The organism is Salmonella sp. SAL00670 (assembly GCF_046552235.1).
GTDB classification, from domain to species: domain Bacteria; phylum Pseudomonadota; class Gammaproteobacteria; order Enterobacterales; family Enterobacteriaceae; genus Salmonella; species Salmonella enterica.
On sequence record NZ_JBGDUO010000001.1, the window covers coordinates 1,252,983 to 1,310,653 of the forward strand.

At 48.5% G+C, this 57,671-nt stretch carries 57 protein-coding genes, 3 pseudogenes and 1 other annotated feature (2 of these 61 cut by a window edge); of the genes and pseudogenes, 25 read left to right on the plus strand and 35 right to left on the minus strand.

Features of this window, described 5'->3' with window-relative positions:
• From pduJ to pduX, 14 genes are all read left to right on the plus strand, one after another.
• On the plus strand, positions 1–189 hold the 3' portion of the coding sequence (pduJ, locus tag ACLJRS_RS06400) for a propanediol utilization microcompartment protein PduJ (protein ID WP_001057755.1). It extends 87 nt beyond the left edge of the window; only the last 189 of its 276 coding nucleotides appear in the window; its start codon lies off the left edge, out of view; its stop codon occupies positions 187–189.
• A 3-nt stretch (positions 190–192) separates the two neighbouring features.
• Complete coding sequence (gene pduK, locus ACLJRS_RS06405; RefSeq protein WP_001284393.1) at positions 193–675, plus strand: propanediol utilization microcompartment protein PduK; 483 nt, start codon at positions 193–195, stop codon at positions 673–675.
• Entirely contained in the window at positions 675–1,307 is a 633-nt protein-coding gene (locus ACLJRS_RS06410) for a phosphate propanoyltransferase (RefSeq protein ID WP_000356713.1), read from the plus strand. The genes pduK and ACLJRS_RS06410 overlap by 1 nt, the downstream gene beginning before the upstream one ends.
• Positions 1,304–1,795, plus strand: coding sequence for a microcompartment protein PduM (gene pduM / locus ACLJRS_RS06415; protein WP_001012970.1), 492 nt, complete (start codon positions 1,304–1,306; stop codon positions 1,793–1,795). Before ACLJRS_RS06410 ends, pduM begins: the two co-directional genes overlap by 4 nt.
• Positions 1,796–1,798: 3 nt before the next feature.
• Positions 1,799–2,074: a propanediol utilization microcompartment protein PduN gene (pduN, locus tag ACLJRS_RS06420; RefSeq protein WP_000549825.1), complete on the plus strand. Its 276-nt coding sequence runs from the start codon at positions 1,799–1,801 to the stop codon at positions 2,072–2,074.
• Positions 2,075–2,083: 9 nt separating this feature from the next.
• Positions 2,084–3,094 carry a two-domain cob(I)yrinic acid a,c-diamide adenosyltransferase PduO gene (pduO, locus tag ACLJRS_RS06425; protein WP_001029488.1) on the plus strand — a complete coding sequence of 337 codons (1,011 nt, stop codon included), beginning with the start codon at positions 2,084–2,086 and terminating at the stop codon, positions 3,092–3,094.
• A complete protein-coding gene (pduP, locus tag ACLJRS_RS06430; RefSeq protein ID WP_001097680.1) occupies positions 3,091–4,485 on the plus strand; it encodes a CoA-acylating propionaldehyde dehydrogenase PduP in 1,395 nt (464 codons plus the stop codon). Before pduO ends, pduP begins: the two co-directional genes overlap by 4 nt.
• Positions 4,486–4,496: 11 nt before the next feature.
• The gene (gene pduQ, locus ACLJRS_RS06435) at positions 4,497–5,609 is read left to right on the plus strand and encodes a 1-propanol dehydrogenase PduQ (RefSeq protein WP_410957764.1); all 1,113 of its coding nucleotides are present in this window, start codon (positions 4,497–4,499) and stop codon (positions 5,607–5,609) included.
• Positions 5,606–6,961, plus strand: coding sequence for a cobalamin reductase PduS (gene pduS, locus ACLJRS_RS06440; protein WP_001271293.1), 1,356 nt, complete (start codon positions 5,606–5,608; stop codon positions 6,959–6,961). The genes pduQ and pduS overlap by 4 nt, the downstream gene beginning before the upstream one ends.
• Positions 6,962–6,963: 2 nt before the next feature.
• Positions 6,964–7,518: a propanediol utilization microcompartment protein PduT gene (gene pduT / locus ACLJRS_RS06445; RefSeq protein ID WP_000075774.1), complete on the plus strand. Its 555-nt coding sequence runs from the start codon at positions 6,964–6,966 to the stop codon at positions 7,516–7,518.
• On the plus strand, positions 7,518–7,868 hold the full coding sequence (gene pduU / locus ACLJRS_RS06450; protein WP_000441098.1) for a propanediol utilization microcompartment protein PduU: 351 nt from the start codon (positions 7,518–7,520) through the stop codon (positions 7,866–7,868). Before pduT ends, pduU begins: the two co-directional genes overlap by 1 nt.
• A gap of 4 nt (positions 7,869–7,872) precedes the next feature.
• Positions 7,873–8,325 carry a propanediol utilization protein PduV gene (gene pduV, locus ACLJRS_RS06455; RefSeq protein WP_000826280.1) on the plus strand — a complete coding sequence of 151 codons (453 nt, stop codon included), beginning with the start codon at positions 7,873–7,875 and terminating at the stop codon, positions 8,323–8,325.
• A complete protein-coding gene (gene pduW / locus ACLJRS_RS06460; protein ID WP_000120641.1) occupies positions 8,310–9,524 on the plus strand; it encodes a propanediol utilization propionate kinase PduW in 1,215 nt (404 codons plus the stop codon). The genes pduV and pduW overlap by 16 nt, the downstream gene beginning before the upstream one ends.
• Positions 9,525–9,617: 93 nt before the next feature.
• Positions 9,618–10,484, plus strand: a complete 867-nt coding sequence (pduX, locus tag ACLJRS_RS06465; protein WP_001673791.1) for an L-threonine kinase PduX — start codon at positions 9,618–9,620, stop codon at positions 10,482–10,484.
• A gap of 33 nt (positions 10,485–10,517) precedes the next feature.
• On the opposite strand, the gene ACLJRS_RS06470 is transcribed toward pduX, so the two are convergent.
• From ACLJRS_RS06470 to ACLJRS_RS06505, 8 genes and pseudogenes are all read right to left on the minus strand, one after another.
• A complete protein-coding gene (locus ACLJRS_RS06470) occupies positions 10,518–10,853 on the minus strand; it encodes a DUF496 family protein (protein WP_000450405.1) in 336 nt (111 codons plus the stop codon).
• Positions 10,854–11,097: 244 nt separating this feature from the next.
• On the minus strand, positions 11,098–12,156 hold the full coding sequence (locus ACLJRS_RS06475; RefSeq protein WP_001200854.1) for an FUSC family protein: 1,059 nt from the start codon (positions 12,154–12,156) through the stop codon (positions 11,098–11,100).
• A gap of 118 nt (positions 12,157–12,274) precedes the next feature.
• Entirely contained in the window at positions 12,275–12,742 is a 468-nt protein-coding gene (sbmC, locus tag ACLJRS_RS06480; RefSeq protein ID WP_000384326.1) for a DNA gyrase inhibitor SbmC, read from the minus strand.
• A 150-nt stretch (positions 12,743–12,892) separates the two neighbouring features.
• The gene (gene dacD / locus ACLJRS_RS06485) at positions 12,893–14,065 is read right to left on the minus strand and encodes a serine-type D-Ala-D-Ala carboxypeptidase DacD (RefSeq protein ID WP_000925044.1); all 1,173 of its coding nucleotides are present in this window, start codon (positions 14,063–14,065) and stop codon (positions 12,893–12,895) included.
• A 123-nt stretch (positions 14,066–14,188) separates the two neighbouring features.
• A complete protein-coding gene (gene phsC, locus ACLJRS_RS06490; protein ID WP_001092563.1) occupies positions 14,189–14,953 on the minus strand; it encodes a thiosulfate reductase cytochrome B subunit in 765 nt (254 codons plus the stop codon).
• A complete protein-coding gene (gene phsB, locus ACLJRS_RS06495) occupies positions 14,950–15,528 on the minus strand; it encodes a thiosulfate reductase electron transport protein PhsB (protein ID WP_001016236.1) in 579 nt (192 codons plus the stop codon). Before phsB ends, phsC begins: the two co-directional genes overlap by 4 nt.
• A gap of 14 nt (positions 15,529–15,542) precedes the next feature.
• Positions 15,543–17,819, minus strand: coding sequence for a thiosulfate reductase PhsA (gene phsA, locus ACLJRS_RS06500; protein WP_000028220.1), 2,277 nt, complete (start codon positions 17,817–17,819; stop codon positions 15,543–15,545).
• A 259-nt stretch (positions 17,820–18,078) separates the two neighbouring features.
• A pseudogene (locus tag ACLJRS_RS06505) lies at positions 18,079–18,171 on the minus strand (heavy metal-binding domain-containing protein); the annotation flags it as partial.
• A 266-nt stretch (positions 18,172–18,437) separates the two neighbouring features.
• On the opposite strand from ACLJRS_RS06505, the gene sopA reads away from it, so the two are divergent.
• Complete coding sequence (gene sopA / locus ACLJRS_RS06510; protein WP_000703996.1) at positions 18,438–20,786, plus strand: SPI-1 type III secretion system effector HECT-type E3 ubiquitin transferase SopA; 2,349 nt, start codon at positions 18,438–18,440, stop codon at positions 20,784–20,786.
• Between the two features lie 129 nt (positions 20,787–20,915).
• Here sopA and ACLJRS_RS06515 read toward each other — a convergent pair.
• A pseudogene (locus ACLJRS_RS06515) lies at positions 20,916–20,993 on the minus strand (hypothetical protein); the annotation flags it as partial.
• A gap of 159 nt (positions 20,994–21,152) precedes the next feature.
• Between ACLJRS_RS06515 and sbcB the strand changes: the two are divergent.
• Complete coding sequence (gene sbcB, locus ACLJRS_RS06520; protein WP_000216702.1) at positions 21,153–22,583, plus strand: exodeoxyribonuclease I; 1,431 nt, start codon at positions 21,153–21,155, stop codon at positions 22,581–22,583.
• 135 nt (positions 22,584–22,718) lie between these two features.
• On the opposite strand, the gene plaP is transcribed toward sbcB, so the two are convergent.
• From plaP to ACLJRS_RS06540, 4 genes are all read right to left on the minus strand, one after another.
• Complete coding sequence (gene plaP, locus ACLJRS_RS06525; protein WP_001519005.1) at positions 22,719–24,077, minus strand: putrescine/proton symporter PlaP; 1,359 nt, start codon at positions 24,075–24,077, stop codon at positions 22,719–22,721.
• Positions 24,067–24,129 (minus strand): membrane protein YoeI, encoded by a 63-nt coding sequence (gene yoeI / locus ACLJRS_RS06530; RefSeq protein WP_096335044.1) that lies wholly within the window; start codon positions 24,127–24,129, stop codon positions 24,067–24,069. The genes plaP and yoeI overlap by 11 nt, the downstream gene beginning before the upstream one ends.
• Positions 24,130–24,362: 233 nt before the next feature.
• On the minus strand, positions 24,363–25,277 hold the full coding sequence (locus ACLJRS_RS06535; protein ID WP_000803316.1) for a LysR family transcriptional regulator: 915 nt from the start codon (positions 25,275–25,277) through the stop codon (positions 24,363–24,365).
• 45 nt (positions 25,278–25,322) lie between these two features.
• Positions 25,323–26,147: an SDR family oxidoreductase gene (locus tag ACLJRS_RS06540; RefSeq protein ID WP_000754712.1), complete on the minus strand. Its 825-nt coding sequence runs from the start codon at positions 26,145–26,147 to the stop codon at positions 25,323–25,325.
• 162 nt (positions 26,148–26,309) lie between these two features.
• Here ACLJRS_RS06540 and hisL point away from each other — a divergent pair, with 162 nt between their 5' ends.
• The 9 genes from hisL (at position 26,310) to hisIE (ending at position 33,642) form a co-directional block, all read left to right on the plus strand.
• Positions 26,310–26,360: a his operon leader peptide gene (gene hisL / locus ACLJRS_RS06545; RefSeq protein ID WP_001364200.1), complete on the plus strand. Its 51-nt coding sequence runs from the start codon at positions 26,310–26,312 to the stop codon at positions 26,358–26,360.
• Positions 26,336–26,459, plus strand: a sequence feature (His leader region). (Overlaps the previous gene by 25 nt.)
• Positions 26,460–26,505: 46 nt before the next feature.
• Positions 26,506–27,405, plus strand: coding sequence for an ATP phosphoribosyltransferase (gene hisG, locus ACLJRS_RS06550; RefSeq protein ID WP_000886600.1), 900 nt, complete (start codon positions 26,506–26,508; stop codon positions 27,403–27,405).
• A gap of 102 nt (positions 27,406–27,507) precedes the next feature.
• Positions 27,508–28,812, plus strand: a complete 1,305-nt coding sequence (gene hisD, locus ACLJRS_RS06555; RefSeq protein WP_000009622.1) for a histidinol dehydrogenase — start codon at positions 27,508–27,510, stop codon at positions 28,810–28,812.
• Positions 28,809–29,888 carry a histidinol-phosphate transaminase gene (gene hisC, locus ACLJRS_RS06560; RefSeq protein ID WP_000102715.1) on the plus strand — a complete coding sequence of 360 codons (1,080 nt, stop codon included), beginning with the start codon at positions 28,809–28,811 and terminating at the stop codon, positions 29,886–29,888. Before hisD ends, hisC begins: the two co-directional genes overlap by 4 nt.
• The gene (gene hisB / locus ACLJRS_RS06565) at positions 29,885–30,952 is read left to right on the plus strand and encodes a bifunctional histidinol-phosphatase/imidazoleglycerol-phosphate dehydratase HisB (protein ID WP_000080044.1); all 1,068 of its coding nucleotides are present in this window, start codon (positions 29,885–29,887) and stop codon (positions 30,950–30,952) included. Before hisC ends, hisB begins: the two co-directional genes overlap by 4 nt.
• On the plus strand, positions 30,952–31,542 hold the full coding sequence (hisH, locus tag ACLJRS_RS06570; protein WP_001103593.1) for an imidazole glycerol phosphate synthase subunit HisH: 591 nt from the start codon (positions 30,952–30,954) through the stop codon (positions 31,540–31,542). The genes hisB and hisH overlap by 1 nt, the downstream gene beginning before the upstream one ends.
• Positions 31,542–32,279, plus strand: a complete 738-nt coding sequence (gene hisA / locus ACLJRS_RS06575) for a 1-(5-phosphoribosyl)-5-[(5-phosphoribosylamino)methylideneamino]imidazole-4-carboxamide isomerase (protein WP_000586406.1) — start codon at positions 31,542–31,544, stop codon at positions 32,277–32,279. Before hisH ends, hisA begins: the two co-directional genes overlap by 1 nt.
• Positions 32,261–33,037, plus strand: a complete 777-nt coding sequence (gene hisF / locus ACLJRS_RS06580; RefSeq protein ID WP_000880125.1) for an imidazole glycerol phosphate synthase subunit HisF — start codon at positions 32,261–32,263, stop codon at positions 33,035–33,037. The genes hisA and hisF overlap by 19 nt, the downstream gene beginning before the upstream one ends.
• Positions 33,031–33,642, plus strand: a complete 612-nt coding sequence (hisIE, locus tag ACLJRS_RS06585; protein ID WP_000954846.1) for a bifunctional phosphoribosyl-AMP cyclohydrolase/phosphoribosyl-ATP diphosphatase HisIE — start codon at positions 33,031–33,033, stop codon at positions 33,640–33,642. The genes hisF and hisIE overlap by 7 nt, the downstream gene beginning before the upstream one ends.
• 94 nt (positions 33,643–33,736) lie before the next feature.
• Here hisIE and wzzB read toward each other — a convergent pair whose 3' ends face one another.
• From wzzB to rfbB, 22 genes and pseudogenes are all read right to left on the minus strand, one after another.
• On the minus strand, positions 33,737–34,720 hold the full coding sequence (wzzB, locus tag ACLJRS_RS06590) for an LPS O-antigen chain length determinant protein WzzB (RefSeq protein WP_000215258.1): 984 nt from the start codon (positions 34,718–34,720) through the stop codon (positions 33,737–33,739).
• Between the two features lie 142 nt (positions 34,721–34,862).
• Positions 34,863–36,029, minus strand: a complete 1,167-nt coding sequence (ugd, locus tag ACLJRS_RS06595) for a UDP-glucose 6-dehydrogenase (protein ID WP_000704825.1) — start codon at positions 36,027–36,029, stop codon at positions 34,863–34,865.
• A 235-nt stretch (positions 36,030–36,264) separates the two neighbouring features.
• Positions 36,265–37,671: an NADP-dependent phosphogluconate dehydrogenase gene (gndA, locus tag ACLJRS_RS06600; protein ID WP_000043530.1), complete on the minus strand. Its 1,407-nt coding sequence runs from the start codon at positions 37,669–37,671 to the stop codon at positions 36,265–36,267.
• A 163-nt stretch (positions 37,672–37,834) separates the two neighbouring features.
• A complete protein-coding gene (locus tag ACLJRS_RS06605; protein WP_000373565.1) occupies positions 37,835–39,265 on the minus strand; it encodes an undecaprenyl-phosphate galactose phosphotransferase in 1,431 nt (476 codons plus the stop codon).
• Positions 39,266–39,343: 78 nt separating this feature from the next.
• Positions 39,344–40,780: a phosphomannomutase gene (locus ACLJRS_RS06610; RefSeq protein WP_000790546.1), complete on the minus strand. Its 1,437-nt coding sequence runs from the start codon at positions 40,778–40,780 to the stop codon at positions 39,344–39,346.
• A 7-nt stretch (positions 40,781–40,787) separates the two neighbouring features.
• Entirely contained in the window at positions 40,788–42,209 is a 1,422-nt protein-coding gene (locus tag ACLJRS_RS06615) for a mannose-1-phosphate guanylyltransferase/mannose-6-phosphate isomerase (protein WP_000040079.1), read from the minus strand.
• A gap of 14 nt (positions 42,210–42,223) precedes the next feature.
• Positions 42,224–43,381, minus strand: coding sequence for a glycosyltransferase family 4 protein (locus ACLJRS_RS06620; protein ID WP_000405025.1), 1,158 nt, complete (start codon positions 43,379–43,381; stop codon positions 42,224–42,226).
• Entirely contained in the window at positions 43,368–44,378 is a 1,011-nt protein-coding gene (locus ACLJRS_RS06625; RefSeq protein WP_001060530.1) for a glycosyltransferase family 4 protein, read from the minus strand. Before ACLJRS_RS06625 ends, ACLJRS_RS06620 begins: the two co-directional genes overlap by 14 nt.
• Positions 44,378–45,577: an O-antigen polymerase gene (locus ACLJRS_RS06630; RefSeq protein WP_000936591.1), complete on the minus strand. Its 1,200-nt coding sequence runs from the start codon at positions 45,575–45,577 to the stop codon at positions 44,378–44,380. Before ACLJRS_RS06630 ends, ACLJRS_RS06625 begins: the two co-directional genes overlap by 1 nt.
• 93 nt (positions 45,578–45,670) lie before the next feature.
• A complete protein-coding gene (locus tag ACLJRS_RS06635) occupies positions 45,671–46,714 on the minus strand; it encodes a glycosyltransferase family 2 protein (protein WP_001100431.1) in 1,044 nt (347 codons plus the stop codon).
• A gap of 1 nt (position 46,715) precedes the next feature.
• A complete protein-coding gene (locus ACLJRS_RS06640; protein ID WP_001669240.1) occupies positions 46,716–47,330 on the minus strand; it encodes an acyltransferase in 615 nt (204 codons plus the stop codon).
• Between the two features lie 46 nt (positions 47,331–47,376).
• Positions 47,377–48,339: a glycosyltransferase family 2 protein gene (locus tag ACLJRS_RS06645; protein ID WP_000038917.1), complete on the minus strand. Its 963-nt coding sequence runs from the start codon at positions 48,337–48,339 to the stop codon at positions 47,377–47,379.
• A complete protein-coding gene (locus ACLJRS_RS06650; protein WP_001079811.1) occupies positions 48,332–49,672 on the minus strand; it encodes a membrane protein in 1,341 nt (446 codons plus the stop codon). Before ACLJRS_RS06650 ends, ACLJRS_RS06645 begins: the two co-directional genes overlap by 8 nt.
• Positions 49,672–50,553 (minus strand): CDP-abequose synthase, encoded by an 882-nt coding sequence (rfbJ, locus tag ACLJRS_RS06655; RefSeq protein ID WP_000887844.1) that lies wholly within the window; start codon positions 50,551–50,553, stop codon positions 49,672–49,674. The genes ACLJRS_RS06650 and rfbJ overlap by 1 nt, the downstream gene beginning before the upstream one ends.
• A 13-nt stretch (positions 50,554–50,566) precedes the next feature.
• Positions 50,567–51,880 carry a lipopolysaccharide biosynthesis protein RfbH gene (gene rfbH / locus ACLJRS_RS06660; protein WP_000126351.1) on the minus strand — a complete coding sequence of 438 codons (1,314 nt, stop codon included), beginning with the start codon at positions 51,878–51,880 and terminating at the stop codon, positions 50,567–50,569.
• Between the two features lie 26 nt (positions 51,881–51,906).
• On the minus strand, positions 51,907–52,986 hold the full coding sequence (gene rfbG, locus ACLJRS_RS06665) for a CDP-glucose 4,6-dehydratase (protein ID WP_000565902.1): 1,080 nt from the start codon (positions 52,984–52,986) through the stop codon (positions 51,907–51,909).
• Between the two features lie 4 nt (positions 52,987–52,990).
• Positions 52,991–53,764 (minus strand): glucose-1-phosphate cytidylyltransferase, encoded by a 774-nt coding sequence (gene rfbF, locus ACLJRS_RS06670; RefSeq protein ID WP_000648783.1) that lies wholly within the window; start codon positions 53,762–53,764, stop codon positions 52,991–52,993.
• Positions 53,761–54,754: pseudogene (locus ACLJRS_RS06675) on the minus strand (CDP-6-deoxy-delta-3,4-glucoseen reductase). Before ACLJRS_RS06675 ends, rfbF begins: the two are co-directional and overlap by 4 nt.
• 5 nt (positions 54,755–54,759) lie before the next feature.
• On the minus strand, positions 54,760–55,311 hold the full coding sequence (gene rfbC / locus ACLJRS_RS06680; RefSeq protein ID WP_000973714.1) for a dTDP-4-dehydrorhamnose 3,5-epimerase: 552 nt from the start codon (positions 55,309–55,311) through the stop codon (positions 54,760–54,762).
• The gene (rfbA, locus tag ACLJRS_RS06685) at positions 55,312–56,190 is read right to left on the minus strand and encodes a glucose-1-phosphate thymidylyltransferase RfbA (RefSeq protein ID WP_000857530.1); all 879 of its coding nucleotides are present in this window, start codon (positions 56,188–56,190) and stop codon (positions 55,312–55,314) included.
• Positions 56,191–56,237: 47 nt separating this feature from the next.
• Entirely contained in the window at positions 56,238–57,137 is a 900-nt protein-coding gene (rfbD, locus tag ACLJRS_RS06690; protein ID WP_001023659.1) for a dTDP-4-dehydrorhamnose reductase, read from the minus strand.
• Positions 57,137–57,671: the final stretch of a dTDP-glucose 4,6-dehydratase gene (rfbB, locus tag ACLJRS_RS06695; protein WP_000697840.1), read on the minus strand. It continues 551 nt past the right edge of the window; 535 of the gene's 1,086 nt are visible here — the last part of the coding sequence; the start codon falls outside the window, past its right edge; the stop codon is at positions 57,137–57,139. Before rfbB ends, rfbD begins: the two co-directional genes overlap by 1 nt.

Consider the following 57,671-nt stretch of genomic DNA (forward strand, 5'->3'; position numbering starts at 1 on the left):
CAGCTGGTGGGCTACGAAAAAATTGGTTCTGGCCTGGTTACCGTCATGGTTCGCGGCGATGTCGGCGCGGTTAAAGCAGCCGTAGATGCCGGCAGCGCAGCGGCAAGCGTCGTGGGTGAAGTGAAATCCTGCCACGTTATCCCGCGTCCGCACAGTGATGTTGAGGCCATTTTACCGAAATCAGCCTAATCGATGGCGAATAAGGAGCACCGCGTGAAGCAATCACTGGGATTACTTGAAGTTTGTGGTCTGGCACTGGCTATCAGCTGCGCCGATATCATGGCGAAATCCGCTTCTATCACGCTGCTCGCCCTCGAAAAGACCAATGGTTCAGGCTGGATGGTGATTAAAATTACCGGTGATGTGGCCTCCGTGCAGGCGGCCATCACCACCGGTGCGCAATTTGCCGAACAGCGGAATGGTCTGGTGGCCCACAAGGTTATCGCCAGGCCCGGAGAAGGGATCCTGCTCGCAGAGACACCCTCCCCCTCCGTCATTGAACCTGAGCCAGAAGCGTCAGAGATAGCTGATGTCGTTTCTGAAGCGCCAGCCGAAGAGGCCCCGCAGGAATCAGAACTGGTCAGCTGCAATCTGTGTCTGGATCCAAAATGTCCGCGCCAGAAGGGCGAACCTCGTACGCTTTGCATTCATTCCGGCAAGCGAGGTGAAGCGTAATGGATAAAGAGCTTCTGCAATCAACGGTCCGTAAAGTTCTCGACGAGATGCGCCAGCGGCCTATTCCGCTGGGCGTCTCAAACCGTCATATCCACCTGTCCGCGCAGGATTATGAGCGGCTGTTTCCCGGCCATCCCATCAGCGAAAAAAAAGCGCTACTGCAGCCGGGACAATATGCTGCGGAGCAAACCGTCACCCTGGTAGGGCCGAAAGGACAGCTCAAAAATGTGCGCCTGCTCGGCCCGCTGCGCTCGGTAAGCCAGGTAGAAATATCGCGTACCGATGCCAGAACGCTGGGGATTGCCGCGCCGCTGAGAATGTCCGGCAACCTGAAGGGCACACCTGGCATCCGCCTGGTCAGCCCCTTTGGCGAACTGGAGCTACCTTCCGGGGTTATCGTCGCGCAGCGGCATATTCATATGTCGCCGCTTGATGCGCTGATCCTGCGGGTTTCCCACGGCGATATGGTCTCCGTGGCGATTGAAGGCGACGATCGCGGGCTGATTTTCAACAACGTGGCGATTCGCGTTTCACCGGACATGCGCCTCGAAATGCACATTGATACCGATGAAGCCAACGCCGCTGGTGCCGATAACCCGCAGGCCTTTGCCCGGCTGGTAGGCCCGCGATGAACGGCGAAACTCTGCAGCGCATTGTCGAGGAGATTGTCTCCCGACTGCAGCGCCGTGCCCAGAGCACGGTAACGCTGAGCGTTGCGCAGCTTCGCGATGCCGACTGCCCAGCGCTGTTCTGTCAGCACGCGTCGCTGCGCATCCTGCTCGTCGACCTGCCGCTGCTGGGTCAGCTTGCGGATGCAGAAACCGACGATGCCGCCGCCCGGAAAATTCACGACGCGCTGGCGTTTGGCATCCGCGTACAGCTCAGCCTGCACAGCCAGCTGCTGCCGGTTATCCCGGTAAAAAAACTGGCTCGTCTGCCGGTGGTATTCACCGATGAGCGCGGACTGCCGCTGGTTCTGCATGCGGGTTCGGTGCTGAGCTATCGCGATGTCGCGCTGCTAAACCGGGGGCGTCTGGTTATCCACCGCAAATGCATCGTGACCGCCCTGGCGCGCGAAGCAGCTAATGCGCGGAATATTCAATTAATTAAGCAGGAGTAAATCATGCATCTGGCACGAGTCACGGGCGCGGTTGTCTCCACGCAAAAATCACCTTCTTTGATTGGGAAAAAGCTGCTGCTGGTGCGTCGGGTCAGCGCCGATGGCGAACTCCCCGCCTCGCCCACCTCCGGCGATGAAGTGGCCGTGGACTCCGTCGGCGCGGGCGTCGGCGAACTGGTTTTGCTCAGCGGCGGCTCCAGCGCCAGGCACGTTTTTTCCGGGCCAAATGAGGCCATCGACCTCGCCGTTGTCGGCATTGTAGATACGCTTTCGCGTTAAGGGGCGGTTATGGCGATTTATACCCGAACAGGTGACGCTGGCACCACATCACTGTTTACCGGCCAGCGGGTGAGCAAAACCCACCCGCGGGTTGAAGCCTACGGCACGCTGGATGAGCTGAACGCCGCGCTGAGCCTGTGCGCCTGCGCCGCTGCGGATGAAAATCACCGCACCTTACTCGAGGCCATCCAGCAGCAACTTTTTTGGTTTAGCGCAGAGCTGGCCAGCGACAGCGAGCAGCCGTCGCCCAAACAGCGCTACATCAGCAGCGAAGAGATTTCGGCCCTGGAAGCCGCTATCGATCGGGCAATGGCCCGCGTCGAACCGCTGCACAGCTTTATTTTACCCGGACGCTGCGAAGCCGCGAGCCGATTACATTTTGCCCGCACGCTGGCGCGCCGCGCCGAACGCCGTCTGGTTGAACTGGCAACTGAAGTCAACGTACGCCAGGTGCTGATGCGCTACATCAACCGCTTATCGGACTGCCTGTACGCCCTGGCCCGCGCGGAAGATAGCGATGCGCACCAGGCCAACATCATCCGCGAAGTTAGCAAGCGCTATCTGGCTGCCAGCCAGCCGACCCGCAGCAAGGAGACAACGCCCGTGGCCCTCTCATTCCACGATCTGCACCAGCTCACCCGCGCCGCCGTTGAACGCGCGCAGCAACTGCAGGTTCCGGTAGTCGTCAGCATCGTTGACGCGCACGGCACGGAAACTGTGACCTGGCGGATGCCGGACGCCCTGCTGGTCAGCAGCGAGCTGGCGCCGAAAAAGGCCTGGACCGCAGTGGCGATGAAAACGGCGACCCATGAGCTGAGCGATGTCGTTCAGCCGGGCGCCGCGCTTTACGGTCTGGAAAGTCATTTACAGGGAAAAGTGGTCACCTTTGGCGGCGGTTACGCCCTGTGGCGCGGCGGCATATTAATTGGGGGTCTTGGCATCAGCGGCGGCAGCGTTGAGCAGGACATGGACATAGCACAGACCGCCATCGCGGCTATTAACGTGGGAACTCATCAATGAATACTTCTGAACTCGAAACCCTGATTCGCACCATTCTTAGCGAGCAATTAACCACGCCGGCGCAAACGCCGGTCCAGCCTCAGGGCAAAGGGATTTTCCAGTCCGTGAGCGAGGCCATCGACGCCGCGCACCAGGCGTTCTTACGTTATCAGCAGTGCCCGCTAAAAACCCGCAGCGCCATTATCAGCGCGATGCGTCAGGAGCTGACGCCGCTGCTGGCGCCCCTGGCGGAAGAGAGCGCCAATGAAACGGGGATGGGCAACAAAGAAGATAAATTTCTCAAAAACAAGGCTGCGCTGGACAACACGCCGGGCGTAGAAGATCTCACCACCACCGCGCTGACCGGCGACGGCGGCATGGTGCTGTTTGAATACTCACCGTTTGGCGTTATCGGTTCGGTCGCCCCAAGCACCAACCCGACGGAAACCATCATCAACAACAGTATCAGCATGCTGGCGGCGGGCAACAGTATCTACTTTAGCCCGCATCCGGGAGCGAAAAAGGTCTCTCTGAAGCTGATTAGCCTGATTGAAGAGATTGCCTTCCGCTGCTGCGGCATCCGCAATCTGGTGGTGACCGTGGCGGAACCCACCTTCGAAGCGACCCAGCAGATGATGGCCCACCCGCGAATCGCAGTACTGGCCATTACCGGCGGCCCGGGCATTGTGGCAATGGGCATGAAGAGCGGTAAGAAGGTGATTGGCGCTGGCGCGGGTAACCCGCCCTGCATCGTTGATGAAACGGCGGACCTGGTGAAAGCGGCGGAAGATATCATCAACGGCGCGTCATTCGATTACAACCTGCCCTGCATTGCCGAGAAGAGCCTGATCGTAGTGGAGAGTGTCGCCGAACGTCTGGTGCAGCAAATGCAAACCTTCGGCGCGCTGCTGTTAAGCCCTGCCGATACCGACAAACTCCGCGCCGTCTGCCTGCCTGAAGGCCAGGCGAATAAAAAACTGGTCGGCAAGAGCCCATCGGCCATGCTGGAAGCCGCCGGGATCGCTGTCCCTGCAAAAGCGCCGCGTCTGCTGATTGCGCTGGTTAACGCTGACGATCCGTGGGTCACCAGCGAACAGTTGATGCCGATGCTGCCAGTGGTAAAAGTCAGCGATTTCGATAGCGCGCTGGCGCTGGCCCTGAAGGTTGAAGAGGGACTGCATCATACCGCCATTATGCACTCGCAGAACGTGTCGCGCCTGAACCTCGCGGCCCGCACCCTGCAAACCTCGATATTCGTCAAAAACGGCCCATCTTATGCCGGGATCGGCGTCGGCGGCGAAGGCTTTACCACCTTCACTATCGCCACGCCAACCGGTGAAGGGACCACGTCAGCGCGTACTTTTGCCCGTTCCCGGCGCTGCGTACTGACCAACGGCTTTTCTATTCGCTAACTGAGGTCGCGATGAATACCTTCTCACTACAAACGCGGTTGTACAGCGGTCAGGGCAGCCTGGCGGTGCTCAAGCGCTTTACCAATAAGCACATCTGGATAATCTGCGATGGCTTTCTGGCGCGCTCTCCGCTGCTGGATACCCTGCGTAACGCGCTGCCCGCAGATAACCGCATCAGCGTCTTTAGCGAGATAACGCCGGACCCCACCATCCACACAATGGTTCAGGGCATTGCGCAAATGCAGGCTCTGCAACCGCAGGTGGTGATTGGTTTTGGCGGCGGCTCGGCAATGGACGCGGCGAAAGCGATTGTCTGGTTTAGCCAGCAGAGCGGGATCAACATCGAAACCTGCGTGGCGATCCCGACCACCAGCGGCACCGGCTCGGAAGTGACCAGCGCCTGCGTAATTAGCGACCCGGATAAAGGCATCAAGTATCCGCTGTTCAACAATGCGCTGTATCCGGATATGGCGATCCTCGACCCGGAGCTGGTGGTCAGCGTACCGCCGCAGATTACCGCCAACACCGGCATGGACGTGCTGACCCACGCCCTGGAGGCCTGGGTGTCACCGCGCGCCAGCGACTTTACCGACGCGCTAGCGGAAAAGGCCGCCAAACTGGTGTTCCAGTATCTGCCCACGGCGGTGGAAAAAGGCGACTGCGTGGCGACGCGCGGGAAAATGCACAACGCTTCAACGCTCGCCGGGATGGCCTTCAGCCAGGCGGGGCTGGGGCTTAACCACGCGATAGCCCACCAGCTTGGCGGACAGTTTCATCTGCCGCACGGGCTGGCCAATGCGCTGCTGCTCACGACGGTGATCCGCTTTAACGCGGGTGACCCGCGCGCCGCCAAACGCTATGCGCGGCTGGCCAAAGCCTGCGGTTTTTGCCCGGCAGAAGCCAATGACGTTGCGGCAATCAATGCGCTGATTCAGCAAATCGAACTGCTTAAGCAACGCTGCGCCCTTCCCTCACTGGCCGTTGCGCTTAAAGAAGGAAGATCCGACTTTTCCGCACGTATTCCGGCGATGGTGCAGGCCGCGCTGGCGGATATCACGCTGCGCACCAACCCGCGCCCGGCCAGCGCCGAGGAAATTCGCGAGCTGCTGGAGGAACTGCTATGAGCGCCGCCATCAATAGCGTTGAAATGTCCCATAGCGCCGATGAAATTCGCGAGCGCGTCCGCGCAGCGGGCGTTGTCGGCGCGGGCGGCGCAGGTTTTCCCGCTCACGTCAAACTACAGGCGCAGGTAGAGATTTTTCTGGTGAACGCCGCCGAGTGTGAACCGATGCTCAAAGTTGACCAGCAACTGATGTGGCAGCAAGCTGCGCGCCTTGTGCGCGGCGTACAGTACGCCATGACGGCAACCGGCGCGCGCGAAGGGGTGATAGCCCTGAAAGAAAAATACCGCCGGGCCATCGACGCCCTCACCCCACTGCTGCCAGACGGTATCCGCCTGCATATCCTGCCGGATGTTTATCCTGCGGGCGATGAGGTGCTAACTATCTGGATGGCAACCGGCCGCCGGGTCGCCCCGGCTGCGCTACCGGCCAGCGTCGGCGTGGTCGTCAATAACGTGCAAACGGTGCTGAATATTGCCCGGGCGATCGAGCAGCAGTTTCCGGTCACTCGTCGCACGTTGACCGTGAACGGCGCGGTCGCCAGACCGTTGACCGTTACCGTTCCTATCGGCATGTCACTGCATGAAGTGCTGGCGCTGGCGGGCGGCGCAACGGTCGACGACCCTGGTTTTATTAACGGCGGCCCGATGATGGGTGGTCTGATTACCTCTCTTGATAACCCGGTGACGAAAACTACCGGCGGCCTGCTGGTGCTCCCAAAAAGCCATCCGCTTATCCAGCGCAGGATGCAGGACGAGCGCACAGTGCTTTCCGTCGCGCGCACCGTCTGCGAACAGTGCCGACTCTGTACCGATCTCTGCCCACGACATCTGATCGGCCACGAACTCTCTCCGCACCTGCTGGTGCGGGCGGTGAACTTTCATCAGGCTGCCACGCCGCAACTGCTGCTGAGCGCCCTTACCTGCTCGGAATGCAACATTTGCGAAAGCGTGGCCTGCCCGGTCGGGATCTCGCCGATGCGCATCAACCGCATGTTAAAACGCGAGCTGCGGGCGCAAAACCAGCGCTACGAAGGGCCGCTGTATCCAGCCGACGAGATGGCGAAATATCGCCTCGTGCCAGTGAAGCGGCTGATCGCCAAACTGGGACTAAGCCCCTGGTACCAGGAAGCGCCGCTGGTTGAAGAAGAGCCGTCAGTAGAAAAAGTCACTTTGCAGCTGCGCCAGCATATTGGTGCCAGCGCAGTACCGACTGTTGCCGTCGGCGAGCGCGTGACGCGCGGGCAATGCGTTGCCGATGTCCCGCCTGGCGCGCTCGGCGCATCCATTCACGCCAGCATCGACGGCGTTGTATCGGCCATCAGCGAACAGGCCATCACGGTTGTAAGAGGTTAACCATGTCTCAGGCTATAGGAATTTTAGAACTCACCAGCATTGCCAAAGGGATGGAACTCGGCGATGCGATGCTGAAAAGCGCCAACGTCGATCTACTGGTCAGCAAGACCATCTGCCCGGGGAAGTTTTTACTGATGCTCGGCGGGGATATCGGCGCTGTCCAGCAGGCCATTGAAACCGGTACGTCGCAGGCCGGCGAGATGCTCGTCGACAGCCTGGTGCTGGCAAATATTCATCCCAGCGTACTTCCGGCCATCAGCGGCCTGAACAGCGTCGATAAGCGTCAGGCGGTCGGCATCGTCGAAACCTGGAGCGTGGCGGCCTGCATTAGCGCCGCAGACCGGGCGGTGAAAGGCTCAAACGTCACCCTGGTGCGGGTGCATATGGCCTTCGGTATCGGCGGTAAATGCTACATGGTGGTGGCGGGCGACGTTTCTGACGTCAATAACGCCGTGACGGTTGCCAGCGAAAGCGCGGGCGAGAAAGGGTTGTTGGTTTACCGTTCGGTGATCCCACGCCCGCATGAAGCCATGTGGCGACAGATGGTGGAGGGATAATGGAAAGACAACCGACAACGGATCGCATGATTCAGGAATACGTGCCGGGAAAACAGGTCACCCTCGCGCACCTGATTGCCAATCCCGGCAAAGCTCTCTTTAAGAAGCTGGGCCTGCCGGATGCGGTGTCCGCCATTGGCATCCTTACCATCACGCCGAGCGAAGCCTCGATTATCGCCTGCGATATCGCTACCAAATCCGGCGCGGTGGAGATTGGTTTTCTTGACCGCTTTACCGGCGCGGTGGTGCTGACTGGCGATGTTTCCGCCGTGGAATATGCCCTTAAGCAGGTGACGCGCACACTGGGCGAGATGATGCAGTTCACCACTTGCTCGATCACCCGGACGTAACGTCATGAAGCGTCTGATGTTTATCGGTCCCAGCCAGTGCGGCAAAACCTCGCTGACCCAAAGCCTGCGCGGCGAAGCGCTCCATTATAAGAAAACCCAGGCCATTGAATGGTCGCCGATGGCTATCGACACGCCGGGCGAATACCTGGAGAACCGCTGTCTGTACAGCGCCCTGCTGACCAGCGCCTGCGAGGCCGACGTTATCGCCCTGGTGTTAAATGCCGACGCCCAGTGGTCGCCGTTTTCTCCGGGTTTTACCGTCCCGATGAACCGCCCGACGATTGGTCTTGTCACCAAAGCCGATCTCGCCGACCCGCAGCGTATTTCGCTGGTCGCACAATGGCTTACGCAGGCTGGCGCCCGGCAGATTTTTATTACCAGCGCGTTGAATAATTCGGGTCTCGACGCCGTGCTGGATTTTCTGAATTCGAAGGAACCTTTATGTCTTACAAAATAATGGCCATTAACGCCGGCAGCTCATCGTTAAAATTCCAGCTGCTGGAGATGCCGCAGGGCGACATGCTCTGCCAGGGGCTGATTGAGCGTATCGGTATGGCGGATGCGCAGGTGACAATTAAGACGCACAGCCAAAAATGGCAGGAAACCGTCCCCGTTGCCGATCATCGCGATGCGGTAACGCTGCTTCTGGAAAAGCTGCTGGGTTATCAAATCATTAACAGTCTGCAGGACATTGACGGGGTGGGCCATCGTGTGGCGCACGGCGGTGAGTTTTTTAAAGACTCGACGCTGGTCACGGATGAAACGTTAGCGCAAATCGAACGTCTTGCTGAACTGGCCCCGCTTCACAACCCGGTAAACGCGTTGGGTATTCACGTTTTTCGTCAACTGTTGCCTGATGCTCCTTCCGTAGCCGTGTTTGATACGGCATTTCACCAGACGCTGGATGAACCCGCCTATATTTACCCGCTTCCCTGGCATTATTACGCGGAACTGGGGATTCGCCGTTATGGCTTTCATGGCACCAGCCATAAGTATGTCAGCGGCGTTCTGGCGGAAAAGCTGGGCGTACCACTCAGCGCATTACGGGTGATTTGTTGTCATCTTGGAAACGGTAGCAGCATCTGCGCCATCAAGAACGGGCGTTCGGTCAATACGTCGATGGGCTTTACGCCGCAGTCAGGCGTGATGATGGGCACCCGTAGCGGAGATATTGATCCCTCTATTCTGCCGTGGATAGCCCAGCGCGAAAGCAAAACACCGCAACAGTTGAATCAGTTATTAAATAATGAGTCAGGCTTGCTGGGCGTTTCTGGCGTGTCGTCTGATTACCGCGATGTCGAACAGGCAGCCAATACCGGTAACCGGCAGGCTAAACTCGCTCTCACTCTGTTTGCCGAACGCATTCGCGCCACCATTGGCAGCTATATTATGCAAATGGGAGGACTGGATGCGCTGGTATTCACTGGGGGAATTGGCGAGAACTCAGCGCGCGCCAGATCGGCGGTGTGCCATAATTTGCAATTTTTAGGCTTAGCCGTTGATGAAGAGAAAAATCAGCGTAATGCGACATTTATCCAGACGGAGAACGCCCTGGTGAAAGTCGCCGTCATCAACACCAACGAAGAGTTAATGATCGCACAAGACGTTATGCGCATTGCGCTACCGGCCACGGAAGGGCTTTGTGTACCAGCCTGAGAGGGTTATACGACGCATTGCGGCAAGTCATGGTAATAACGCTTTTACCATGACACTATGCGCGCACACTATTCGTACCTGAAAGGTGATAACGTGGCTGTTGCGCAATGCCCCGCCTCATGCGGGGAACTTATCCAGGGATGGATTCTGGGCAGTGAGAAACTGGTCTCCTGCCCCGTTGACTGGTACAGCACCGTAGCAGTCACGGCTGCGCCGCCGTTGGTAAACGAACGCCCATTGTCGCGGGCGATGGTGGAGCGCGTTCTGGCGCACTGGCAGTATCCTGCGCACTGGAGTAATGAGATTCGCGTCGATGTGCGTTCGTCAATTCCCGTTGCCAAAGGCATGGCCAGCAGCACCGCAGATATTGCCGCTACGGCAGTGGCAACGGCGCATCATCTTGGCCATTCGCTGGATGAAACTACCCTTGCACAGCTTTGCGTCTCAATCGAACCCACTGATAGCACCGTTTTTCATCAGTTAACGCTGTTTGATCATAATAATGCGGCCACGCAAATCGCCTGCGAGCCACCGCCGCCAATCGATTTGCTGGTACTGGAAAGTCCGGTCACACTGCGCACGCAAGATTACCACCGTCTCCCTCGCCAGCAGAAATTAATAGCAAGTTCACCAACCTTGCAGCAGGCCTGGAATCTGGTGCAGGAAGCCTGTATAACGCAAAATCCGCTCCAACTGGGTGAGGCGGCTACGCTTAGCGCTATCGCCAGCCAGACGCTGTTACCTAAGCCAGGATTTACCGCCCTGCTGTCGCTGGTCGAAGAGTGTGATTTATACGGATTGAACGTGGCACATAGCGGTAGCGTGGTGGGTCTGATGCTGGACCGGAAACGTCATGACATTGCGCGCCTGAAAGGTAAGCTGGCAGAGAAAAAACTTACCCGACACTGGCCAAAACAACATTTACTCAAGATGGTCACAGGCGGAGTCAAACTGCAGTGAGAGCCTGATATACGCTCCCACTGCCGTAGCGCATTATTCGGCTTTTACATCGGCGTGTTTCATTTCGCCCATCGCTTTCAGCTTTTTGGAAATGTCGCGACGCTCTTTGGAGATTTCGGCATTTTTAATGATGTAGTCATCAACGCGATCTTCATAGTCGCTTTTCATGCTGGCGATGATACCCTGAATCGCCTCAACGCTCATACCTGGCTTGATGTAGTCGCTCAGGTTGTCCAGCAGCAGCACACGCTTCTGGTTGTCACGGATCTTCTTCTCAATGTCCTGAATTTCACGCTGCAGTTTATTTTTGCGACGGAACAGACGAACAAACTCCAGCACGTCCTGGAAAGAAGGCTTGGTTGTTTCCATTTTTACACCCCTGATAATGTGAGATTCGGATTCGTTAAGCAACTGCTAGTGGATAAACATTACGTTTATCCCCGTCATACTTCAAGCCGCCAGAGGAAACACCGTTACGTCGCCGCCTGTGGAAACCTGAAGGTTCGGGGATAAAATCGTTGCCAGTAGCACTCATTTTATCCTTATATTAGTATCATACTCTTAATCTTTGCTGAATCGAAGCAGCAACAAATTCATTCGCCCCATCTGCTTTTTATTTGCGCAAAGCCCGGCAGATCAAATGTGAAAGCAGTTCCAACTGTCGGGCCGTTTCCATACTTAGCCAAACATAGCCGTGGATGGGGGTTTCAGCCACCGCGTCGCCCTGCTGCTCGTTCATTAGCTGCCGCAACTCGGCAGCAATATCATTCAGTTTACCGGTGTTTGCCAGTACCGGCTGCGGGTTGCCTTCAAACAACGCGTGGGCGATCGTTAGCAAGGTTTGCTGCGTCATCTGCTGGGTTTCACGCAATGTGTGCGCGTTAAGCATCACAAAATGGCTGGCGCGCGTCGCCCAGTGGGCATTGATTTGTAATTCAAGCATACAAACCAGGTTGCGGTTGATGGTCTGAATGGCCTCGAAAATAGATTTTTGTATCCGGGTTTCTTTACTGGCAGGCGTTATCAGCCCGCGCATTTTGACGACATCGTTCAGCAACCGTTGCAAATGTTTATCCAACCGGGGGCGCTCCAGCAAATTCGGCGACAGCGCTGCCTGATACACCCGATTATACGCCGTGACGCAATGAGCCAGTTGGATGCGCCAGTGCAAAAAGGCGCGCTGGGGCCAGATGCCGGTAAACAACATTGCCAGTAGCGACCCCAAAATCACATCCCCGCCACGCCATAATGCCGTATCCATATCACCAGCGGGAGCGCCGACAACAACGGCGAGCGTTATGCCTATCAGTAGCGCCTGATACGGTTTTTTCCCTAAGGCCAGCCAGCCGCACAAAAACATCGCTATCGCACACCACACCAGCATCAGCGGTAAGGAAAAGAGCTCCAGGCGTAGCGCCACCAGCCCTAACGCCGCGCCCAGAATCGTACCGCCTATGCGCTCAAAAGCACGAGGCACTACATTTCCCCAGAATGAGATGGGCCCCATAATCACCACTAACGTGATTAGCGGCCATGTGCCCTCGGGAATAGAAAACAGACGAACCAGCAGAAAGGTAAGAATGAACGCCAGGGCGATACGTATGCCATGCACGATGCGATAATGACGGTACAACCGTATTTCAAAAGGGCTTAATGACTTATCGGCACGCACGCTTGCGCTCCTTACGGGAATGGCAAAAAATGCATTGTACCTGCTTTATAGCAAAAATAGCGCACTGGCGGACGGAACACATTATCCGTCCGCTCTTTTCAGCCAGGAAACCAGTCGTTCACTTCCGCTGTACCGGAATATACATTTCAATATCCCAGTATCCATCTTCCATGCCGTTATTCAGATAGGTTTCAAAACAGGGCGCAGAGGCTATCTGATAAGCGCTATCCTGCTCCAGGACATCAAAAAACCGTTCCCACGGCTTCGCAAAGTCACGGTCTTCCACTCGCGCGACAGCAGTGGCATATTCGCCGCCTTCAATGGCGGTCACGATTACGCCTTCGCTATTGTCCGGCAGGATGAAATTCTCTGCCACGGACACCACGGTATCGCAGCGGAGTTTTTCTGCAGGTACGACATCTGGATTGTCGTAATAGACGGCAATCCATTCAACTGGCACGATCCGCTGTCGATCCACCCACGTCATCAGTTGTTCAAAACCCTGCTTCACGGTGTGTTCCCATGGACCGACCATGTGGAAACCGGCTATCTTGCGTTTTTGTTCCTGCCTGATTTCGTAATCCATGCTGCCTCCGTCACTTTACCATACTGTATGAATGTACAGTATAATTACAGCCTTTTACGGTCACAAGGACAGCGTGATCATTTTGTGAGCAACCTCGCAATCCCGCCCTTTTGACACCTCAGATGACGGTGAACGGTGTGTGACAACGGCTTACGCTTTATGCTGAAAATAGTCGCTCAGACGAGAGAACATACCGCCTTTACCCACCGACTCCAGAGTGACCAGCGGCCACTGAGCGATCAGTTTATCCCGATCGTATAGCTCTATTTCACCTACCCGTTGATGAGCGGCGATTGGCGCCTCCAGCTCTTTTCTATCCAGCACATATTTTGCTTTGATATGCGGAATTTCCGCTTTAGGCAGCGCCATCCAGAAATCCTGTTCCGTACCCAGCGCAATCTTTTCTTTATCTCCATACCAGATTCGCTCGCTGCCCACTTTTTTACCGCTGTGCAAAATCTGCACCGTCGCAAAGTTTTGCTGGCCCCACTGCAACAGTTTTCGCGCCTGTTCCTCACGGCCTTTCGAACTTTTCGCCCCCATCACGACGGCGATAAGTCGACGCTGCCCGTCCACCGCCGATGCGATAAGATTAAATCCCGCCCCCGATGTGTGTCCGGTTTTAAGCCCATCGATATGCATGGTCTTATCCCACAACAAGCCGTTGCGGTTCTGCTGCGTGATGCCGTTCCAGGTCAGGCTTTTCTCGCTGTACATGTGATAAAATTCAGGTTCGCCGTGAATAATCGCCCGGGAGAGTACGGCCAGATCATACGCGGAGCTATGTTGTCCCGGCGCATCCAGACCGTGGACGGTTTCAAAATGGGTATCCTGCAAATTGAGTTTTTTCACATAGCTGTTCATCATCGCCACAAACTGCGGCTGCCCGCCCGCGATATAATCCGCCAGCGCCACACAGGCATCGTTACCGGAATCCACAATTAAGCCACGGCTTAAATCGCGTACCGACACGCGATCCCCTTCTTTTAAAAACATCAACGAGGAGCCGACAAACACCGGATTATCCTTCGCCCAGGCGTCGCGCCCAACGGTGACGATATCGTCAGGGCTGATACGATGACTATCGATGGCGCGATCGACGACGTAGCCCGTCATTAGCTTGGTAAGGCTGGCGGGATTACGTTGCTGGTGTTCATTACCGGCGGTAAGAACCTGTCCCGTAGTGTAATCCATCAACACCCAGGCGCCTGCATCAATGGCTGGCGGTTGGGGAGCAAAACTTACGGCATCGGCCGCAAGCGCAGGAGAAAGGTGCATCGCGAATAAAGAAGCGGCAATAAACAAACGGCGTTTCAACAGCATGTCCTCAGGATGGTCTCTATTTGCCGTTCTTTTTACGGAAGTTCAGTTAAACAAACATGGATAAATTGCAAGAAAATGTGACACAAGGCACATTTTCTTGCTGACATTATTTTATGGATACGCTCAGACGGCGGACTTATCCCCGCGCGGCGCGGTACGATGACGATGATAGCCGTCAACCATGCTACGGAAAATTTGTCCCGGCGTGTCGCCAAGAGTACACAGATAGAGATGCGCGCAAATAAACAGTAAGCCGATGATAGCAAGCGCCATATGCAGCACCAGCATCACAGGGCCCAGACCCGCAACCTGCGGATAGAGACACAGCAAACCGGTGATGATTAACAGCGGTACCAGCGCGTACATAATCGCCAGATATGCCAGTTGTTGCAGTGGATTGAACTTATTCTGCTCTGTTGCCGCGAACGGATGCGCTTCCCCTTTCATAATGCCAAAAAGGTAAAAACGCGTCTGGCGTATGCAGCGCGTTACCAGTCCGGAAAAATTTACCCGATAGTGACGCCCGTTACCTGTGGTGAGGTTGATCAGCACAAACCCGACCCAGAAAGCCAGTAAGGCAAAACCACACCAGGTATGCACTTGTACCATTAGCGCTACAGGGCCGAGAGAAAAATGACCAAATAAACCGCTTAACAGTAATAAAACAAACAGTAACGCATTTCCCCAATGCCAACGGCGAATCGCCAGCGAGTAGAGATAGTCACGATGCTCTTCGCCGCCCGCCGTGTTTGGCGCCAGCATCCGGCGCAATAACGCATGGATAACCAGCCCAACAAGCATGAGCAGCACCACGACGCCTGCATAAATTAACCACAGCGGCCAATAATCTGGCGCATAGTGTAGTTCCGCTCCCCAGATAGTATTCATGCTTTACCCTCCTGATGGACTTCTTTACGACGGTACAGACTGACCGCGCCGCTACGCGCCTCCTGCTGGCGATAGACCTCTTTCTGACCGACCCAGCGCTGGATCTCGCTCTCATCCAGTCTGCCGAATTTCAGCGCGTCCGTTGGGCAAACGGATACGCACGCCGGAGACTGGCCAGCCGCCAACCGCGTGTCGGCGCAGAAGTTACACTTGTCGGCGACACCGGTTTGCGGATTCAAATAGCGCACATGGAAAGGACACGCGGCAACACAATAATCGCAGCCAATACAGCGCGATTTATCCACCTGCACGATCCCGTTTTCATCACGATATGACGCTCCGGTAGGACAAACGCTGACACATGGCGCATTTTCACAGTGCTGACAGGAGACGCGGACAAATTGAAAATGGGTTAGTGCGTTGGATGCCTGTTCAGGGGCGCGAATTTGTACCTGTACGCGGCTAAATCCCTCCGGTACGTCATTAAGCACTTTGCAGGCAACGGTACACGCCTGGCAGCCGATACAACGTTTTTCATCATGCAGCATGACGTACTGATTCGTTAAATGATTCATGGTTCCCTCCTCCCTCATCCCCGACTCAGCGTCACGCCTGCGGTATGCACTACCGTACCGGATACCGGACTCGTCACGTGCGGCAGTAAATTTCCGCAGTGGATACCGTGTGTCGTCGCCGCCGTTTTGGCCCCAGCTTTAGCGCCAAATCCCATATAGACAAAAAGCGTGTCCGGGCGGATACCGGGCGTCACCAGCGCCTTACCTTTCTCTTTACCCGTGGCATTTTCCAGCCAGATCTCATCGCCGGTCTTAATGCCTTTTTCTTGCGCCGTTTGCGGATGGACCCAGACCGCGTTATCCCACATTAGCTCGCTGAGTAAAGGTACGTACTGCGTCGCGCCATTGGTATGCACGGCCACCTTGCCCTGAATGAAGTAAAGCTCATTCTCTTTTTTAAGCGCAAAGTCACGAACGCGCGGAACGCCGTAGCCTGGGAGCAATCCCTCCAGAGTTGCGGAATAAAGTTCGATTTTGCCGGAGGGCGATTTGAAGCGAAGCTGTTCGCCATAGGTGTTGTCGCTGTCCGTCGCGATAGCGCCGGGGTAACGCGCCGTAAACTGACGAACGGATTCTGGTTCGCGTAATAGCAGCGGAACGCCCCATTCGAGATACCCTTTCTGTCGCAGTTCCTTCGCTAAGGCATGGTCGCCGTTCAACTGATAGAGTTGGCGCGTCTGCATATCCTGCCACGGATAGTACTGCCCTAATCCCAACTGCTCGCCAAGTTCTTTCCAGATTTGCCAACTCGGACGCGCCTCGCCAATCGGCTCTACGACCTGTTGGCGCAGAGCGTAAGCCGGGTGCAGTCCCGACATATCGGATACCTCTTCGTCCCGTTCGAGATAGGTGCATTCCGGCAGTAGATAGTCGGCATATGCCGCGCTCTCGCTCAAATAGACATCGCAGCTGACCACCAGATCCAGTTGCTCAACGGTTTTTACCAGGTCCGAACGACAGGTGACGGTCTGGAAAGGATTATGCCGCGACATAATCCACGCCTTTATCGGGTAAGGCTTCTGGGTTAACGCCGCGTCAATAATGCTTTGCACCACGCCGCCGCCAGCGGCGATATATTTAAACTGCGGTGCGACCAAATCGATGCGTTGCGCCGTCGGTTTCGGCATATTTTTAATGTTGAGTTTCGCCAGCGTTGGCGCGACCTTTTCTCCGGCCAGTTTATTGTAAACAGACGCGTTTTTTTTCTGATATAGCCCGCCTTCGCGCTCAATATTACCGAGCAGCACATTAAGCGTAAAAATCATACGCCGCATATCGATCTCTTCCTGCGAGAACGTCGCGCGATGACCAGGACTGACAATAGCGTGAGGCGCGCAGGCAGCCAGTTCGCGTGTCACCCGGACAATAACGTCGGCTGGGACATCGGCCTGCGCGGCGGCCCATTCCGGCGTCGTCTCTTTTACCGCCTGTGCTAACTGTTCAAATCCGCTGGTATAACGCTCAACAAAAGACGCATCGTAGAGCTGTTCATCAATCATGACGTGGCACATCGCCAGCAGAACCGCTAAATCCCCCCCGGGACGAATAGCGTGCCACTCATCCGCCTTGCTGGAAAATATCGACAAACGCGGATCGAAGCTCACCATTTTGGCCCCCTTCTCCTGCGCGGTCATTAACTCATGGGTATCGGCAACTTCAATCCCTTCATACAAATTGTGGCCAAACGAAACCAGATAGCGCGTGTTAGCGATATCCATCGCCAGATCGCCGCCCATCATCACTTTTGCCGCAATGGCTTTCCCGGCAGGGCATGTTGAGGCGTGAGTAAAGGTATTAGGCGAACCAAAGGCCGTAGCCAGATGGAAAAGATGGCTGGAGAGCGAGCCCGATTTGGAAGAGAAAGCCACGCTCTCGGGGCCATGCTGCGCTTTGATGGCATTCATTTTCGCCGCGATTTCCTGGTAAGCCTGTTGCCAGCTAATCACCTGCCATTCACCGTCGCCGCGTGGCCCGGTGCGTTTCATAGGTTTTACAATCCGTTGCGGGTCATTGACCAGGCTGACGCCGCTCCCGCCCCTGGCGCATATGCGCGTCCCCTGCTGCGGCGCAGAAGGATTGCCCTGGATAAAAACGGTCTTGTTATTGACTACCTGCGCCTGAATAGGGCAACGAAAGGAACACATTTCGCACAAACTTGGCGTTAGCGTGGTTTTACCGTTAATGCCGGCAATCGGGTTGCGCGCCAGCGCCCCGGGCGGAAAAGCGCCCAGCGCGCAGGCAGAGCAGCCTATGCCTACCCCCTGCAAAAAAGAACGACGACTAATGCTCATATAACCTCCTGTTATTAGATATAGCTGAAGATTATATTTAATTTGTATTATGAAATGTCGGCTTCAATCACAATTTGAAATAGTTGTTAAAATGAGCATGCCAACACGATAAAACCTTTTATTTTATAAATATTTTACATTTCCTGAACACGCACATGGACTGTCATCGAATAATCAGCAGAATTACCAAACAACCCGCTGTTAATTATAAAAATGATACAATTCCAATAACACGTAATAATATTTAAAAGAAAACGATTATTTCCTGAAAAGCGATTTCACGCGCTTTACGCAGTTCTTTTTCATACGCGCCGGAACGTCCGCCGACGATATCCCAAATGCCGGCGAAAAACGCTGGTTGAGCATCGAAGCGGGTTTACTTTTGCGTGCATACGGGCTCCGTTACCCGACCCGCTCTCTTATGCCTGGATTTTTCCGCAGATACGCCAGCGTCCCACAATACGGTGACATGATGACAGGATGGACACTTTCTGAAAGAAACCTGCCAGATAGCATGGTGAATTGTGATCTCCATCGCCATACCGACATATGAAGCTTACTTTTAAGGCGTTAAAAATCCAGACCGTTTTTCCATAATGATGTTGATAAGGAATTCTAATGAAGATATCATCAGGCGCAATTAATTTTTCTACTATTCCTAACCAGGTTAAAAAATTAATTACCTCTATTCGTGAACATACGAAAAACGGGCTCACCTCAAAAATAACCAGTGTTAAAAACACGCATACATCTTTAAATGAAAAATTTAAAACAGGAAAGGACTCACCGATTGAGTTCGCGTTACCACAAAAAATAAAAGACTTCTTTCAGCCGAAAGATAAAAACACCTTAAACAAAACATTGATTACTGTTAAAAATATTAAAGATACAAATAATGCAGGCAAGAAAAATATTTCAGCAGAAGATGTCTCAAAAATGAATGCAGCATTCATGCGTAAGCATATTGCAAATCAAACATGTGATTATAATTACAGAATGACAGGTGCGGCCCCGCTCCCCGGTGGAGTCTCTGTATCAGCCAATAACAGGCCTACGGTTTCTGAAGGTAGAACACCACCAGTATCCCCCTCCCTCTCACTTCAGGCTACGTCTTCCCCGTCATCACCTGCCGACTGGGCTAAGAAACTCACGGATGCAGTTTTACGACAGAAAGCCGGAGAAACCCTTACGGCCGCAGATCGCGATTTTTCAAACGCAGATTTCCGTAATATTACATTCAGCAAAATATTTCCCCCCAGCTTCATGGAGCGAGACGGCGATATTATTAAGGGGTTCAACTTTTCAAATTCAAAATTTACTTATTCTGATATATCTCATTTACATTTTGACGAATGCCGATTCACTTACTCGACACTGAGTGATGTAGTCTGCAGTAATACGAAATTTAGTAATTCAGACATGAATGAAGTGGTTTTACAGTATTCAATTACTACACAACAACAGCCCTCTTTTATTGATACAACATTAAAAAATACGCTTATACGTCACAAAGCCAACCTCTCTGGCGTTATTTTAAATGAACCGGATAATTCATCACCTCCGTCAGTGTCAGGGGGCGGAAATTTTATTCGTCTAGGTGATATCTGGCTGCAAATGCCACTCCTTTGGACTGAGAACGCTGTGGATGGATTTTTAAATCATGAGCACAATAATGGTAAAAGTATTCTGATGACCATTGACAGCCTGCCCGATAAATACAGTCAGGAAAAAGTCCAGGCAATGGAAAACCTGGTTAAGTCATTGCGGGGTGGCCGCTTAACAGAGGCATGTATCCGGCCAGTTGAAAGTTCGCTGGTAAGCGTACTGGCCCACCCCCCCTATACGCAAAGTGCGCTTATCAGCGAGTGGCTCGGGCCTGTTCAGGAACGTTTTTTTGCCCACCAGTGCCAGACCTATAATGACGTTCCCCTGCCGGCTCCTGACACATATTATCAGCAGCGCATACTGCCTGTGTTGCTGGATTCGTTTGACAGGAACAGCGCCGCCATGACCACTCACAGCGGACTCTTTAATCAGGTGATTTTACACTGTATGACAGGCGTGGACTGCACTGATGGCACCCGCCAGAAAGCTGCAGCGCTTTATGAACAGTATCTTGCGCACCCGGCGGTGTCTCCCCACATCCATAATGGACTCTTCGGCAATTATGACGGCAGCCCGGACTGGACAACCCGCGCCGCAGATAATTTCCTGCTGCTTTCCTCCCAGGATTCAGACACGGCGATGATGCTCTCCACTGACACGCTGTTAACAATGCTAAACCCTACTCCTGACACTGCATGGGACAACTTTTACCTGCTGCGAGCCGGAGAGAACGTTTCCACCGCGCAAATCTCTCCGGTAGAGTTATTCCGTCATGACTTTCCGGTGTTTCTCGCCGCATTTAATCAGCAGGCCGTGCAGCGACGCTTTGGGGAGCTGATTGATATCATCCTCAGCACTGAAGAGCACGGGGAGCTGAACCAGCAGTTTCTTGCCGCCACGAACCAGAAACATTCCACCGTGAAGTTGATTGATGATGCCTCAGTGTCGCGTCTGGCCACCATTTTTGACCCCTTGCTTCCTGAAGGCAAACTCAGCCCGGCACACTACCAGCACATCCTCAGTGCTTATCACCTGACGGACGCCACCCCACAGAAGCAGGCGGAAACCCTGTTCTGTCTCAGTACCGCATTCGCACGCTATTCCTCCAGCGCCATTTTCGGCACTGAGCATGACTCTCCGCCGGCCCTGAGAGGCTATGCGGAGGCGCTGATGCAGAAAGCCTGGGAGCTGTCTCCGGCGATCTTCCCGTCCAGCGAACAGTTTACCGACTGGTCCGACCGTTTTCACGGCCTCCATGGCGCCTTTACCTGTACCAGCGTTGTGGCGGATAGTATGCAACGTCATGCCAGAAAATATTTCCCGAGTGTTCTGTCATCCATCCTGCCACTGGCCTGGGCCTAGTCCAGCCTCAACCCGCATGAAATTAAGGGACACAGCGTTGTGTCCCTCTGTACATAGACCCGTTTTAGTCCATGCATTTTTTGAGATCCCGGCCAGATTGCCCCTGGCCTAAATTCCATACAGTACTAAATCAGAATCAGTAATTTCAGATGGACCGGAATATGGTTTACCATAGAGGGAGCGTAGCTTAGTGTCGCTGATGGTCATTTTAGTATTTTGTACTCAATGATTTTAATGTTTATGTACTCACCATCGCATGTACGAACATTAGCAACAATATCAATTGGTGTACAAATACAATCAATCAACGACAAAATAAAAGAATAAAATATTTCATATACATATAACATCAGGCGTGTACATCAAGTGACAGTTAAAAACGACAGCATACAGAGCACATTCCTCTTCCACGATTACGAAACCTTCGGTACGCATCCTGCCCTCGACAGACCTGCGCAATTTGCCGCGCTCCGTACGGATAACGACTTCAACGTTATTGGCGAGCCGGAGGTGTTTTATTGCAAACCCGCTGATGATTATCTACCGCAGCCCGGCGCAGTGCTGATTACCGGCATCACGCCGCAGGAAGCGCGTGAGAAAGGAGAAAACGAAGCCGCTTTCGCCAGACGCATTCATGCGCTGTTTACCGTTCCTAAAACCTGCGTTGTGGGCTACAACAATGTGCGTTTTGATGATGAAGTTACGCGCAATATTTTTTATCGCAACTTTTACGATCCCTACGCCTGGAGCTGGCAGCATGATAATTCACGTTGGGATCTATTGGATGTCATGCGCGCCTGTTATGCGCTGCGCCCGGAGGGAATTAACTGGCCGGAAAACGACGACGGCCTGCCCAGCTTTCGTCTGGAACATTTAACCCAGGCGAACGGGATCGAACACAGCAACGCGCATGATGCGATGGCGGATGTCTACGCCACTATTGCGATGGCGCAACTGGTGAAAACACGCCAGCCGCGACTGTTTGATTATCTTTATAGCCACCGCAGTAAACATAAACTGGCGGCGCTGATTGACGTCCCGCAAATGAAGCCGCTGGTGCATGTCTCCGGCATGTTTGGCGCGTGGCGCGGTAATACAAGCTGGGTCGCGCCGCTGGCGTGGCATCCAGAAAACCGTAACGCGGTGATCATGGTCGATTTAGCAGGCGATATTTCTCCTCTTCTTGAGCTGGACAGCGACACCCTTCGCGAGCGGCTTTATACGGCCAAAGCCGATCTTGGCGATCACGTCGCAGTGCCGGTAAAGCTGGTGCATATCAATAAATGTCCGGTACTGGCGCAGGCGAATACCTTGCGCCCGGAGGATGCCGACCGGCTGGGAATTAACCGCCAGCACTGCCTGGATAACCTGAAAGTGCTGCGTGAAAACCCGCAGGTCCGCGACAAAGTGGTGGCGATTTTCGCCGAAGCCGAACCTTTTGCCGCCTCGGATAACGTTGATGCCCAGCTCTATGATGGTTTTTTCAGCGATGCCGATCGCGCAGCCATGAAAATCGTACTCGAAACCGAGCCGCGTAACCTGCCCGCGCTGGATATTACCTTTGTCGATAAGCGCATTGAGAAGCTGCTGTTTAATTACCGCGCACGCAATTTTCCCGGTACGCTGGATGACGCAGAGCAGCAGCGCTGGCTGGAGCATCGCCGTCAGGTGCTGACGCCGGAGTTTTTACAACAGTATGCCAATGAATTGCAGATGCTTTCTCAGCAGTATGCGGAAGATAAAACGAAGCTGGGGTTGCTGAAATCACTGTGGCAGTACGCAACCGAGATTGTGTAATTGACCAATGCCTGACGGGCATTGTTAATCCAGAGCGGATAAATAGTGACGCCGCCATCCGGTAAACATGCTGGATGACAAACAAAAAACCGGAGGCACTGCCTCCGGTTTTACTATTGCCGATAATACGCGCGATTACGCGACGTCTTCGTACTGTGGAACCGGGTTGCGGAAGCTTTTAGTTACGCACGCCAGATAAATCAGCCCGATACCCGCCCAGATCAGGCCCAGTACCATTGAGCTCTCTTCCAGGTTAACCCACAACGCACCAACCGTGAGCGCGCCGCACATCGGCAGGAACAGATACTGGAAGTGATCTTTCAACGTTTTATTACGCTTCTCACGGATCCAGAACTGCGAAATCACCGACAGGTTAACAAAGGTAAACGCGACCAGCGCACCAAAGTTAATCAGCGCCGTCGCCATCACCAGGTCAAAATTAATCGCCAGCAGCGCGATCGCCCCGACCAGGATGATGTTCATCGCTGGCGTACGCCATTTCGGATGAACGTAACCGAAGAAGCTTTTCGGGAATACGCCGTCGCGCCCCATTACGTACATCAGGCGCGCTACGCCTGCATGCGCCGCCATACCGGAAGCCAGCACGGTGATAGTAGAGAAGATCAGCGCGCCCACCTGGAAGGTTTTACCCGCCACGTACAGCATGATCTCCGGCTGAGACGCATCCGGATCTTTAAAGCGAGAGATATCCGGGAAGTACAATTGCAGGAAATAGGTTGCAAAGATGAAGATCAGGCCGCCAATCAGCGCGGTCAGGAAAATCGCACGCGGGATCACGCGCTCAGCATCTTTGGTCTCTTCCGACAGGTTACTGATGCCGTCAAAGCCGGTAAAGGAGAAGCACAGGATCGTCGCTCCCGTAATCATCGGGATAACGTGCGCATCGCCGGACCAGAACGGACGGGTGCTCGCCAGCGTACCGGCGCCTTCGCCTTCAAATACGCCATAAACCACCATGCCCAGAATGACCGCAATCAGCACCACCTGTAGCACTACAATCACGGTGTTGAAGTTAGCGACCGATTTGAGGCTGCGCAGGTTAAAGGCCGTCATAAAGGCCACCAGCGCCACAACAAACACCCATGACGGAATGGAGGGCACCAGCGCTTCAAAATAAATTTTCGCCAACAGAATGTTGATCATCGGCGCGAACAGATAATCGAGCAGAGAAGACCAACCCACCATAAAGCCAACGGTCGGGCTGATGGATTTCTGGGCATAGGTATACGCCGAACCCGCGGAAGGGTAGCGACGCACCAGTTTCCCGTAGCTCAACGCCGTAAACAGAATCGCGATTAACGCGAATGCATACGCCGTCGGTACGTGACCGTCAGTGAGGCCTGAAACGATACCAAATGTATCGAACAGCGTCATCGGCTGCATATAGGCAAGACCCATCATTACAACCGGAACTAACGTAAGCGTTTTACGTAATTCCACGCGAGAGGTGTTTGGAGTAACGTTATGCGACATGGTCATTCTCCTTTACGGCGAATGCCGTCGCGTAAGCAAAAAATTGCCCCATTTTCTGGATTCCTCAGCGACAACAACTGTCGATTTTTAAGTAAGTATCTATCCGGTACGAAGCCCGGCCTCTTGGTATTGAATGATGTGTTTGAAGCAAAAAAATAACCGACGCGTATTAAAACGTCGGTTAGTGTCATTTTTTGCAAGCGGCGTATTCTGCCCTAAATTGAAGTGAAATGACAAGAGAATGCGAGCGCGTTCAAAAAATTATTTTTCATAAGCGATTGATTTTTAAACCGGCGATTTTGCATACACCCCAGCAATAGCATTATTTGCTAAAATTTCATCCCGCCACCAGCCGCTGGCCAGCCCGGCGGTCTGTTCATTCCAGCCAACCCACACCGGTTCATAGACGATTTGCGCCACAACTTTCTTCTCTATAAGCGCGCCGCTTTCCAAAAATCGCTGCGCCAGATAACGCGGTAAATAGCCGCATCCCAGGCCACTAATTTGCAGCTCCAGCTTGGTTTTAAAATCAAACACGGTAATCGCTTCCTGAGCGTCGAGCAGTTCAGACCCTATTGATCGCGAGGAATGGACGCTATCGCCAACCACAATCGCGCGAAAACGTTTGATCGTCTGGCGGCTAAGCGGTTCCTCTTCATGAACCAGCGGATGATGCGGAGCGACAGCAAACACCAGTTCAAGATCGCCCAGTCTTGCAAAGCCAAAGCCGGTGTCAGGCGGCGGCGCGCGCATGGCGCCAACAATAATATCCGCCCTTCCCTGCGTCAGCGTCTCCCATGAACCGCCGAGAACGCCATTGACAAATTTAAGGCGCGTCACGCTGTGGCGTTGATAAAAAGCGTCGATAAGCGGGGCCAGAAGAGAAAAGGGAAAGGTATCATCCACACCGATGACCAGTTCGTTCTCCCAGCCTTCATGCAGTTTAATCGCCTGCTTTTCCAGCTCGCGAACGGTGTGCAGCACTTCACGGCCTTTTTCCAGTAGCATCTTACCGGTTCGCGTAAATCGCGCGCGATGCCCGCTACGGTCGAGCAGTTGGATATTAAGATCGTTTTCCAGCTTATGAACGGTATAACTGAGGGCGGACGGCGTTTTAAATAATTTTGCCGACGCCGCCGCGAAGCTGCCTTCTTTTTCTAACGCATCAAGAATAATCAGAACGTCCAGCAGTGGTTTCATACTCATCCCCTTGCGCTATATGGCGACCACCTGCTGGACAGCGACTCACTCCATCGGCATCACCAGCGGATCGGGATATTGATATTCAAATCCCAGCTCATTACAAATCCGGCTACCGTCGATAATCTTCCCTTTGCCGTTGTCCGGTGCGTCACGAAAATGCGGCGGCGCCATTCCCAGCAAGCGCGTCATTTGCGGATAAAACACGTTGCGGGCTGGATGCGCCGGCGCACATATATTATAGATGTGCCCCCCTTTTGGCGCCTGTAGCAAGAGGGTAATTGCGCCAACCACGTCTTCAAGATGCACCAGATTGACCCCGTGTTGACCATCCGGCGCGGTTTTTCCGGCAAAGAAACGTCCGGGATGGCGCCCGGGCCCGACCAACCCCGCCAGCCGCAGAATATCTACTGACGTGCCCGGCAGATTATGCAGCCAATCTTCCAGTTCCTTCAGGGTACGCCCGCTGGCCGTGACCGGATTACGCGGCGTATTCTCTTTCACCACGCCTTGCGCATCGCCGTAAACAGACGTCGAACTGGTAAAAATAATACGCGGGATACGATAAGCCAGCGCGCTGTCGACCAGCTCCTGCATCGCCTGCAGATAAAAATCCTCTCCCGGACCGCTACGGCGCGCGGGCAGTGTTATCACCAGCGCATCGACATCCAGCAGAGCGTCAAGATCGTCCGCCTCACAGACCAGCTCCGGCTCCAGACGCAGCGGATAGCTTTCAATTCCACTCATACGGGCCGCTTCCACCCCGTCAAGGGTGGTTTTGCTGCCGGTAACCTGCCAGCCTCTCGCTGCCAGCGACATTGCCAGCGGCATGCCTAACCAACCTAAACCGACAATTGCGACCTTTTTCATCCATTTTCTCCTGACTTTAACGCCTTATACATAAGGCTACGCCAGCCCGCCGTGACTGACAATTCATACTATAAATGCGAAATGAAAAAAGCGCTTGCTTTAAGGCGTAAAAGTGGTTTAGGTTAAAAGGTATCAAATGAATAAGCATTCATCGGAATTTTTATGACACGCGTTCAATTTAAACATCACCATCATCACCATCATCCTGACTAGTCTTTCAGGCGATGTGTGCTGGAAGACATTCAGATCTTCCAGTGGTGCATGAACGCATGAGAAAGCCCCCGGAAGATCATCTTCCGGGGGCTTTTTTTTGGCGCGCGATACAGACCGGTTCAGACAGGATAAAGAGGAACGCAGAATGTTAGACAACACCCGCTTACGCATAGCTATTCAGAAATCAGGCCGTTTAAGCGATGATTCACGAGAATTGCTGGCCCGCTGCGGCATAAAAATTAATTTACACACTCAGCGCCTGATTGCGATGGCGGAAAACATGCCGATTGATATCCTGCGCGTGCGTGATGATGACATTCCGGGTCTGGTGATGGATGGCGTGGTCGATCTCGGCATTATCGGCGAGAACGTGCTGGAAGAAGAGCTACTCAACCGCCGCGCGCAGGGTGAAGATCCGCGCTATTTTACCCTGCGCCGTCTTGACTTCGGCGGCTGCCGTTTATCGCTGGCAACGCCGGTTGACGAAGCCTGGGACGGCCCGGCCGCGCTGGACGGTAAACGTATCGCTACCTCTTATCCGCACCTCCTCAAACGCTACCTCGACCAGAAAGGCGTCTCTTTTAAATCGTGTCTGTTAAATGGTTCTGTCGAAGTCGCGCCGCGCGCGGGGCTGGCCGACGCTATCTGCGATTTGGTCTCTACCGGCGCGACGCTTGAAGCTAACGGCCTGCGTGAAGTCGAAGTTATCTACCGCTCTAAAGCCTGTCTGATTCAGCGCGACGGTGAGATGGCACAGAGCAAGCAACAGCTGATCGATAAATTGCTGACCCGTATTCAGGGTGTGATTCAGGCGCGCGAATCGAAATACATCATGATGCACGCGCCAAGTGAACGCCTGGAAGAGGTTATCGCCCTGCTGCCAGGCGCCGAAAGGCCGACAATTCTGCCGCTGGCGGGCGAGCAACAGCGCGTGGCGATGCACATGGTCAGCAGCGAAACGCTGTTCTGGGAAACCATGGAGAAACTGAAAGCGCTTGGCGCCAGCTCGATTCTGGTACTGCCGATCGAGAAGATGATGGAGTGATCTGACGCCTGATGGCGCTGCGCTTATCAGGCCTACGTAATGCGTTGATATTTTGGGTTCTGTAGGCCGGATAAGGCGGAACCCTGTGATGGAGTATAGACCATGAGCTTCAATACCCTGATTGACTGGAACAGCTGTAGCCCTGAACAGCAGCGTGCGCTGCTGACGCGTCCGGCGATTTCCGCCTCTGACAGTATTACCCGGACGGTCAGCGATATTCTGGATAATGTAAAAACGCGCGGTGACGATGCCCTGCGTGAATACAGCGCTAAATTTGATAAAACAGAAGTGACAGCGCTACGCGTCACCCCTGAAGAGATCGCCGCCGCCGGCGCGCGTCTGAGCGACGAATTAAAACAGGCGATGGCCGCTGCCGTCAAAAATATTGAAACGTTCCATTCCGCGCAGACGCTACCGCCTGTAGATGTGGAAACCCAGCCAGGCGTGCGTTGCCAGCAGGTTACGCGTCCCGTCGCGTCTGTCGGTCTGTATATTCCCGGCGGCTCGGCTCCGCTCTTCTCAACGGTGCTGATGCTGGCGACGCCGGCGCGCATTGCGGGATGTCAGAACGTGGTTCTGTGCTCGCCGCCGCCCATCGCTGATGAAATCCTCTATGCGGCGCAACTGTGTGGCGTGCAGGAAATCTTTAACGTCGGCGGCGCGCAGGCGATTGCCGCTCTGGCCTTCGGCAGCGAGTCCGTACCGAAAGTGGATAAAATTTTTGGTCCCGGCAACGCCTTTGTAACCGAAGCCAAGCGTCAGGTCAGCCAGCGCCTCGACGGCGCGGCTATCGATATGCCAGCCGGGCCGTCTGAAGTACTGGTGATCGCCGACAGCGGCGCAACACCGGATTTCGTCGCGTCTGACCTGCTCTCCCAGGCTGAGCACGGTCCGGATTCGCAGGTGATCCTGCTGACGCCTGATGCTGACATTGCCCGCAAGGTGGCGGAGGCGGTAGAACGTCAACTGGCGGAACTGCCGCGCGCGGACACCGCCCGGCAGGCCCTGAGCGCCAGTCGTCTGATTGTGACCAAAGATTTAGCGCAGTGCGTCGCCATCTCTAATCAGTATGGGCCGGAACACTTAATCATCCAGACGCGCAATGCGCGCGATTTGGTGGATGCGATTACCAGCGCAGGCTCGGTATTTCTCGGCGACTGGTCGCCGGAATCCGCCGGTGATTACGCTTCCGGAACCAACCATGTCTTACCGACCTATGGCTATACTGCTACCTGTTCCAGCCTTGGGTTAGCGGATTTCCAGAAACGGATGACCGTTCAGGAACTGTCGAAAGCGGGCTTTTCCGCTCTGGCATCAACCATTGAAACATTGGCGGCGGCAGAACGTCTGACCGCCCATAAAAATGCCGTGACCCTGCGCGTAAACGCCCTCAAGGAGCAAGCATGAGCACTGAAAACACTCTCAGCGTCGCTGACTTAGCCCGTGAAAATGTCCGCAACCTGGTACCGTATCAGTCCGCCCGCCGTCTGGGCGGTAATGGCGATGTCTGGCTGAACGCGAATGAATTCCCGACAGCGGTGGAGTTTCAGCTCACCCAACAAACGCTTAACCGCTACCCGGAATGCCAGCCAAAGGCCGTGATTGAAAACTACGCGCAATATGCTGGCGTAAAGCCGGAGCAGGTGCTGGTCAGCCGCGGCGCGGATGAAGGGATCGAACTGGTGATCCGCGCCTTCTGCGAACCGGGGAAAGACGCCATTCTCTACTGTCCGCCCACTTATGGTATGTACAGCGTCAGCGCCGAAACCATTGGCGTAGAGCGCCGGACGGTTCCCGCGCTTGAAAACTGGCAGCTGGATCTACAGGGGATTTCCGACAACCTTGACGGCACAAAAGTGGTGTTCGTTTGTAGCCCCAATAATCCTACCGGACAACTTATCAACCCGCAGGATCTGCGCACGCTGCTGGAGTTGACACGCGGTAAAGCGATAGTCGTCGCCGACGAAGCTTATATTGAGTTTTGCCCGCAGGCCACGCTGACAGGCTGGCTGGTTGAATATCCTCATCTGGTTATCCTGCGCACATTGTCGAAAGCTTTTGCGCTGGCGGGTCTGCGCTGCGGCTTTACACTGGCTAATGAAGAGGTGATCAACCTGCTGTTAAAAGTGATCGCCCCTTATCCGCTTTCTACGCCAGTGGCGGATATCGCCGCCCAGGCGCTGAGCCCGCAGGGAATAAACGCAATGCGCGATCGTGTGGCGCAGACAGTGCAGGAACGTCAGTATCTGGTGAATGCCCTGCAACAGACCGCCTGCGTAGAACACGTCTTTGACTCTGAAACCAACTATATTCTGGCGCGGTTTACCGCCTCCAGCAGCGTGTTTAAATCCTTATGGGATCAGGGCATTATCTTACGCGATCAGAATAAACAACCTTCTTTAAGCGGCTGCCTGCGGATTACGGTCGGCACCCGCCAGGAAAACCAGCGCGTCATTGACGCCTTACGTGCGGAGCCAGTATGAGTCAGAAGTATCTTTTCATCGACCGGGACGGAACCTTGATTTCCGAACCGCCAAGCGATTTTCAGGTAGACCGCTTTGATAAACTGGCCTTTGAGCCAGAGGTGATTCCCGTATTGCTGAAGCTGCAAAAAGCCGGTTTTAAGCTGGTGATGATCACTAACCAGGATGGACTTGGCACGCAAAGCTTCCCGCAGGCGGACTTCGACGGACCGCACAACCTGATGATGCAGATTTTCACCTCTCAGGGCGTATGCTTTGATGAGGTGCTGATCTGCCCTCACCTGCCCGCAGACGACTGCGACTGCCGCAAGCCCAAAGTGAAGCTGGTGGAGCGTTATCTTGCGGAACAAGCGATGGATAGCGCCAACAGCTATGTGATTGGCGATCGTGCGACCGATATCCAGCTCGCTGATAATATGGGCATTACTGGTTTACGCTATCACCGTGAAACATTGAACTGGACGATGATTGGCGAACAGCTAACGAAACGCGATCGCTATGCGCATGTGGTCCGCAACACCAAAGAGACACAGATTGATGTCAGCGTCTGGCTGGATCGCGAAGGCAACAGCAAGATTAATACCGGCGTCGGCTTCTTTGACCATATGCTCGATCAAATCGCCACCCACGGCGGCTTTCGCATGGAGATTACCGTTAAGGGCGATCTCTATATCGACGATCACCACACGGTAGAAGATACCGGACTGGCGCTCGGTGAGGCATTAAAACTGGCACTCGGCGACAAGCGCGGTATCTGCCGTTTTGGCTTTGTACTACCGATGGATGAATGTCTGGCGCGCTGCGCGCTGGATATTTCCGGTCGTCCGCATCTGGAATATAAAGCTGAATTTACCTACCAGCGTGTGGGCGATTTGAGCACAGAGATGATTGAACACTTTTTCCGCTCACTCTCTTACACGATGGGCGTCACTCTGCATCTCAAGACTAAAGGTAAAAACGATCACCACCGTGTCGAAAGTTTGTTTAAAGCCTTTGGTCGGACTCTACGCCAGGCTATTCGCGTGGAGGGCGATACATTACCGTCCTCGAAAGGAGTGCTGTGATGAACGTCGTCATCCTTGACACCGGCTGCGCCAATTTAAGCTCGGTAAAATCCGCCGTGGCGCGCCACGGTTATACCCCGGTGGTCAGCCGCGAAGCGGAAACCGTATTACGCGCTGACAAACTCTTTCTGCCCGGCGTCGGCACGGCGCAGGCCGCTATGGATCAACTGCGCGAACGTGAACTGATCGACTTGATTAAAGCGTGTACTCAGCCGGTACTGGGTATCTGCTTAGGGATGCAACTGCTGGGTCGTCGCAGCGAAGAGACGCGCGGCGTGGATCTGCTGAACATTATCGAGCAAGACGTGCCGAAAATGACCGACTTTGGTCTGCCGCTGCCGCACATGGGCTGGAATCGCGTGTATCCGCAGGCGGGCAACCGGCTGTTTCAGGGCATTGAAGATGGCGCCTATTTTTACTTTGTGCACAGCTACGCGATGCCGGTCAACCCGTGGACTATCGCCCAGTGCAATTACGGCGAGCCGTTTACCGCGGCGGTACAGAAAGATAATTTCTTCGGCGTACAGTTCCATCCGGAACGTTCGGGCGCGGCGGGCGCACAGTTGCTGAAAAACTTCCTGGAGATGTAATGATTATTCCGGCATTAGATTTAATTGACGGCACCGTGGTGCGTCTCCACCAGGGTGACTACGCCCGGCAGCGGGATTACGGTAACGATCCCCTGCCCCGTTTGCAGGATTACGCCGCCCAGGGCGCCGGGGTGCTGCATCTGGTAGATCTGACCGGCGCTAAAGATCCGGCTAAGCGACAGATACCGCTGATTAAAACCCTGGTCGCGGGCGTGAACGTGCCTGTTCAGGTCGGCGGCGGCGTGCGTACCGAAGAAGACGTTGCGGCATTACTGAAAGCTGGCGTTGCCCGTGTGGTCATCGGTTCAACGGCGGTGAAATCCCCTGACGTGGTGAAAGGCTGGTTTGAACGTTTTGGCGCGCAGGCGCTGGTGCTGGCGCTGGACGTTCGTATAGACGAACACGGCAACAAGCAGGTGGCGGTTAGCGGCTGGCAGGAAAATTCCGGCGTCTCGCTGGAACAACTGGTGGAAACCTATCTCCCCGTCGGCCTGAAACATGTACTGTGTACCGATATTTCTCGCGACGGCACGCTGGCGGGCTCTAACGTGTCACTGTATGAAGAAGTATGCGCCAGATATCCGCAGATCGCCTTTCAGTCCTCCGGCGGTATTGGCGATATCGATGATATTGCCGCCCTGCGCGGCACCGGCGTGCGCGGCGTGATTGTCGGACGCGCTCTGTTAGAAGGGAAATTTACCGTTAAGGAGGCCATCCAATGCTGGCAAAACGTATAATTCCGTGTCTGGATGTTCGTGATGGTCAGGTGGTGAAAGGCGTACAGTTTCGCAACCATGAGATCATTGGCGATATCGTTCCGCTGGCCAAACGCTATGCCGATGAAGGCGCGGACGAACTGGTGTTCTATGACATTACCGCCTCCAGCGATGGTCGCGTAGTCGATAAAAGCTGGGTGGCGCGCGTTGCCGAGGTGATCGACATTCCGTTTTGTGTAGCGGGCGGTATCCGGTCAATTGACGACGCCGCCAAAATTCTTTCTTTCGGGGCGGATAAGATCTCTATCAACTCCCCGGCGCTGGCTGACCCAACGCTGATTACTCGTCTGGCTGACCGTTTTGGCGTACAGTGCATTGTCGTCGGGATTGATACCTGGTTTGACGACGCCACGGGGAAATATCATGTTAACCAGTATACCGGCGATGAAAACCGTACCCGCGTGACTCAGTGGGAGACGCTGGATTGGGTGCAAGAGGTACAACAGCGCGGCGCGGGGGAAATCGTCCTGAATATGATGAACCAGGACGGCGTGCGTAACGGTTATGATCTGACGCAGTTGAAAAAAGTCCGTGACGTTTGCCGCGTGCCGCTGATCGCCTCCGGCGGCGCGGGCACGATGGAACACTTTCTTGAGGCATTCCGTGATGCCGATGTCGACGGCGCGCTTGCCGCCTCCGTTTTTCACAAGCAAATCATCAATATTGGCGAATTAAAAGCGTACCTGGCAGGCCAGGGCGTGGAGATCAGAATATGTTAACAGAGCAACAACGCCGCGAGCTGGACTGGGAAAAAACCGATGGCCTGATGCCAGCCATCGTGCAACATGCGGTATCCGGCGAAGTATTGATGCTGGGCTATATGAACCCACAAGCGCTGGACAAAACCATTGAATCCGGCCATGTCACGTTCTTCTCACGCACGAAACAGCGTTTATGGACCAAAGGCGAAACCTCAGGCCATGTGCTGAATGTCGTCAGCATTGCGCCGGATTGCGACAACGATACACTGCTGGTGCTGGCAAACCCTGTCGGGCCGACCTGCCACAAAGGTACCAGTAGCTGCTTTGGCGACGCCAGCCATCAGTGGTTATTCCTGTATCAACTGGAGCAGCTACTGGCAGAGCGCAAAACCGCCGATCCGGCCAGCTCTTACACGGCGAAACTGTACGCCAGCGGTACTAAACGTATTGCGCAAAAAGTTGGCGAAGAAGGTGTAGAAACCGCGCTGGCGGCCACCGTCAATGATCGTTTTGAATTAACCAATGAAGCGTCTGATTTGATGTACCACCTGCTGGTGCTGTTGCAGGATCAGGATCTCAACCTCACCACCGTGATCGACAATCTTCGTAAGCGTCATCAATAAGCGTAAAAAAACCGGGCAATGCCCGGTTTTTTAATGAGAAATTTTACCTGTCGTAGCCGGATAAGGCACTTGTGCCGCCATCCGGCAAAGAAGCTTACAAGGCTTTTGGCTTATAGCTACGTAGCGCATTGCGTCCCAGCACAATCCCGGCACCGATCATCCCACCCAGCAATACAGCCAGCACAAGGGTAATGGCTTTTTTCGGGCTATCGCGACGGACCGGCAGCGTCGGCTTCATCACATAACGATAGACGTGCACCGTATCGGCAGTCACTTTCAGATTTTTAATGTCCAGCAGTGTCTGCTTCGTCTGGAAATAGGCCGGAGAAAAGACCAGTGGACGCGTCGCTTCGTTCTGTATCATCGATTTTAGCGCATCGCTCCCCAACAGGAACATCGTGTCCTGGGTAACATCCTGGGTTTGCTGAATCTGCGGCTGCGTGATTTTTGCCTCATCCGCATAGCGCAACGCTTCTTCGATTTGCTTAATACGCAGATCTTTTTGCTCCTGCGCCACAACTTCCTGCGTCTCAAGGGACTCCTGCAACGTTTTGGTTTGCAGCGTGATGTTATCTTTCAGGTCAACTTCCAGTTCCTTAGCGACCTCTTCATCCACCTGTTGGATATATTCCGCCAGCCGACGCTGCGCCCCTTCAGCGGTAGTACTCACATAAGAAACCGAGAGTGGCAGCGCCTGCCCTTTTACCGACTGTTCAATGGTAAGCTTTTCCCGCTCTTTCTGATTATCCAGCACTTCCGATAATGCGGAAAACGCAGAGCTAAAGCGGCTTATAAAATTCGCCTGCACTTCAGAGATTTTGGGGGCATTCCCACCATACAAGACGTTGAGCGCGTTGGTATAGGTGGCAACCTGCGCGGCATCAGGTTGGGTAATAATCGCCGTGGATGTCCATTTTTCTTTGGCTATCATCAGGTAGCCTACAGCCAGCAAAATGGCGATAATAACGGCTACAATAATGGTCATCTTCCCACGCCATAACTGTAGCAATAACTCAATCAAATCAATCTGTTCCGGATCGTTCCCACGCCCGGAAGACGTATTACTATCCACTGTCATAGATACCCTAACTAAAAAAAGGATGAAGCTGGAGACAGTGTAGCCATAAAGCAAATATATGCCATAGGATTAATGATAAAAATCAGACATTATTTCCATTTGGTCAATAAATCATCGGGACTCATCAGCCCCGATTGCCTTATTAATCACTACCGAAAAGATCGCGGGTATACACTTTTTCAGCAACATCCAAAAGCTCTGCCGCCATCCTGTTGGAAATAATGACATCCGCCTGCTGTTTAAAGCAGTGCAAATCACGTTCAAGACGTGAGTTAAAGAAAGTATCTTCTTCCATTACCGGCTCATAGATGATGACCTCTACGCCTTTCGCTTTAATGCGCTTCATAATCCCCTGAATCGATGAGGCGCGGAAGTTATCGGAGCCACTCTTCATAATCAGGCGATAAATGCCCACCACTTTAGGCTTTCTGGCGAGGATAGCGTCGGCAATAAAATCTTTACGCGTACGGTTTGCTTCAACGATAGCGGAGATAATATTATTAGGCACCGACTGATAATTGGCCAGCAACTGTTTGGTATCTTTTGGCAAACAATATCCGCCATAACCAAAAGAGGGATTATTATAATGATTGCCAATACGCGGGTCGAGGCACACCCCTTCAATAATTTGTCGGGTATTTAATCCTAACGTTTCAGCATAGCTGTCTAATTCATTAAAATAAGCGACTCGCATAGCGAGATAAGTATTGGCGAAAAGTTTAATAGCTTCCGCCTCAGTGGAGTCCGTAAACAGCGTTGGAATCTCCTGTTTAATAGCGCCTTCCTGGAGTAATGCGGCAAATTCTCTGGCGCGCTCAGACTGTTCCCCAATCACGATACGGGAGGGATAAAGGTTATCGTAAAGGGCTTTACCTTCACGTAAAAACTCCGGAGAGAAAATGATATTTTCTGTCGCAAACTTCTGACGCATTGCCGCCGTGAAGCCAACCGGCACCGTAGACTTAATAATCATCACTGCTGCGGGGTTGATGCTGATCACATCCTGAATGACCGATTCCACACTGGACGTATTAAAATAGTTGGTTTTGGGATCGTAATCCGTAGGCGTAGCAATGATGACGTAATCTGCATTCTGGTACGCATCAAACTTATCCAGCGTTGCCCTGAATCTGATGTTATCTTCCTTTAAAAATTGCTGAATTTCTTTATCAACAATCGGAGATATCCGATCATTTAACAGTTCAACACGGGAAGGAACAATGTCTAACGCCACCACATCATGATGTTGTGCAATAAGCAAACCATTAGACAAGCCAACATACCCCGTCCCGGATATCGTGATTTTCATTATTCGCTCTCAGAATTAACTTAATTATGAATCATGATGTATTTCGCATCCTGATAAGATATTAAAGTTTTAACGCCTGAGTATATAAAGTGCAACGCAGACGAAAACAATTCAGATTATCTTCATTACGATAAACACAGATTATTAAGTTAATATTAAGCAAAAGCGATAAATCAATAAGAATAGAGATAAAAAAAGCCCGGTATTAAACCGGGCTTAAACATTTTTGCAGAAATTATTCCAACCACTCGGTATGGAAAATGCCTTCTTTATCAGTACGTTTATAGGTGTGCGCACCAAAGTAGTCACGCTGCGCCTGAATTAAGTTAGCTGGCAGTACTGCGGCGCGATAGCTGTCATAGTAGGCCACTGCCGCAGAGAATGTCGGCACCGGAATGCCGTTCTGCACCGCGTAAGCCACGACATCTCGCAGCGCCTGCTGGTACTCATCAGCAATTTTCTTGAAGTAAGGCGCTAACAGCAAGTTAGCGATATCGGCGTTTTCTGCGTAAGCATCGGTGATCTTCTGCAGGAACTGAGCGCGAATGATACAGCCCGCCCGGAAAATCTTAGCAATCTCGCCGTAGTTGAGATCCCAGTGATATTCATCAGACGCGGCGCGTAGCTGTGAGAAGCCCTGCGCATAGGAGACGATCTTGCCAAGATACAGCGCGCGACGCACTTTCTCGATAAATTCCGCTTTGTCGCCTGCCGGTTGCGCTTTCGGCCCGGAGAGCACTTTAGATGCGGCAACACGTTGCGCTTTCAACGAAGAGATGTAACGCGCAAAGACAGATTCGGTAATCAGCGACAGCGGTTCGCCCAGATCCAGCGCGCTCTGGCTGGTCCATTTACCGGTCCCTTTGTTGGCGGCTTCATCAAGAATGACATCCACCAGGTAGTTTCCGTCTTCATCTTTTTTAGTGAAGATGTCTTTAGTGATGTCGATCAGATAACTGCTCAGCTCGCCGTTATTCCACTCGGTAAAAGTGTTCGCCAACTCTTCATTGCTGAGGTTCAGGCCGCCTTTCAGCAGGGAGTAAGCTTCAGCGATAAGCTGCATATCGCCATATTCAATACCATTGTGGACCATCTTGACGTAGTGACCAGCACCATCGGCGCCGATATAGGTCACGCACGGTTCGCCATCTTCCGCCACAGCAGCAATCTTCGTCAGGATCGGCGCCACCAGTTCATAGGCATCTTTCTGACCGCCAGGCATGATAGATGGCCCTTTCAGCGCGCCCTCTTCACCACCGGAAACACCGGTACCGATAAAGTTAAAACCTTCCGCAGACAGCTCACGATTGCGACGGATTGTGTCCTGGAAGAAGGTGTTACCGCCATCAATAATGATATCGCCTTTTTCCAGATACGGTTTCAGCGAATCGATAGCTGCATCAGTACCTGCGCCCGCTTTCACCATTAACAGGATACGACGAGGCGTTTCGAGGGATTCAACAAACTCTTTCACCGTGTAATAAGGCACCAGCTTTTTGCCGGGATTCTCGGCAATCACTTCTTCGGTCTTTTCACGGGAGCGGTTGAAAACGGAGACGGTATAACCACGGCTTTCGATGTTGAGCGCGAGGTTGCGCCCCATCACTGCCATACCGACGACGCCGATCTGTTGCTTGGACATTACATACTCCTGTCAGGTGTGGAAACCCTGCCACAAACGGTCATGGCAGGTTAAAGGTGAATAGTATGTTAACTCAAAGGTATGATATTAAGGTAGCGATTGATGCGTTCAGATTTTACGCAGGCTATTTTATACAATTATTATTCAGTACTTCTCGGTAAGCTTAATACGCACCATCTCGCCGCAAAACAACTTTCGCTGTTTTAAACAGAATGGCAATATCATTCCAAAGCGTCCAGTTTTTAACATACCAGGAATCAAAATAAACACGAGTGTCATAATCAACATCATTACGCCCACTCACTTGCCATAGACCTGTCATGCCCGGCTTTGCCATCAAATAATAATCAACATCATCACAATAACGCTCCAGTTCATCCGAAACGATAGGTCGTGGTCCAACCAGGCTCATATCACCTTTTAGTACATTAAAAAGTTGTGGCAACTCATCAAGGCTAGTTTTACGTATAAATCGACCTACAGCTGTGATTCGAGGATCATTTTTCAGTTTAAAATCTTTTTCCCATTCAGCCCTGGCAATAGGATCGTTAGCCAAAAGTTCTTTTAGTACCTCTTGAGAATTCATAACCATAGAACGAAATTTGTAGCATGGAAAAAGTTTTCCATGCCGACCTACTCGCTGGTGACCATAAATAGCCGGACCACCATCTCGAGTAACTTTATACCACAGATAAATCATAAGTGGTGATGCAATTATAAGAATCATTATTGAACAAACAATATCAAATGTCCGTTTGAGAAAACGGGACGACCTTTTAGCCAAGTTATTTTGTATCCTTAATAACATAACTTCATGGCTAAAGATAAAAGACATATCAGTATTATATAATGGCAATCCTCTAAACGAGGGGACGACAGTAACAGAACGACAATGATGTTTTGAAAGTTCACGTAGCCAAAAATGTGTTTTCTCCAACTCGGTGTATTCATAAGCAAGGATATAATGGACATCACCTGTACGATTTAAATCCCAAATAGTCTCAGTGTCCTTTATCACCGGCAACATATTTATTTCAGCATCTGACGCATCCGTATCAAAAAAAGCGATAACATCAAACCCCATCATCTCCTCACTTTGCAGCGCAGAATATGCACCACGAGCATTCTGTCCGCTCCCCAGGATGATAGTTTTTTTCTTCCAGATACCTAGCTTGTTCAATAAATGCTTTGTAAGTGCGCGAAAAAAAGGCACCAGGATTATGGCAAAAGTCCAACAAAACACCCAGACATAGCGTGAAAACTGCCATTTTGTAAACGCAATTAAAGCCAAATCAAACACAGCAAAAATAACGATAGTACGAATAACCTCTTTCAACTCATACCAGAATGGCTTTCGATATGTATAGTGACGCAGTCGAACCCAAAACCATCCAACGCATACTATAGATAGAATAAAATGTGATATAAATCGATTATCTAATTGCTCTTGTGGTACAAATCGCTGAACTTCATCAAAGATTAAATATACAACTCCTAACGATGCCCATAAGGCTACATTAAAAAACAGTAAATCTGATATAGCCAATAATATTTTGCATAAATTTGGGTTATACTTATTATCAAAACGATCCATTTAATTCTCACCCTCAACTTGGGTACCAGATAACCAGACAAAGTATTACTGGAAAGAAACGCTCTATATCAACAGCCATTAAGCTCTACCCAGTTTGCTTTTGATATTAGAGAGAACAGTTTCAACAATATTACATGCCTCCTCTTGCGAGTCAGCCTCCGCATAGCAACGCAACTCAGGGGCATTGCCTGAAGGTCGTAAATGAATAATATTGTTGTTATCGATAGTGATTCTAAAGCCATCAGTAACATCAGAATGTAATATATGATGTTTATTAAAACCAATATACTGCAAAAAATCCTCTTGATCTGTCAGACCAAGATTTATTAAAGACATACTTGTTTTAACACTTATATCCTGTAATCTGTTTGAATAGGTATAGCGAGCAGGAAGTTTTTTAACAAGCTCACTAATACTTTTGTCCTTGCTACCAAACAGAAGCATAATGGCAGGTAATAAAGCATCACGTGTTGGTAATGCCTTAAGTAAACGCTGATTAATATAAACATCGCTACCTAGCAGAAAGCCACCATTCGCTTCAAAACCAGCTATACAATTATAGTTTGCAGATAATTTAGCAAATGCTGCAATCACATAGGGTGAACCAATCTTTGTTCGTTCCACATGTTTAAAAAAGTTACCAGATGAGATTGTACTGTTGCAGCTTACAGGAATAGCGACTGCATCAGCAGCTAATTCGAGAGAGCACAGAAGGCCTAATATATCTCCTCTTAACCAATTTCCATATTCGTCAGCTATCAGAGGGCGATCTCCATCACCATCAGTTGAAAATATAGCATCTAACTGATATTTTTTTGCCCATGTGATTGCTTTATTTCTATCATCTTCACTTACAGCTTCAGTATCAATAGGAACAAATTCGTCGCTCCTTGCTAAACTAACAACTGTAGCACCCAACATTTTGAATAACGTCTTATAGAGATCACGACCCGCACTAGAATGCTCATAAATTCCAATGCGCTTATTTTTCAAGAATGGCATTGGAAATAATGAGGTATATCGTAGAATATAATTTCTAGCAGCGATTGTGGAAATTGTCAATTGTTCAAGCTTAGGCTGCATAAATGAGGCATCAACATGAATAATAGCATTCTCATCATCTTTAGTAATTTCACCATCTGGTCTATAAAATTTCAGGCCATTACGGTCAAAAGGGATATGACTGCCAGTAACCATGATTGCAGGTACTTTATCGGAAATTGATTGATGAGCTAAAGCAGGTGTTGGAATTACGCCATAGTAAACGGTTTTAATTCCTTTTTCTTGCAAAGCAGCGGCACAAGCTTGAGCCATCGCGTAACTGCTTGGACGATTATCAATTGCGAGCGCAACCGTTGTAAATGAGAATCTTTGCTGCATTACTGTCAAAAAGGAAATGGTAAATGCTGCGCAAACTTCGGGTGTAAAATCGGTAACAAGGCCGCGGGCACCACTGGTTCCAAAATTAATTCCAGATTTGTTGATAACATCGTAAGTATTATATATATTTTTCATCAATTCATTACTCCAGATATCCAGAATGTTTCTCCAGGCGAATAATATCATCCTCCGCAAGATAGGTGCCAGATTGAATTTCTATTAGTTCTAATGGAATAGTCGCGGGGTTTTTTAACGTATGAACTGTATTAGCAGGTATAAATGTTGATTCATTCTCCGAAATTGTAAAAATTTCTTCCCCCTTAGTAATACAAGCAGTACCAGATACCACTATCCAATGCTCAGCACGATGGAGATGCATCTGAGCAGCAAACTTCGCGCCTGGTTTAACAGTTATTCTTTTAACTAAATAATTATCGCCACTATGAATTACGCTAAATTTTCCCCACGGTCGGAAAACCTCTAAATGTTTTTTATGTTCGTTTCTATTATTAGCTTTTAAATAATCAACAACTTTTTTAACATCCTGGACTGAATCTTTATCAGATACTAATAATGCATCTGCTGTCTGCACGATAACTAAATTATTTACTCCGATTGTACTAATAAACGATTTTTCAGAATAGATATAATTATCTTTACTATTATATGCAAAAATATCGCCATGTAATACATTACGTTGTGGATCTTTCTTAGAAATATCCCACAGTGAAGACCATGACCCCACATCTGACCAGCCGGCATTCATCGGTACGACAACTGCATGCCTAGTATGTTCCATTACCGCATAATCGATAGAATCACTAGGGCACATTGCGAATGCTTCTTTATCAATACGGATAAAATCAAGATCAGGATTAATACTCCCTACCGCATTTTCACATGCTTGGTAAATATCGGGGGACAGATCCTTTAATTCTTGTAAGTAACTACTTGCACGAAATAGGAACATACCGCTGTTCCAATAATATTTCTCTGATTCTACATAATGACGCGCTGTATCGAAATCAGGCTTCTCTACAAATTCGGCTACAGAAAAAGCATCTTCCCCGATTGCTTCACCTCTACAAATATAACCGTAGCCAGTTTCGGCCTGTGTGGGTACAATACCAAACGTTACTAGCTTACCTTGTGTTGCAAAAAATTCAGCGTGATTGATAGCTTTAAGAAACACTTTCTCATCGCGGATGACATGATCCGCAGCAAGGACAAGCAAAAGCGGGTCTTCATCGACGACATTCTGAAGTGAACAAAAAGCGGCCAGCGCTATAGCTGGGGCTGTATTACGCCCCACTGGCTCTAATATGATGTTATTTGCTAGTTTATTTATAGCTCGAAGTTGTTCAGCGACAAGGAAGCGGTGACTATCATTACAAATGACTAAAGGTTCTCCAGCCAAAAGAGGAGTCAATCTTTTAATGGTGTTTTGCAGCATAGATAATTCACCATCTACGCTTAAAAACTGTTTCGGATGCTCTTCACGTGAAAGTGGCCACAAACGGCTACCAATCCCACCGGCCATTATTACTGGTATTAATTTAGACATTCAATAAACCATAATTAACGTTTAATAATCTGTTCTGTTTTGAAAAGATTCCACTTTTCATTAACAAAGTTCTTAAATTCTTGTTCAAATCTTGATCGAGAAAATTTTTCTGCATTTTTTCTACAAGCCTGAGATGTAAAAAATGATGCATTTTTTTCAAATTCACTAACAGCTTCATGCAAAGAAGCAATATTCTGTTCCTTGAAGAAAATGCCAGTCGGTTCCTCTACACCTAGTGGGCGAACGGTTTCTAAGGCCCCACCCTTCCCAAAGGCAATAACAGGGGTACCGCAAGCTTGAGCTTCGACAGGTATTATTCCAAAGTCCTCTTCCGCTGCAAAAACAAACGCCCTGGCGCTCTGCATATACTCTTTTAAAACAGGAAAAGATTGATAACCGAGCAATTTTATATTGTCTGTAGCCTTGCTCTTTATTTTTTTCATCTCCGGTCCATCACCAATAACTACTAATTTCTTTTCCGGCATTTTACTAAAGGCTTCGACAATAAGATCAATACGTTTGTAGGGTACCATACGGGATGCTGTGAAATAATAGTCTTGCTTTTCATTTTTTACTTCAAAATTATCCACATCTACAGGCGGATATATAACTGAAGCCTCACGTCTGTATACTTTTTTAATTCTACGCGCGATATATTGAGAATTAGCTATAAAATGATCAACCCCATTTGCGGTTCGAGAATCCCAAATTCGTATTTTGTGAAGAAGCCATTTTGCTAACCAACCTTTAATTCCTTTATTCAGGTTAGACTCATTAAGGTACTGATGCTGTAAATCCCACGCATATCGAATAGGAGAATGAACATAGCTAATGTGAAGCTGATCTGGTCCGGAAATAACACCTTTTGCAACGGAATGGGCGCTACTAATGATGATATTAGCATCTGATAAATCAAGTTGTTCAATAGCCAGTGGCATTAGTGGTAAATATTTCTGGTAAAATTTTTTAGCTTTAGGTAAATTTTGAATAAATGTGGTAGTCGCATATTTCCCCAGAAAATGTCTTCTTTGTTCATCCGTTAGAAAATCAACCACCGAATATAACTTCGCTTCAGGAAAAACATGCAGGATGGCAGATGATACCTGTTCGGAGCCTGCATAACTTAATAACCACTCATGAACGAGAGATATTTTTATTTCATTTATTTCCATCACATGCCTCTGTCAGTACCATTTCAATCTCACTAACCACGTTTTGCCAATTGAACCTCTTTGCCCGCAAAAGCCCCTTTTGGATTAAATGCTTACGAAGTTCAGAATCATTAATTAACCTCGAAATTCCTTTAGTAATAGCATCTTCCGAAAGAGGGTCGACAAGAATCGCTGCATCTCCAGCCACCTCTGGCAATGATGAAGTTAGAGAAGTTAATACAGGAATACCACAGGCCATGCCCTCCACTACAGGTAATCCAAAACCTTCATATAAAGAAGGGAAAACTAATCCTAACGAGCCCTTATATAACGATGGTAAATCTTTTTCAGACACGAACCCAAAGAACTTTACACGTTCACTTAAACCATGTTGTATTATTAGTTTTTCTAAATCATTACAAGGATTACCAGTAAAAACGAGTTTTATTGATGGATCAATATCTGCTTTGGCAAAGGCAGATATAACACACTTCTCATTCTTATGAGTTTTTCTGTTTCCTACACATAGCAAATATTTATAGCCTAAATTCAATGGTTTTACATCGGCATTAAATAGACTAGATACCCCATTATATACCGTGACTATTTTATTAGGGTTTACACCTGACCATGCTACTATTCTTTCTTTTGAAAAATTCGAAACTGTAAATATTTTATATGCTTTTCTACAACCGCGCTTTATTATAAAATTATAAAATAACCTCTTAAAAAGAGAGGAATTATCATTTAAATCCAGATGATTTAGATCATGTATTGTTATTATGAACTTTTTCGAACAAAAAAGTGGTGGAATATAGCCAGGAAGAAAAACCACATCAGTTTTCTTTCGCAGAAAAATATTGACTGCTAAACCTAATGGGGCCAGCGGAGAAGCACATTTTCTATATAGTTCCTCCTTAGATATATCACATAGTAGTTTAGAAATTTCATCAGTAAAACGTCCAATCCCCCCTTTATTAGACCAACTAATATCCATCAAAACCTTTTTATTATTCATTATCGCGTGCACCGTCTATTTGTTAATTTTAAAAATGGAATCAAAGCTAAAACTGTCCAATAATATATAGAAAAAGTTGATGACGAAGGTGCTGAACTTAACGCTGCACTTATAAAATATATACTTCCAAAGAGAAAATATAATCTATAGTGCATATTGCTACAATGACTGCCATATATTCTATTTAGTAAAGTTGAAGAATAAAATTGACTTGCCAGATAAATAATATTTATGATTAAGCCAATAATACCAGTCTCAAGGGCGATCCAGAAAAAATAATTATCCGTATTTAACCTATTATCTTTTACCGAAAGCATGTTTCCTGAACCTTGAGTACCCAGACCTATACCTGATGGATGTTCTGACAGGAAGTTTAATGAATTAATTGCCATATCTATCCGCCCCTGTGTAGATCCACGCGATGCCTGAGACGAATCTGTAAACCTGCCGATCAAAATTTCTGTATAGTTGTCAAAAATATTAGTAGAAATTGCTAAAACGGGTATAATTATTACAAATAAAGTTATTCCACAAAAAAGCATCTTCCGATTTGAAATTATATAAAGTGCGTAAATAAGCGCAGCAACAAGTATTGCTCCTCTAGTAAGACTCATGCAGATCGCTATAAATAGCACAAAACTAATAATGAGCATCAATAATCTTTTATATCCTTGGGAAAAACACTCCATACATAACAAAACACCTAATGTGAGCATATATCCAAAATTGAGAGCATCACTAAAACCGCCTGTAGCCCGGACCATCCCATCATAGCTATTAATTAAGTTTAATTGTTCTCCTGCATAATGCTCATCATATCCGAGCAATTTAATGAACTCTCCATTCATTAGTACATCAATAATAGATATTGTCGCAACCATAAACATTAGAAAAATTATGTAGCAAACTATTTTTTCAATATTTAAGGATTGCGGGTATGATACTTTTAAAATCACTAATGCTATGAAAACTGCCGGGAATAAAATATAACTCCGCCCCCCCATAATTGCTTGAATTTTATCCGGTGAGAATATAGTTAACGCTATTACCCATAGTATTACCGCCGACCATGAAAAAATAGTAAAAACCAACGGGAAATAAGTTTTTTTCCTATCAATGACAAATCGAACTAGCACTAACGCCACAAAAAATACATTGAGTACATCCCTTAGGATTGCTCCTGGTGGAAATGGCAGCATACCCACCATCCACGAACTAATATATGGAGAAAATAAGTTAACGCCTAATATCGCAGCAAGAAGTATATTCATAACATTTTTTGAAAGTGGAGGTTAAATACCAAGACGCGGAGTACCGCCTTTTTTGCTACGAATGTATTTAATTAAAGCATCATAGCCCCTCCGTTTTAGTACATACCCTAAAAAGGCATGCACATAGAAAAGCTTTTCATTTGAAAATCCCATTTTCCGAAATTTATTTATCATTTTAATATAAGTATAAAGAGGCAAGTCGAGTTGATCTCGAATATAAGGATAAAAATAGTTCGCTAAGTCTTTTCTAATTCCAGCATAAACGCCATCAATTTTTGTTGTATCTTCTATATATTTTGCAATTAGCAACAAGCCTTCAACCATATGTATACGGCCCTCTGGTTTATACCCCCCCGGGGTGAAAACTCCTTTTTCAGTTCCAGCGTTACCAAAGTCAGGAGCCTCTGTATCCCTCGACAATGTCATCACGTCGCTAAAATAGTATCCCTGACCTTCAGCCATTAGCATACCAGCAAGGTACATTTGATAATATAAACGCCCATCAAATAAATCACTCGATAGTTTTTTTGCTTTTTCAGCATTGACAATAAAGCCTGAAATAACTCCAACTCTACGGAAGAAAAATTTAATGGCATCAACCCCCGGCTGAAATAAAGTATCGTCTGTTAAATGACGAACAGTATCACATAACTCATTCGGATTTTCCTTAAACCAACCATACGCTCGCGTAGCCAATACAATTTCAGGATTAGCCTTCAAAACTTTCACTATTTTTGATAACGCTCCATCTGCTAATAGATCATCGTTGCCCATGATCATGCAATATTTACCTGTCGTCAAACTAATGCATTTTTTTAAATTCTTATCATAGCCTAAATTATCTTCATTGAAATTAACATAAAGATTTTGTTTATTATTTTTTGCTTTATAGTTTTCGATAATAGAGTTTATCTCATCTCTCTGTGGAGATTTATCTTCACAAACAATGACCTCAAAATCATTATTCTTTAAACAATAATCTTGATTATATATGCTATCCAGTAGTGGCTCTAAAAACTCAGCTCTATTATAAGACGGTATACAAATACTGATAAAAACATTCATTTTAAAATACCTTTATTACTTTAGCAGGAACCCCACCAATTAAACATGGCTTATCGACTTTTAAATCCTTGACGACTGAATTAGCTGCGATTACACAGCCATCACAAATTTCACTACCAGCCAGAATTACTGCATTATCTCCAATCCAGCAGCAATTACCTATTTTAATAGGAGCAATATCACCTAATGGCTTATTTGCTGGCGGTTCTATTTTCGGACTGCATACTTTATAACTGCCATGGCTATGATCGCCTATATAAACTTTGCTACCAATTAATATATCGTTTTCTAAAATTAAACATGATACGCAAGAAATATGAACATTATCACTTAAACATATACGATCACCTATGTACAAATAAGGTTCAAATTTTTCATCACCATAATTATATACAGCTTCAATCCAGCAGTTATCACCAACCCGCATACTACCCCATTTGGAAGAGGTGTTATTTTTTGCAGAGTAAGGTTTGACATTCAATTTAAAATTCTTCCCAACCATTTTAAAATCATATCCGCTAAGCAGAACAAGAAACTTTGCTTTTGATTTCCGCCTAACTTTACTCAATAATGATATGATAAGATTTAATTTTAATCTTAAACTATAGACAAACATTAGATAGTCCTATAAGTCGTTTTCAGCAAACCATCTTGAATAATTTTTATTTACGCATTAAAACCGTCTTTATAATATATTTTATTTTTCTAAATAAAGGCACAGTTTTAGGGTATAGATAGAAAAACCTAAGCCCATATTTATATATAATTAAATCTATAAATGCACTATCGCAATCTCTTAAATAATTATTTGTAGCAAAATTTTTGGTTTTATCTTCATCGCCTATGAAGTTAAGTAAGAATAAACATGCTGATGCGCGAACTCTTTTACTTACACGGTGCTCTCTGGGATAAAAAACATCAAAGATTGTCGCAAGATTATTAGAAAAAACCTTATATAAATGATATCCACCTGAATTATCTGGCTCAGCCTCAATTATATTATTATGGATAACTGCGAACTCTCCACCCTGTTTAAGTAATGGCAATTGCCATGTTAAATGCATAAGATATTTTCCAGTAGTTTGCGGACTGAAAATACCAACGGCTTTGACAATTGCATCAGTTTTCTTACATATCATTCCAGAAATAAACGTGAACATAACTTTCACGTCTGAAATAAAATCTACATCATTTGTGTAGAATGACGTCCTCACATCAGCATTATAGTTTAACTCAGTCTTTGCTGCTGAATTTACATACACCATATCTAATGCAGGCCGGGACTTTAATATCGAAAAAACCTTCGAAATACCATTTTTGACTATTAGATCATCATCGCCAATCATCCAAAGATATTTTCCATTTGATAACTCAAAACATTTCTGGAAGTTACCATCCATTCCTAAGTTTTCTTCATTTAGATGATAAGTACTATTTCTTATTTTATCTAAGCCACTCTTGGCTATTCTTGCTGTTTCATCTGTTGAAGCATTATCACAAACAATAACCTCGAGTTCATCATGACAATAGTTCTCCTGTTGAATTATACTATCAAGTAAACGAGCCAAACATGAAGAGCGGTTATATGTCGGAATAGCAATAGTAAGAAGAGGTTTTTTACTCATAAGAACTCTTGAATCTTTTAAAGATTATATAAGTTTGAGGAACAAAATATAACCACGTTAGTGCTGCATACATTAACATGTAGAACCTCGAGTACTCTAAATATGCAACAAACAACATTGTAGTTATAGTCAAGAGAGCCATTATACATGATGCCAATGTCATTTTTTCAGTTTTATGCGCTCTTATATAGGTTGCAAAGCAAGCTACAATGTGATTACCAATAATTGCTAAAGATAAAAAGAAAAAATCCTGCAATCCCAAAAACCGCTCGCCAATGTTTGAACCAGATAATTTCAATAACCATAATGAAATGTATACACCAGTTAATCCTGTCAAGACAAAAAAGGATGATTGCATTACTGCACTTTTGAACGATTTACTCAGTTCCGCAAGCTGTTTGTTGGAAACCATTACTCCCCATTTTGGATATTTAGTGGATATCCAAGCCAGGCCCGTAGCCATTACCATATTGCATAATGTTAAAGACATCCCTAACTGCCCTGCATATATAGCCCCGAAATATTTGAATGCAATGGGGGTCATAACAAAATAAATAAAATACCCTGACATCCAACTTAGAGCAATTCGCCATTGCATAGGAAATATTTCATTAACCCATGAAATACCACCTTCAGTATATTTATTTTTATGCTTTAAAGATTGCAGGAAAATTTTTTTAAAATACTTATATGAAAATATGGAGAATATGATAGTCCCTGAAATAGCTATTGCAGACGTAGCATATAGTCCAAAGCCACTAATAAGTAAGCTTACTGCCAATATACCAGCTAACAGCGACTGATACATTCTCATTTTATTCACATCAGTAATTAACCCACTCCCTTCAGCGACAGAAAGTACAGAAACAAGAAAAATATTAAAAGCTGTAACTATTGTTAATAATAACCATGCCCCTTGCCAAGGTACACCTAAGCCTTCTTTTTGCGTAAAAAAAACATACCCGATGGGACCGACTATTAATATTATTAGCAAAGCTATTACTGCATACCATTTTATTGCCAACCGAAATAACGATAGGTAACGTTGCTTATTTTTACTTTCACCTATAATATCTCGTTCAGAATAATCATATTTTAACGCTGACATTTCATGGCTAGCGAATTGAATGATTACCGTTGATAGCCCCAATTCAAATATTATCTGTAGTGCCACTACTGAATTAAATGTATAATAATAGCCCTGTGCGTCTTTAGATAAATGGTGTGATATTAACATTATTAACAGTAAACCCGTTAATACAGATATTATCTTACCAAAAATAACATAACGAATTGCTTTATCTACACCTAACATTCTAATAATACGATTCATTACTCTTTCATACTCAACATTTTTTTCACACCCTTCTCAATAGAAAACTCGGCACTCCAACCTAATCGAGTCAAGAAAGAGGTATTTGCATGTGACTCCATAATCTCATCATCACGCATCGCAACTGCACCATAATTTATCTTACTACTACTATGCGTTTCTTTTTTTATTATCTCAAACACTTCTTTTAGCTCTATCGATTTTCCAGTCCCCACCTCGACATCATAGTGTCCAGCGTTAAAACCCTCCTTTAAAATTTTCAAATAGGCCGAAACAACATCGTCTATATAAATAAAATCTCTTTTCTGCCTGGCGATCGTACAATCAATATCTTCATTGTTTTTCATTTTTTTGATAACATACGGGATTATTTTACCTGCTTTATCCCTCTCACCGTAAACATGTTCTAAACGTAAATTTATAAAACAAACGTCTGGATGTTCCTCTACGTATATTTTTGATAGTTCTACAAAATGTCTTTTAGATGCCATGTAAGAACGCATATATCCATAGTGCTTCTCATATTTCCCAAAAAAAGAGTCAGTAGAAATAAAGAATTTCGTTTTAAGCGCTGGCATTAACTCAAGCAGTCTTGTTGGTAATAGGACATTACATTTATATTGTTCAGATATAGGGGTTCTGTTTCGACCATAGTCTGTTGCAATATGGACAATCGCATGAATATTCATAGATGATTGACATATTTTTTCTATATCTTGTATATTCAACCATTCAATCAAGGTATTGATAATCGTTGGCTCGGTTATAGGACGCTTTAATGCAATAATACTATAACCTTCCTTTATGAGACTATGTAGTAGATGGGTACCTACAAAGCTAGTAGCGCCAGTCATTAGGATTTTCTTATTCACATCAAGCATCCTATCCTAAAAATTAGAAATTTAAACCAAAAAATTCTTCAAACTTACTTACGACATAATCTAAATGCTCTGTAGTCAAGCCTGGATAAATACCAATCCAGAACGTTTGATTCATTATACGGTCGGTATTTGTCAACTCACCCACTACACGATATTTCACATTAGCAAAATACGGTTGGCGAATCAGATTTCCAGCAAACAGTAAACGTGTACCGATTTTTGCTTCATCAAGGAATTTCACCAGTTCGACACGGTTAACACCGCTAGTTTCTTTCAGGGTGATAGGGAAGCCAAACCAGGATGGGTCTGATTTCTCTGTTGCTTCTGGTAATTCGAGGAATTCAGTGCAAGATTGCAAACCCTGTTTCAAATAGGAAAAGTTAGCTTTACGCTGCTCTACAAACTCTTCCACGCGTTCTAACTGAGCCAGACCACATGCTGCCTGCATGTCCGTGATTTTGAGATTATATCCGAGGTGGGAATAAGTATATTTGTGATCATAGCCTTGAGGAAGTGACCCCAATTGCTGACCAAAACGTTTACCGCAGGTGTTATCGCATCCTGGCGCACAATAACAATCCCGGCCCCAGTCACGGAACGACTCAATAATTTTCTTTAGTTCACCTGACCTGGTGAATACAGCACCACCTTCACCCATTGTGATATGGTGAGCCGGATAAAAACTAACGGTTCCGATGTCACCAAAGGTACCTACCATCTGGCCTTCATAAGTCGTCCCAAGGGCATCACAGCAGTCTTCAATCAACCATAAGTTATATTTATCGGCAATCCGACGAACTTCACTCAGGTTAAATGCATTACCGAGTGTATGAGCGATCATTATCGCTTTTGATTTCTCAGTAACTGCAGCTTCAATGAGAGAGGCATCGATATTATATGTCGGGATATCAACATCCACGAATACCGGTATTAAACCATTCTGGATCGCCGGGTTAACTGTAGTCGGGAAGCCAGCAGCGACAGTAATAACCTCATCACCAGGTTTGAGAGCACGCTCGCCTAATTTTGGGGAAGTCAGCGCAGTCAGTGCCAGCAAGTTTGCCGAAGAGCCAGATGTAGTCGTTAAAACATGAGGAACCCCAATAAATTCCCCAAGTTTTTTCTCAAAGGCATCATTGAAACGACCAGTAGTTAGCCATCCATCAAGAGACGCCTCAACCATCAATTGTAACTCTTTGGCACCAATAACCTTCCCGGAAGGAGGCACAACGCTTGTACCTGCAACAAAAGGTTTCGGGCTCAATGCCTCATTCGCATACTGAGCGACAAGCTGAGAAATTTGCTCACGCAGGTTATTTGCTGTCATTACTTTGATTCCTTAAACTTATTTTCTTAACGAGTAGTTGCAGACATATAGTCGCTGATTTCACGCTTTGAACAAATCAACATATCTTCGCCGCGAATCCATGCTTTATGCCATTTTACGATGCGACCAAGTGTTTCAGTCAATCCCCAACGCGGATGCCATCCTAATTGCATATTTGCTTTAGAGCAATCCAGTTTCAGATAATGTGCCTCATGAGGATGATTCTCACCATCCAGTAACCAGCTTGCATCATCACCCCAAAGCGTGACCATCTTGTCAACAATAAATTCGACCGTCTTCGCATCTTCATCACGCGGGCCGAAATTCCATCCTTCAGAAAACTTAGCACCTTCTGTATATAAGCGTTGCGCCACCACAATGTAACCAGAAAGAGGCTCCAGTACATGCTGCCATGGACGGATAGAATATGGGTTTCGAATAATAACCTGCTGGTTATTTTCAAATGAGCGCAGAATATCGGGAATTAAACGGTCTTTAGCCCAATCGCCTCCGCCTATGACATTACCAGCCCTCACAGACGCCAAACCAACGCCATGTTGCTCATAATTTGCAGGATTGAAGAATGAGTTCCGGAATGCAGACGCGACTAATTCTGCACAACCTTTACTATTAGAGTATGGATCGTACCCTCCCATGGGTTCGTTCTCACGATAGCCCCACACCCACTCACGATTGTCGTAGCACTTATCACTGGTGATATTTACGACTGCCTTTATGTTACCTACTTGCTTAACTGCTTCAAGCAAATGGACAGTACCCATAACATTTGTTGAGTATGTTTCGATTGGCTGTTCATAAGATAGGCGCACTAAAGGCTGGGCTGCCATATGGAAAACAATTTCTGGCTTAAATTCTGCAATAGAATTGCGCAGCTTTTCAAAATCACGAATATCGCCAATATGAGATTCCATAAGATCATTAAGATGCACTATCTCAAATAAACTTGGAACAGTTGGCGCATCAAGTGCATAGCCTTTTACAATTGCACCCATTTCAGTCAGCCATAGCGAAAGCCAGCTTCCTTTAAAGCCAGTATGGCCGGTAACGAATACACGTTTACCTTGCCAAAAATTTTTATCAATCATCTACTTACTCCCAGGTTTTCCACGGAGCTTTACCTTTTTCCCACAGCCCTTCGAGGTAAACTTTATCACGTAGGGTATCCATCGGCTGCCAGAAACCTGGGTGTTCAAAAGCCATTAACTCCCCCTGTTGTGCCAATGTCATTAATGGCTCTTGTTCCCAGGTTGTTGCATCGTTATCGATGAGATCGATAACCGATGGATTCAACACAAAGAAACCACCATTGATCATTGCCCCATCGCCTTTCGGTTTTTCCTGGAATGACCGGACCTGACCAGCTTGGATATCTAATGCGCCAAAGCGTCCAGGTGGAAAAGTAGCTGTTAAAGTCGCTTTCTTACCGTGAGCCTTATGGAAATCGATAGTCGCTTTGATATCAAGGTCGGCAACGCCATCACCATAAGTAAACAGGAAAGCCTCGTCATCTTTTACGTATTCAGCAACACGTTTCAGACGACCACCAGTCATTGAAGAATCACCCGTATCAACCAATGTGACATTCCATGGTTCAACACGTTTGTGGTGAACTTCCATACGGTTTTCAGCCATATGGAATGTTACATCTGACATGTGAAGGAAGTAGTTCGCAAAATATTCTTTAATCACATATCCTTTATAACCACAGCAGATAATAAAATCCTTGATACCATGCACAGAATACATTTTCATAATGTGCCAAAGAATAGGCTTGCCACCAATTTCTACCATCGGTTTTGGTTTTACAATTGTTTCTTCACTTAGTCTGGTACCAAGTCCACCAGCCAGGATGACCGCTTTCATAAATTACCCTCAATATTATTTAGATGCAGTAAATGCATCAGAATAGAAATGTTCTACAGAGAGATTTTTCATCATAAAGTCCTTTTTACTGGCATCGATCATCACAGGTGAACCACATGCATATATATCGAAGAACTCTAGAGAATCAAAATCATCCATCACGGCATGATGGACAAATCCCTTTCTCCCCCCCCATTCGGCGTCATCACCAGAAACAACAGGGATATAGTGAACGTTGTCGTACTGTTCACTCCACTGCTGCGGTAATGCAGAGTAAAAATCTTTACTATCTTGCATTCCCCAGTAAATGTAGATCTCACGACGACATTTCCCCTGAATGAGATGCTCAACCATTGATTTAACTGGAGCGAATCCAGTACCGCCTGCAAGGAAGATTATAGGTCTGTCACTTTCACGAATAAAAAATGTTCCGCAAGGCCCTTCAATGCGCATAAGAGTATTTTCTTGTAACTCCCCAAAAATGAGCGAGCTCATCTGACCATTGGGAACATTCCTTACATGCAACTCAATACCATTCGACTCATCACTATTAGCGATAGAATAACTGCGAGTTACACCTTTATAATGTAAATTGATATACTGCCCTGGAAGGAAGCCAATTTTTGCTGTTGGTGGTGTGCGTAACTTCAAAGTCATAACATCGCCTGAAACCAGTACAGCACTATTTACCTTGCATGGGACAATTTTTTTTGTCTGTCCAGCTAGTTCAGGAAAAAAATGCGCATTTAGCTCAAGGGCGGTTTTAGGTTTACAGCAGCAGGTTAGTATTTTATCACCCTGTCCAAAAATATTACCTTTGGAGTCAACAACTTCTCCCGCCAACAAATCGGACTCACAGATACCACAATCACCCGCTTTGCAGCTATGTTCAAGATGGATGCCAGCCGATAGCGCAGCATCGAGGATTGATTCATCCTCTCTACCGGAAAATTCAATATTTGATGGAAAAATCTTAATAATATGAGACACGATGCTTACTCTGTTAACAAGGCTTGATCCAGTAAAGGTGCTGCAGCATCTTTTGCTGAAAGCTCAGGCAGCTGAGAAAAAGGCCATTCAATACCTATTGTCTCATCATTCCATAGAATGCTACCTTCCGATGAAGGTGAATAATAATTAGTTGCTTTGTACAAAAACTCTGCATAATCACTGAGAGTAACAAAACCATGAGCAAAACCTTCTGGAATCCAAAGCTGTCGCTTATTCTCAGCAGATAGATTTACGCCAACCCACTGACCAAAAGTAGGCGACTCCTTTCGGATATCGACCGCAACATCAAAAACCTCACCGACAGCACAACGAACTAACTTACCCTGTGCATTTGCTCCTCTCTGAAAATGCAGCCCTCTAAGTACGTTCTTTTTGGATTTTGAATGATTATCTTGAACAAATGTAATTTTACGTCCAATCAACTTTTCAAAGGTCTGCTGGTTATAACTTTCAAAAAAGAATCCCCTCTCATCACCAAAAACTTTAGGCTCTAAGATCAAGACATCTGGTATTGCTGTTTTAATCACAATCATCACTTATAAACCTTTCACCATCGTCAGCAAATATTTGCCATAATCATTTTTTAATAATGGCCCGGCCAGTTCTATAACCTGTTGTGCATTTATAAAATTTTTACGAAATGCGATCTCTTCCGGGCAAGACACTTTCAGACCCTGGCGTTCTTCGATGGTTGCAATAAAATTACTGGCCTCTATCAAACTCTGATGCGTCCCTGTATCCAGCCAGGCATAACCGCGCCCCATCATAGCGACAGACAATCTTCCCTGATCCATATAGATACGGTTAATATCCGTGATTTCTAACTCACCGCGAGCGGAAGGCTTAAGATTTTTCGCCATCTCCACCACGCTATTATCATAAAAATACAGCCCCGTTACCGCGTAATTACTCTTCGGTTGTAACGGTTTTTCTTCCAGACTAACGGCTGTGCCATTTTGATCAAACTCAACCACACCGTAGCGCTCTGGATCGTTTACATGATAAGCAAAGACGGTAGCACCACTTTCTTTATTAACGGCAGCTTCCATTAACTTTGGTAAATCATGACCATAGAAGATATTGTCACCCAGCACTAATGCACAATCATCATGACCAATGAACTCTTCACCAATAATAAACGCCTGTGCTAAGCCATCCGGGCTTGGCTGTACTTTATATTGAAGATTCAGCCCCCACTGGCTGCCGTCTCCCAGCAGTTGTTGAAAACGCGGCGTGTCCTGTGGCGTACTGATGATCAGGATATCCCGAATGCCTGCCAGCATAAGCGTGGAAAGGGGATAGTAAATCATCGGTTTATCATAAATTGGTAGCAATTGCTTACTTACCGCCATGGTCACCGGATAAAGACGAGTGCCGGAGCCCCCCGCTAAAATAATGCCCTTACGCGTTTTCATTTCCATTTCTCATTCATAGAAAATGCCCTGATGGGCATTTAAATTTATCAGATGGTTGTCGTCGTAAACATTTCAGTCAGCATGCGCTTAACTCCTAATTCCCATTGCGGCAGAATAAGGCCAAAATTACGCTGAAACTTTTCAGTATTGAGACGCGAATTGCCAGGTCTGCTCGCCGGCGTCGGGTAGGCGCTGGTCGGCACAGCATTAAGCTCAGTCAGCGCAAGCGTTATCCCTGCTTTGCGCGCCTCGTCAAAGACTAAGGCCGCGTAGTCATGCCAGGTTGTGGTTCCCCCGGCAACCAGATGGTAAAGACCTGCGACTTCTGGTTTCTTTAACGCCACACGGATCGCATGGGCCGTGCAGTCAGCCAGTAATTCCGCACCGGTTGGCGCACCGTACTGATCGTTGATGACTGAAAGTGTCTGACGCTCTTTCGCCAGACGAAGCATTGTCTTTGCGAAATTATTGCCCTTACCGGCATAAACCCAACTGGTGCGGAAGATAAGATGCTTAGGGCAGTTATCCTGCAGGGCCTTTTCTCCCGCCAGTTTGGTCTTGCCATAGACATTCAGCGGCGACGTAGCGTCCGTTTCCTGCCATGGGATATCGCCGGTACCAGGAAATACATAATCGGTTGAATAATGCACTACCCATGCGCCAGTTTCGTTGGCTGCTTTAGCGATGGCTTCCACACTGGTGGCGTTAAGTAACTGCGCCAGTTCTGGTTCAGACTCTGCTTTATCTACTGCAGTATGGGCTGCTGCGTTAACAATCACATCGGGACGAAGCTTACGAACGGTTTCGGCAACGCCTTTCGGATTGCTAAAATCACCGCAAAACTCTTTTGAATGGACATCCAGAGCAATCAGATTCCCCACTGGTGCCAGAGAACGTTGCAACTCCCAGCCTACTTGCCCTGTCTTACCAAAAAGTAAGATATTCATTACTGGCGTCCTTCATAGTTCTGTTCTATCCAACTCTGATACGCCCCACTTTTAACATTGTTTACCCATTGAGTATTTGCAAGGTACCATTCCACTGTTTTACGAATACCGCTTTCAAAGGTCTCCAGCGGTTTCCAGCCTAATTCGCGGCTAATTTTACCTGCATCAATGGCATAACGACGATCATGGCCCGGACGATCCGCGACATAAGTGATTTGTTCACGATAAGAAGTCGCTTTGGGTACAATCTCATCCAGCAGATCACAGATGGTAAATACCACATCAAGATTTTTCTTCTCATTGTGGCCACCAATGTTATAAGTCTCCCCCGCCTTGCCTTCAGTCACTACCATATGAAGCGCGCGAGCGTGATCTTCTACATATAGCCAATCGCGAATCTGATCCCCTTTGCCATAAATTGGCAAAGGCTTTCCTTCCAGTGCGTTCAAAATGACCAACGGAATCAGTTTTTCAGGGAAGTGATAAGGGCCATAGTTATTAGAACAATTGGTAACGATCGTTGGTAGACCATAG

Bases quoted from the DNA above. Each gene is read 5' to 3' on its own strand.
- pduW (WP_000120641.1), top strand. From the start codon at position 8,310: ATGTCTTACAAAATAATGGCCATTAACGCCGGCAGCTCATCGTTAAAA.
- hisD (WP_000009622.1), top strand. From the start codon at position 27,508: ATGAGCTTCAATACCCTGATTGACTGGAACAGCTGTAGCCCTGAACAG.
- rfbJ (WP_000887844.1), bottom strand. From the start codon at position 50,553: ATGCTTGATGTGAATAAGAAAATCCTAATGACTGGCGCTACTAGCTTT.
- hisC (WP_000102715.1), top strand. From the start codon at position 28,809: ATGAGCACTGAAAACACTCTCAGCGTCGCTGACTTAGCCCGTGAAAAT.
- ACLJRS_RS06470 (WP_000450405.1), bottom strand. From the start codon at position 10,853: ATGGAAACAACCAAGCCTTCTTTCCAGGACGTGCTGGAGTTTGTTCGT.
- hisB (WP_000080044.1), top strand. From the start codon at position 29,885: ATGAGTCAGAAGTATCTTTTCATCGACCGGGACGGAACCTTGATTTCC.
- ACLJRS_RS06540 (WP_000754712.1), bottom strand. From the start codon at position 26,147: ATGAAAAAGGTCGCAATTGTCGGTTTAGGTTGGTTAGGCATGCCGCTG.
- hisG (WP_000886600.1), top strand. From the start codon at position 26,506: ATGTTAGACAACACCCGCTTACGCATAGCTATTCAGAAATCAGGCCGT.
- rfbF (WP_000648783.1), bottom strand. From the start codon at position 53,764: ATGAAAGCGGTCATCCTGGCTGGTGGACTTGGTACCAGACTAAGTGAA.
- ACLJRS_RS06650 (WP_001079811.1), bottom strand. From the start codon at position 49,672: ATGAATCGTATTATTAGAATGTTAGGTGTAGATAAAGCAATTCGTTAT.
- sopA (WP_000703996.1), top strand. From the start codon at position 18,438: ATGAAGATATCATCAGGCGCAATTAATTTTTCTACTATTCCTAACCAG.
- ugd (WP_000704825.1), bottom strand. From the start codon at position 36,029: ATGAAAATCACGATATCCGGGACGGGGTATGTTGGCTTGTCTAATGGT.
- pduS (WP_001271293.1), top strand. From the start codon at position 5,606: ATGAGCGCCGCCATCAATAGCGTTGAAATGTCCCATAGCGCCGATGAA.
- ACLJRS_RS06635 (WP_001100431.1), bottom strand. From the start codon at position 46,714: ATGAATGTTTTTATCAGTATTTGTATACCGTCTTATAATAGAGCTGAG.
- ACLJRS_RS06410 (WP_000356713.1), top strand. From the start codon at position 675: ATGGATAAAGAGCTTCTGCAATCAACGGTCCGTAAAGTTCTCGACGAG.
- phsC (WP_001092563.1), bottom strand. From the start codon at position 14,953: ATGAATACTATCTGGGGAGCGGAACTACACTATGCGCCAGATTATTGG.
- ACLJRS_RS06625 (WP_001060530.1), bottom strand. From the start codon at position 44,378: ATGAATAATAAAAAGGTTTTGATGGATATTAGTTGGTCTAATAAAGGG.
- rfbG (WP_000565902.1), bottom strand. From the start codon at position 52,986: ATGATTGATAAAAATTTTTGGCAAGGTAAACGTGTATTCGTTACCGGC.
- ACLJRS_RS06620 (WP_000405025.1), bottom strand. From the start codon at position 43,381: ATGGAAATAAATGAAATAAAAATATCTCTCGTTCATGAGTGGTTATTA.
- ACLJRS_RS06630 (WP_000936591.1), bottom strand. From the start codon at position 45,577: ATGCTGCCATTTCCACCAGGAGCAATCCTAAGGGATGTACTCAATGTA.
- phsA (WP_000028220.1), bottom strand. From the start codon at position 17,819: ATGAGCATTAGTCGTCGTTCTTTTTTGCAGGGGGTAGGCATAGGCTGC.
- ACLJRS_RS06610 (WP_000790546.1), bottom strand. From the start codon at position 40,780: ATGAAAAATATATATAATACTTACGATGTTATCAACAAATCTGGAATT.
- hisA (WP_000586406.1), top strand. From the start codon at position 31,542: ATGATTATTCCGGCATTAGATTTAATTGACGGCACCGTGGTGCGTCTC.
- ACLJRS_RS06615 (WP_000040079.1), bottom strand. From the start codon at position 42,209: ATGTCTAAATTAATACCAGTAATAATGGCCGGTGGGATTGGTAGCCGT.
- pduQ (WP_410957764.1), top strand. From the start codon at position 4,497: ATGAATACCTTCTCACTACAAACGCGGTTGTACAGCGGTCAGGGCAGC.
- ACLJRS_RS06640 (WP_001669240.1), bottom strand. From the start codon at position 47,330: ATGTTTGTCTATAGTTTAAGATTAAAATTAAATCTTATCATATCATTA.
- pduO (WP_001029488.1), top strand. From the start codon at position 2,084: ATGGCGATTTATACCCGAACAGGTGACGCTGGCACCACATCACTGTTT.
- hisF (WP_000880125.1), top strand. From the start codon at position 32,261: ATGCTGGCAAAACGTATAATTCCGTGTCTGGATGTTCGTGATGGTCAG.
- ACLJRS_RS06535 (WP_000803316.1), bottom strand. From the start codon at position 25,277: ATGAAACCACTGCTGGACGTTCTGATTATTCTTGATGCGTTAGAAAAA.
- pduM (WP_001012970.1), top strand. From the start codon at position 1,304: ATGAACGGCGAAACTCTGCAGCGCATTGTCGAGGAGATTGTCTCCCGA.
- hisH (WP_001103593.1), top strand. From the start codon at position 30,952: ATGAACGTCGTCATCCTTGACACCGGCTGCGCCAATTTAAGCTCGGTA.
- gndA (WP_000043530.1), bottom strand. From the start codon at position 37,671: ATGTCCAAGCAACAGATCGGCGTCGTCGGTATGGCAGTGATGGGGCGC.
- phsB (WP_001016236.1), bottom strand. From the start codon at position 15,528: ATGAATCATTTAACGAATCAGTACGTCATGCTGCATGATGAAAAACGT.
- rfbA (WP_000857530.1), bottom strand. From the start codon at position 56,190: ATGAAAACGCGTAAGGGCATTATTTTAGCGGGGGGCTCCGGCACTCGT.
- pduP (WP_001097680.1), top strand. From the start codon at position 3,091: ATGAATACTTCTGAACTCGAAACCCTGATTCGCACCATTCTTAGCGAG.
- sbmC (WP_000384326.1), bottom strand. From the start codon at position 12,742: ATGGATTACGAAATCAGGCAGGAACAAAAACGCAAGATAGCCGGTTTC.
- dacD (WP_000925044.1), bottom strand. From the start codon at position 14,065: ATGCTGTTGAAACGCCGTTTGTTTATTGCCGCTTCTTTATTCGCGATG.
- hisIE (WP_000954846.1), top strand. From the start codon at position 33,031: ATGTTAACAGAGCAACAACGCCGCGAGCTGGACTGGGAAAAAACCGAT.
- pduU (WP_000441098.1), top strand. From the start codon at position 7,518: ATGGAAAGACAACCGACAACGGATCGCATGATTCAGGAATACGTGCCG.
- ACLJRS_RS06605 (WP_000373565.1), bottom strand. From the start codon at position 39,265: ATGGATCGTTTTGATAATAAGTATAACCCAAATTTATGCAAAATATTA.
- wzzB (WP_000215258.1), bottom strand. From the start codon at position 34,720: ATGACAGTGGATAGTAATACGTCTTCCGGGCGTGGGAACGATCCGGAA.
- plaP (WP_001519005.1), bottom strand. From the start codon at position 24,077: ATGTCGCATAACGTTACTCCAAACACCTCTCGCGTGGAATTACGTAAA.
- pduV (WP_000826280.1), top strand. From the start codon at position 7,873: ATGAAGCGTCTGATGTTTATCGGTCCCAGCCAGTGCGGCAAAACCTCG.
- rfbD (WP_001023659.1), bottom strand. From the start codon at position 57,137: ATGAATATCTTACTTTTTGGTAAGACAGGGCAAGTAGGCTGGGAGTTG.
- rfbH (WP_000126351.1), bottom strand. From the start codon at position 51,880: ATGACAGCAAATAACCTGCGTGAGCAAATTTCTCAGCTTGTCGCTCAG.
- pduK (WP_001284393.1), top strand. From the start codon at position 193: ATGGCGAATAAGGAGCACCGCGTGAAGCAATCACTGGGATTACTTGAA.
- pduT (WP_000075774.1), top strand. From the start codon at position 6,964: ATGTCTCAGGCTATAGGAATTTTAGAACTCACCAGCATTGCCAAAGGG.
- ACLJRS_RS06645 (WP_000038917.1), bottom strand. From the start codon at position 48,339: ATGAGTAAAAAACCTCTTCTTACTATTGCTATTCCGACATATAACCGC.
- pduN (WP_000549825.1), top strand. From the start codon at position 1,799: ATGCATCTGGCACGAGTCACGGGCGCGGTTGTCTCCACGCAAAAATCA.